Here is a 57045-nt window from a genome sequence, read left to right as displayed (position 1 = left end):
CGATCCGGCGCTGCGCGCCACCCTGGACCTCGACCAGCCGGTGGCTCTGACGTGCATCGCCGTCCTGCATTTCCTCCCCGACGACACCGCCGTACGCGCAGCCCTGCGCACCCTGCTCCAGGCGTTGGCACCGGGCAGCGTTTTGGCGCTCAGCCACGGCACCCTCGACCCCCTGCCCCCAAAGAAGCGCGCAGCGCTGGAGAAAGAACTGGGCAATGTCGCTGCGCACGGCACCACCCGGGCCCGCAGCCAGGCCGACATCGCTGCCCTGATCACCGAGCTGGACCTGGACCTGCTCGAGCCGGGCATCGTCTCCGTCGTCGACTGGCGGCCCGACGTGCAGCCCGAACCCGGCGGCGCCACCGCCGAGCAGGCCCTGTGCTGGGCAGCCGTCGCCCGACGCCGATAACCAGCACCTCGGCCCCACGGTGCGGTGATGCCGCCGGCATCACTGCGTCCACAGCTGCGGCTCGTGCCGCAGTACACGCCGATGACTCCAGCACGGGGCCGCTTTCACCTGGCGGGAGAAACGGCCCCGAGCTGCCCTCGCGAAGGAATCCCTATGCCCTTCCCGACATTCGATCCGCACCGCCGACGCGCGGAGCTGAGTGCTCTGTTCGCCCCGCTCGACCCGATCACCACCCCCGCCGATCTCGACCTCGCCCTGGCCGCGATCGCGTACGCCAGCGACGAGCACCACGACGACGAAACTCGGCTGCTGTGGGCGCGGTGGGCGTACCAGGCAGTGAACCAGCTGCGCGTACCCACCGACCCCGACGCCATCATGATCAGCAGCTGCTATCAGCAGGTGCTCAGCAGCCAAGGACTGACCGTCGACGCGGTCACCGTCTGCGCCGCCCGGCTGCACGCCGTCGAGGCCAGCGGTGAGAGGTCCATGAGCACCCGGCACAGCCTCGCCCTGGCGTTACACGCCGACGGTCAATGCGCCGACGCCCACCGGCAGATGGCGGCAGCGGTACGCGACCGGGCCGGTTCGGATCGCCTGCCCCAGTTGATCGTCCTGCTCGCGCAGGCACGCCTGTTCGCCGGTTGCGGGATGGCCCGCACCGCCGTGCGGATGCTGTACCGCCACCGGGAACAGTTCAGCTTCCTGGGCACGGACCTGGTCGATATCGCCGAAGACTTGACCGCCATCGAGATCAGCCACCCCCGGCAAGGCTGCGAACAGCGCATACCCGGTCCCGGCAACGCCGAGCAGCGACTGTCCTTCTGGCGGCAGCACCTCAATGCCATCCTCACGGCCGACCAGCACGAGGCACGGCGATGAGCGCGCCATCACGCGCCGCGGCGGCGCAAGGCGGTTTGCCCCGCGACGGTGGTTGGTGGCTGACGCTGCGGGAGACCACCGAGGCGGCACGCCCGCAGACCGAGGCAGGCGACAACGCGCTGTACGCGCTGGCTGATCTGCTGGAACCGCTGGACCCGGCAACCGCGCACATCCCCGATGCGGCGCTGGTCGATGCCGTGCTACCACCACACCGGCCCGCCCATACAACTGATCCCCGCCGGGATCCTGCACCCCTGGCACCACAACACGGCCACCACCGGCGAGCCCCTGAATGCCGGCGCGCGCCCGTCGCACCAACCACCGAATCGGAGCGCATCCCGATGACCATCACTGACCGGCGGAGCCTCACCGACGACGCCCACCCACCCGCCCATCCCCTGTGGCGTCACCATCCCCTTGACCTGGTGACGCCATGAACACGGACCCGAGGGAAACAGATCTCGCCGATCTGCGCGGCACCACCCTGGACCAGCTGTGTCAGCTCGCATTGCGGGACGCCCTGGAGCCGTACCGCCAGCAATTGATCGGCCAGGTCGAACGGCCCCGACCCAACATCGGCTCAGGACCGCCTGGACGCGCCGACTGACAGAGATGATGTTGGTGAGCACCTCCAGCCGGGGTCTGACCCACCAACTGACTGACTTCGGGTCCTCAACGAGATTTGTCGGCTCCGGTCGGGAGGTGCTCGTGCACTCACTGGACGTGGCGTTGTGACTTCATAGGAGCCTGGCCAGAGGCCCCATCTCTGTCTTGTCCGCGTTGCCCGGCTAGTGCGTGCCGCCCTGCACCCAGTTACGAACGACAGGACGACATGCTTGCTATTACACCCGACGACGCCGCGATCGAGGTCTTCGGCGGCGTCGACACTCACCTGGATACCCACACCGCAGCGGTGATCGACCTGGTCGGGCGGGTGTTAGGTACCGAGCAGTTTCCCGCCACGGCCTCGGGCTACACCGCCCTGCTGGCCTGGATGCGCGGGCATGGCCGGCTGAGCCGGGTCGGGGTCGAGGGCACCGGCGCCTACGGTGCAGGACTCGCCCACGTGTTACGCGACGAGCACGTCGACGTGATCGAGGTCGACCGGCCGGACCGCAAGACCCGCCGCTTCCAGGGCAAGTCCGACCCGATCGACGCCACCCAGGCCGCCCGGGCCGCCCTAGCCGGGCAACGCACCGGCATCCCCAAGCAGCGTGACGGCCGCGTCGAAGCGTTACGCAACCTACGTGTGGCCCGGCGCAGCGCGGTCGAGCAGCGCGCCGACGCACAACGCCAGATGAAGACCCTGATCGTCACCGCCCCCGACCAATTACGCGCTCCACTACGCGGCCTGAGCGCCACGAAGCTGATCTCCACCTGCGCGAACCTGCGACCAGACCGCACCGACACGGCCACCCCGGCCACCGCAGTCAAGCTCGCCCTGCGCAGTCTGGCCCGTCGCCACCAGCAACTGTCCACCGAAATCGCCGACCTCGACGAACTGCTCGAACCTCTCGTCGCCGCGATCAACCCCCGCCTGCTGGCCGCCCACGGCGTCGGCGCTGACACGGCCGGGCAGCTGCTGGTCAGCGCCGGCGAGAATCACGACCGGCTCGCCTCCGAGGCGGCGTTCGCCATGCTCTGCCGCGTCGCCCCGATCCCCGCCAGCTCCGGCAAGACCACCCGGCACCGCCTCAACCGCGGCGGCGACCGGCAGGCCAACGCCGCGCTCTACCACGTCGTGCTCTGCCGCCTGCGCTGGGACCCCCGCACCCGCGACTACATGCAACGCCGCACCAAAGAAGGCATGTCCAAGAAAGAAATCATCCGCTGCCTCAAACGCTACGTCGCCCGCGAACTCCACCAGATCATCACAGCAAACAATCTTGCACTAGCCGCTTGAAATCCATAGGAGGATCTCCGGGCTACGGCCGCGGCTGAGGTTCGCGGTGCCGACGTCCTCTTTCCTGATCCCCGGCGGGCCTCGCGCTGCGCTCAATCAGGCGCACATCGGGCAGCCACCGCCGCGGCCGCTATCCACAGCACCGAGTTCCTCCTGCTCGGCGCCAACTGGGGGGCGCCGTGTACGCGTGGCTGCCGATGATCGGCGTCCGGGACGCCATAGGGCCCGATCCGCTTTCGGATCGGCCTCGGGGCTGCAGGATCCGGCAGCGACTCGGTGATGCTGGTGCCCTCGAAGTCCTGGCGGGTTGGCGCGGTGCGTGACACGACACCGAGACCTGGTGGCAGGAAGCCTCTGGCGGGCGGGGTCGACAGTGGGGGGACGTTCCGGTAGGACGGGATGGATGGTGGCTTGGCGGCGTGCGCGCAGACGCGACTCAGAGAAGGTGTCGTCGGCGGTCAAGCGGCTGCGTGAACAGATACATCGTGCTGTTCAGTATGAGGACGCCGGTGCGATGCTGACCGATGCCGTCCTGGCTGACGTATCCGATGTCCTGGATCAGATAGTGCGCGCTGCGGAGGCGGGGCCCGGCGCTCTGGCTGCGAGCGTCATCAACGACGTCGCGTTGGTGCACAGAATCCGGGCGATGGGCCTCGGCCACCCGGTCGAGGAACTCCACGCCTGCGGCGCACTGCAAGTGCTCGGCTATGTGATCGACCCCCGCACTGCCACACCCCAGACTCGTCAGGAGATCTTGAGTCGCGGGCCGGCCACCGACCTCGGCACGGCGCTGCTGCGTGCGATGCAGGGCCACGCCTCCGCTGTCCGAGCCGCATGGCGGCGTACCCCCAGCCGGGGGCTGGCGGAGACGTTCGTGCACGCCTTCCGCCGCCTGATCGACCTGGCCGGCCCCGACGTGCCGAACTATCCGACGCGGCTGCTCGACCTCGCCGCCGCGCTGGACGCGCGCTATGAGTTCGACGAGTCCCACGGTGCGCTCAAGGACTTGAATACCGCCATTGACCTGACCCGACAGGCGATCTCCGTGGCGCCGGACGACCGCGACATCGTCAGGCGGGCGCACCTGCTGCTGGGCCCGATGCTGGTAACTCGGGACGAGGTCGATCCAGGGTCGGCAGATCTCGCGGCGGCGCTCGACTCCTACCGCACGATTGTGGAACTGACCGACACCGACGACCCGCAGTACGAAGCCCGCCTGCGCAATCTTCGCCGGGCACAGCAACTCGTCGACAACCCCTGAGACCGACTTCCGCCGAGTCTCGGCCTCTTTCCGTGCGGCGCAGGAGAGGCCCTTGCCCACCAACGGGCGACCAGGGGCGGCCATCTGTGATGGTGTCGCCGCCGCGCCCGGTGACCAGGCGGACCATGCGCCGAAGGTGCGTCGGCCACCCGACGGAGGCCAGCCGCCGGCGAAGGGGTGGATCAACTCCTGAAGGGACGCCGAGACCGACCCGCGCCCATCGATGATCAACCGTCGGCCGAACAGCCAGAACGTCATGAATGACTGAGCCACGACATCGTCGACATGCGCCGCCTGTGCGGTGAACCCGATCAGCAAGCGCGTCGTTGGCCAGTTAGGCCGGTTGGGCTTCGCGCCCGGTCTCCCTCTCGTCGTCAAGGCACGCTATAGTTACTGCGAAGACCCCGGTCCGCCTCTGCCTGCGAGGGCACGCCGCCGGGGTTTTGCATTGCCCTTGCCTTGGGGCGGACCTGTGGCTGTCATTCTTGCCAGCCAGCAGGTGGACGCCGTGATCGAGGCTGTATGCAAGCGGCAGAGCGACGACCTGGGACCACTCGCCAAAGCGCGCCTAAACTAGGGCGCCGCAGCTGCGTGCCCTGCCGGCAGCGAGCCGGACCGAGGGCCGGGTGTTCGCACGTGTTCGATGTGGCGGCACCACGGTCAGGCATCGGCGAGCGCGGTGGGGACGGCCGCCTTGTTCCCGCCGACACCAGCCATGATCGCTAACGGCGGCTCACACCACGCAGTCCAGCCACCTGCCCGGCTACAAGAGAGGATCCGATACGTGGCGGACCCACACGCCGAGCTCACCGCATTCATGTACCAGTACGAGCGAACGACCAACCGTCACGACTTCGACGAACTGGCACCGCTGATCGCCGACGGCGCGACCTACTGGTTTACCGAGGGCTCCTACCACGGCATCGACGCGATCAAAGCCGCAGTCGAGCGTACCTTCGCCACGATCTTTGACGAGGTGTACCAACTCGAAGAGCTCGAATGGATCGCTATCGCCGATGATCTCGCAGTGTGCCGGTACCGCTTCCGCTGGAACGGCACCGTTGACGGCAAACCGACCTCAGGCCAAGGACGAGGCACAAATGTCGTGACCAAACGCAACGGCGTCTGGAAGATGCTGAACGAACACCTGAGCCGGTAGCCACAAGGCCATCACCCGGCCATCACCGATCCGATCAACGGCCGGACGTAGCGGCTTCATCTAGGAAGGCTGGCCTCGTTCCCCCGGTCATTGCGGGTCGTTGTTGCGCCGACTGCCGTCGGCGTCGCGGATTGCACCGCCCGCGGCCGACATCCACCGTTGGCACTATTCGTCTAGGCAGGTGGGGGCTCGTCTGCGCCATGCCGGTCAGTGTGCGGGCACCGGCCACTGGCCGCTATAGCCGCGCGCAGATGATGTGGCCGCTTTCGACGGTACGGTGCTGCCGGGTGCATGCGCTGCTTCGTCGTTGCGTGGCGCCCAGTCGCGATAAGGCAGGTAGGCGATCGAGTGCACGCCTGCCGGTTCGCCCGCATGCCGCGGGTGGTGCGCCCAGGTAGGCGCCCGCTCGGCGGTATATGTGATCATCCATGCGAGGCGTGATCGCGCTGGTCATCCGCGTTCCATGCTTCTCGCGCGCGGCTTCTACGATGCCGCCGTTTCCCCGGCCGCAAATTTTTGAAGGTGGAGAAGGTATGGCTTTCCGAGAACTCCAGGCGATGCAGGTCGCCTACGAGCTGCTGTCCCCGCTCGAGCCGAGTGCGCAACAACGCGTCATGGCCTGGTTGTCGGCGGCGCTCGCGGACGCCGACAGCGTTGCCCTGGCCGTAGACGAGCCGGCCGTACCAGGAACGCTGGCCGCGGACGAGCCGGAGGCAACCGACTCCCCGGATAGCGTCACCGACGGTGCCGCCCAGCACGAACCGGCCGTCCCGGACGTGGCGACTTCAGCGCCACCGGCGCCCGCCCTCGAACCTGTGGCCGCGGCTGAACCACAGGCCGCCGTCGAGCTACAGCCTGGGCCAGTGGCCGAACCGGCGCCAACCCCACGGCCCAAGCGCGGCCGGTCCGCGCAGGCGACCGGCCGGCGCGCCGCCAAGGCAGCGAGGGCTTCGGTGACCGCGACGCCGGCGCCGGCAGCACCGGGGCGCCGCGGCGAGAGGCCCAGCGGTGAGCAGTTCCTTGCCGATCTCACCGCCGCCGGCTCGTTCAAAGCCCTCGCCGAGAAGTACGACAAGTCGATCGGCACCATCGGCAACTGGGCGAACCAGCTACGCGAACAGGGATTCGACATCCCCGTCGGCCGCCAGAAGAAGACCTGAGACACCAGCCGTGGGCTGGGACCGAGCCCGACAAGGTCCGTCCCGCCCACGCGCCCTCTTCCATGGCTGTCCTGAGCTAGCGGCAACACACGGTCAGCGCTCGACTGGTCTACGGTCTGGTGCGGCGAGCGTGATCGATGTGACGGTCGCCCGGCCCATGCCGGTCATCGAGCCGGTCGCGTCGGCATCAGCGCCCAGTTGTCTTCACCCGCCGGTGCTGTGGAGCGCATCCGCTGGATCATCGCGCGGGCGTCGTCCTCGTCGTCGAAGTAATGGGTGACTTCTCGGCCGCCGGAGCCGCCGACACGGCCGACAACCTGCCAGCCGGTCTCGGTGCGGAGTAGGTAGATGTCGCGCCGGGCAGCGTGGTAGCGCCTGTTGAAGTGGTGCTCGACCCGCTCCGCCATACCGCAAGCTAGAACGCATGTACGACGCAAGCAACTCGGGTATCGGGACGGTCGATGGCAGTAACCGGACAAAGACCCGCGAAGAACAAGACTGTAGTTCGCCCCGCCACCTTGCCCCTGACCAGCGCACCTTGCACCGTTGACGGGGGACGGGTAGCCCGGCGGGCCGGCAGCCATGAGTCACTGAAGGTCATTACTCACCCAGCCTGCCGGGCACCCGATCCCGGCAGCGCGTTCCTACTCGCAGCCGACCCCGTCGCCGTCACGGTCGAGGTGCCGCCCGTAGCCGGGATCGCCGCGGTAGATCGGGTCAGCGCCCGCCTTCCGTACGGCTGTGCAGTTCTTGTAGTACACCGATGTCGGTGCTTTGGTCGTCGGGCGCGGTTGTGGTGTCGTTGTGGTCGGCCGCGGCTTGGGCTTCTTCGTCCTTGGCTTCACCGTCGGCTTGGCTGTGGTCGGCGCCGGTCTCGAGCTCGGGGTCGCGCTGGGTGTCGCCGGCGGTTCGGCAGTGGTCGCAACAGCGTCCGGGACCGGTTCGGTCGTCGGTGGGGTGGCTTCCGCGGTCGGCGGGGCAGCGAGGTTACGCGGTGCTGCGGTGGTGGCTGTCGGCTCGGGACCGCCGGTGACGACCTGACCGACGAACACGCCACCGCACACCAGCACCGACAAGGCGATAGCACCGAGAGCGATGACCGCGACCGTGTTGCTCTTCTTCACCCCCGCCCGGCAAGGGCACCGGCTGCGGGCGGGGCTGCTGCCACGGTCTCGGCTCATTTGTCACCGCACCACCCCGCAGCCAGGTTCGAGCCGTGTCGATCAGCCGTTACGGCGGACAGACTCGATGATCAGACCCCGTACACCAAGTCGACGTGAGCCGCGTTTGCTTCTTTGTCGTCCTTGAGCCGCATGAGCTATTCGGCCATGACTGCACCCGACGAGGTGTAGGCCGACGGAACCCTGTGGACAGAGTTGTGGATAACGGTGCCCGATGGCCCTGTATGCGCGCCAACCACCAGCTACCGGCGTCGCAGGCCGATCCATCCGCGCCTTATCGGCGGCCAATCCGGAAGCCTTCCGGTTGTCTTGGTGTCGGCGAGCCGGGACCACTGCGAAGTCAGACGGGTATGCCGCGGCAGCAGGGACGGTACGACATGATTTCTTGGTGGCGCAGTCAGGTAGAGACGACTGGTATCGATCTTCGTCCTGGGATGTCGTTACCGCAGCCGAGTTCGAGGCGAGGTTGAAGCGCACGCGGGTCGACGGTCGCGTTCAGTACATTCGGATTCAAGCGACTCATCTTCTCGACTCCCAAGATCCGGAAGTTCGGCAGGCAGGCAGAGTTCTGTTGCGCCGAGTAATTGAGGCGGACCAGGTCGGCACGGAGGCAAAGGCTGCCTCGGAGCAGTTGGGGGTCAGCCTTGCCCAGGAGGGCCAGCTCGCGGAGGCGGAACAAGCGCTACGGGAGACACTACGTCTCTGCGTGGCCAGCCCCATCGGTGCGTCCGGAACATCCGGTGTCGTTGAGCTTCGACTTGCAGAAGTCATCCTGGCCGGCGGCGATCAGACTCGAGTCGACGAAGTCGCCCAGCTTCTACGCTCCGTCGAAGCCGCTGTTCAGGCCCAGGGAATCATGCGGAACGTGACCTACCGGTTCCTGCTGGCGTCAGCCCGGGTCGCCGACGCTCGCAAAGACCCCACCGCTGAGCAGTTAGCGAGCGGAGCCCTTGCGGTGGCCGCAGAGTCCACGTCCCTACCCCGTGAATTTCTAGGCCGCCCCAATATGTCGAACGAAGAACTCGTTCAACTGACTCGCATCTCCAAGGGCAGGTAGCCCGTGCCGGGCATTGAGGAGTCCGCCCGGCCGTGTTCTGGAGCGCTCATGGACCGACTGTATGGCCGATCGCGCGGCATTCCGGACAGATAAAGGCCTTACGCAGACGCTGTCTTGCTGACCTATCGTAGTTTTTCTGGTGAATAAGGCAGATGCAGCCCATCTACTCGCAGTCCACGCATGAGCTTCCCCAGCAGCCGTTGCACAACCGCCGGCACGTCGTCCGCCAGCTCGGCCGTGCTCGTCACGGTCTGCTGTTCGTACTCCGCCCGGCTGTACGGCGTCCCATCATGAAAACCTGCGTTGCCCCGGTGGGCGGTGGCGCCCTTCATGCCGTCGAGCAATACGCCCACGCTCCATTGACCCTGATAGCCGCTGACGTCTACGGCGAGCCGGGCAACCAGGGCTAGAACGCTGTGGGTCAGACCGAGCAACAACGGCGGGAAGGTCACGCGGTAGCCGTTGTTGTCGTACGAGGGCTTGCGCAGGCTGTCCGTACCACGGCCACAGGTAAGCGCTACCCCACCGTCCTCGCGCACGACTACCTCTACGAAGCTCTGTTCTTTGATCTCATGGTCGTAAGACGAGGTGAAGGCCAAGCCGTCCGCCCGCCGCTGCGGCCTCGACGCATCGTTGAGACCGGGCGACCAGCTGTAACCGAGCCCGCGGGAGATTTGCTCGGAATAGCGCAGGATCGCTCGTTGGGCGTCGCCCCCAGTCAGGAAGTCCGCGATGAGGTCTTCCCGCGCGGCCAGCGGCTGCACAATCACGTAGAGATGGCCTTGCTCGTGCGGTGCGGCATCTTCGTCACGTAGCAGGCGAAGCTGATCGGACACGTCGGAGTGGTGCTGTGCCCGTCGCGCCAGTTCCATTCGCACGTCCTGGTCGGACAGTTTCCTGTTGCCGCGGTCGCTGCGGCCGTAGTAGACGTTGTCCACCATGTGCGGTGCCTGCGGACTTGGCGGCACGATGACAAGCAGGCAGCCCCAGCCCGGCCGCGCCGGGTCCTCGATCTCGACCGAGCGAACCATCAGTGGTGGATGGATTTTGCTGCGGACGACCTGATCAACCCGGTCGGCCAGACCGGCCAGCTCAACACCGACAACCTTGCCCGCGTGGCTGTCGTGATCCTCGACGCCGTAGAGCAACATCCCGCCATCGAGCGCCATGGCGGCGGCGTCAACTGCGAGGTCGTTGTTGCCAGGTTTACCGGGTTTGAGGAGCTTCTTCAGGTCAACCCAAGGGGACTCATCGAGCAAGCCGCCGGCCGCAGCGTCCACCACGTCTTTCCAGGTTCGCGGGTGCCACATGCCCCGGTCAGGGCCGAGGTTGACACTTGACCGCCGATCAGTAGTCACTATCCCCAACTTTCTTCGGGCCACTCGTCCCCTGCGGCTACGCGCCGGACGAGCTTGCTGCTGGGCGGCACGTCCTCCCAAATCCACGCATAGTCGGTAAGAGCATCCGCCACCTGTACACCTTGGGCGTCAGTGGTGAGTACTTCATTCTGATTGCTCCACCAAGTGGTCGGGGCACCGAACGTCTCTACGATCCCGCCGCAGATCTGCCAGAAGAGCTTATGGATCCCTGCGACGGCGTCCCCGTGCCCGTCAAGGGGCGGGAAACAGAGCCATCTCCTTCCCATCGGCCGGCGGCCCCCACGCCAGCGACTCGTAGGCCTCGCCTCCGACCGAAACCGGCGTCATGGTCGCCGAACGGAGCAACCCGGACACCACCGGCAGGGCCGCAACCGATGGACGGCTCCACGATTGCGGATCACCCAACGTGACAGTCTGCCCAGGTTCAACGAACCACGAGACCTCGTTGAGGAATCGCCCCCAGTCGCTCATCCCAGTGATCATGCCAGGTCCCGGCGGCCGCTCCGCCGACGATGCAGAGTCCACTCGTCGGCATGTCCGCGAGCCGAGCCGGTGAACTGGCCCTTACGATCCGTGGCGAGCGAATCGCGGCAGAACAGTGTGCCTGATATCTCGGCTAGAGAAGGTCTGGAGTGACTGGATAGAAGAGCACCGGATGCTGAACTCGGTTGATCTCGGGAGTGATCCTGTATAGATATCGCAGCATCAGCGGCAAAGTGTGGTCAGCCGAAGCGCTATGAGCCCAGCCTCCGGAAACGCCATTAAGGAGAAGGCTTGTGCTATTGTCTCGCATGTTCAGAAACATACTTTTCTCTAAGATAAAGAATCCGTCGGGTTGCAGCTCCGCGGAACAATTAGTAGCTTCTTCCATTATATGACTAAGCAGCGTTTCGTCGGAAGTGCTCGTCGCGAAGGCGAAGCAGAAGTAGGGAATCCTATTAATAAAATGCTCAAAGTCGCCGTCCGCCGCCCCGACTGCCGAGTCATGTTTGGCGAACGTCCTCACAAGCTGCTTCACCGTTGCGGCATTACTGAAGGCCCTTTTAATCTCGCCTTTGTCTAGCCAGGCTTTCACTTGAATCACCGCGTCAACACCCTCAGCGATTAGCAGGGGCTGAGTTGAACCCGGATTGAAGGGCTGGTATCTATTACAGATAACGACGTCAACCTCGTCCGATTGCTTGTCGTAAGCGTCTATCACCTGAGTACTGACAACCACCTGGCGAGTCGCAAAATTCTTACTAAGTAAGTTTGCGACGATGCTCTCGTTGCCTCCACCTTTTACATCGGAATCGGTGGCCGCCTTGCGGAAGCCCTCAAAGTCGAGGTTGATCTTCTTTGACTCAGTCATCCAATAGCGCTGAACGGGATTCATTCGCGGTCTCCATTGATTTGTTGCCCACGGTCATCTTAAGCCTACAAGCCCCGCGCATGGAATACCTGATAATACCAATTTCGCCCGCTCGGATCTAACAGGGTCAGGCTATCTGGTCAAGCTTTGACTTCTCGCCAACATAGTCCTACGCAATGCATCTCTGACTATCAAGGTGAGGAACTAGGGGCAGGTGGTCGTTAGCATGCCCCTCGCGGCCCATTCCGCGCCGGACGTGGCGGCCGGCTCGGCGAAGCCCGTAACAGTGGCTTATCAATCTTCGGCATCTTGCGCATCGAACTTGAAGTAGTCGATTCTAGATGGCTATTATCCGCTCGGAGCCGGATTCGTCAGGCGGTCATGCGGAGATCGGGCCCGTGCTGGCCTTAGGCTAACTGGCGATGTCTCTCGAGCGTTAAACTATTTGCAGTCGTGACCAGCGACGCGAAGCGGTGCACTCTTCTCGGCAGATCCGGATGTCATCCGGGACGACGAGGTGACGATGTGTAGCCGATGTGTTCTAGGTCCGCGCCGGCTCGTCTGCCAGCTCACTGCCGAGTTTGCGAACGTCGATGCTGGTCGCAGGATCGGTGATGCGCCAGGCCCTGTGTGTGAACTCGTACTTTGAGACGGTGTCGCGCTTGAGCTTGAGCCGCTCCACACCGTGAAGCCGGCGCACATCGTGGGCGCCGCGTCTTCGTACGAGAGGCCGTCGGGTAGCGGACGGTGCCGGTGGCGTCGACCACGGCGTAGTCGGCGTTTGCGCCGTCCACGGTGACACCGGTCAGGGCTCGGGCTCGCGCAGTTGGCGGCGGTCACGAAGCTCTTGGGGTGCTCCTCGCGGCAGAAGTCGCAGCGGCCGCAGCCCTTGTGGACCATGGGCATGCCGACCCGGTCGCTCACCGCGCGGGTGGTGACGCCGGCGCCGACGGCGACCACCTCGCCGACGCCCTCGTGGCCGAGCACCAGGGGAAACATGGGCGGTACGACAGCTTGTTCTGAGCCATCCAGAGGTCGGTGCCGCAGATGCCGCACGCGTGCACGCGCACCAGAGCCTGTCCCGGGGCGGGCTCGGGAATGGGCCGGTTCTGCAATTCCGAGGTGGCGTTGGGCTTGGTGATGACAGCGGCTTGCATGTGACCGGTCATAGTCAGACTCCCATCGTTTCAACGTTCGGTTACCGCGGTTGGCCGGTGTAGCCCGGTGGCCATGGGATGGGACCGGCATCCTGAGCCCGGTGCACGCGGAGCGAACCTCCGGCCAATCCCGCCGGACATCTCGCGCGCGGGGGCCATCGTCCCCGGGCGTTGGTCGCGGCTCGATCGATCGCGTATGGTTCCGCCTCAAGTTGTTCTTGTTCCCCGCGGACGCGGGGTTGCTCCAGCGTTGAACCCAGGCCGCGACTCGCTACTCGTCGTGGACCGGTTCCGCTTCCCACCGCTGGTGGGATGTGCCTGCGCATCTTGCTTCAGGTGCGTGTGGACACGTTGGCGCGCCATGGCACTGTTGGTGGTGCTCGGGTCGTGTGGACCCGTTCGCTCTCACGGTGCTTTCCGTCGTCCGGTGAGAGGAACACATTCGCATGTCGCCTGAGCCCCGCTATTTCTGTGGTATCGATTGGGCTGATCAGCTCAACGATGTCGCGGTCGTCGACCGGCACGGCGCCGTGGTCGCGCGGACCCGGATCGCCGCCACCCCTGACGGCGTGCGAGAGCTGTTCCACACCCTGGACGGGCTGCGTGTCGGCCACAGCCACGGCCGCCGGCAGGTGCCGGTGTCGATCGAGGCCAACCGGTCTCTGCTCGTGCACACGCTGGTGGCCAGGCGGCAGCCGGTGTTTATGATCTCGCCGAATGACGTCGCTGCCCGCCGGCATCAAGTGTCGCGGGGCCGTAAGTCCGATCGGTCAGACGCCGAGCTGCTCGCGCAGATGCTGCGTGACCGGTGGGGGCGCCTGCAGGCCTTGCCGGCCGTGAGCGCCCAAGCGTCCGCGATCACGGTGCTGGCTCACGCGCAGCGCCGGGCTCAGCGTCTGCGGGAGCAGTTGCAGGCCCAGCTACGGGCCCGGCTCGTGCAGGCGCATCCGGCGGCGGTCCGTGCGTGGGAGGGGCGCGACCACAACCTGTGCCGGGCCGAAGCCCGTGCCGTTCTTCAGGCCGGGCCGACCGCGGCCAGCGCGCAGAAGATTACGGCGTATCAGTGGGAGAAGATCCTGACCGGGGTCCGGCTGCGCCTGCTCGAGCAAGAATCGTTGCGGCTGTGGGACCTGTTCAGCGCTCCGGTCCTGCGACTGCCTTCGGCGGTCGAGCAGGCCACCGCCGTTGAGGTCCGCGCTGTGCTGGCGCAGATGAACCATGCCTGCGATACCACCGAGCACCTCACGACCGAGCTCACGAACCTGTTCCGGGCCCACCCGCATGCGCAGATCTACCAATCGTTTCCCGGATGCGGGCCGCTGACCGGCGCCCGACTGCTGGCCGAGATCGGCGACGACCCCACCCGCTTCAGGTCAGCCCGTGGCCTGCGCGCCTACGCCGGCGTGGCCCCTAGGACCTGGGCCAGTGGCAGCGTCACCCAGGTCACCCACCGCTGGATCTGCAACCGCGCCCTCAAACTGGCCTGCCACCGGTGGGCGTTCTCCGCCCTCACCCGCTCTCCCGGCGCCCGTACGCTCTACGACCACCGCCGCGACCGCGGCGACACCTACGCCGGCGCCCTACGCCGGCTGTCCGCCCGGCTGCTGTCCGGCCTCCATCACTGCCTGACCACCGGCGACCTCTATGACGAGGACCGGATGTTCTCTACCACCAAGCCCGCGCAGACGGTGTGACCGATGGGGATGCTGGGCGGGTGCCCGGAGACGCCTGCTGCGACCCCGAGCCGACGAGCCCTAACGTGGGAACGGCGCCCGGGCACCTCCCCCAGCATCCCCATCACCATTGCTGCCCGGCCGGCTGCCGCTCCAAGCGACTCATGACCGTGGGCATACGGAGTTCTGAGTACGCCACGATCATGATTCGTTCAGTCGCTGCGACGACCGTCCAGGCAGGACCAGCCCGCGGCAACATGCGTTTTGACGGCGACCGACGCGGAATGGGCCACATACTTGCGCGAGCAGCATGCCACCGGCACCCTGCGGGTGCACGAGGTCGACTTGGGGTTCCCGGCATGCGGCGCACAGATCCGGGTACCGCCGAGCGGTCCGTGAACACGCCGCCGTCGGCGGAATCGCGCTACAGCTCTATCCTCTGACCAGCGTGTCGGGAGTGGATCGTGCGGGCCCACTCGTCGAAGTCCGCGTCTCCGCCCTGCGTCGGCTCGTCCTGCAAGCACCTGCCCCGGTCATCGCCGACGCCCTCGGTTTCCACCAGGGCACACTACCCGGCAACGTGGTCACGCCGGCGGAACCTGGGACCGCTACACCGGTGAACGCGCACCTGCCAAGCCGACAGTCACCTGAGCGTGAACGCACCCACGGCTACGTCCGCGCCCCGCTGTGCGGTCCCTGCAACACCTGGCACTGGGCCGGCTGGGGATACGACGTCCGACTGTCGAAGAAGGCGGATATGAGCTACCTGAAGTTGTGCCCGAGCCGGTTCACCGGACAGCGCTCGGCGTAAGCCATCCCCCGACGCGAGCGGCGGCTTCGCGAGCGCCTCGTCGCCTGCAGGTTGTGATCATGGCGGGTCGGGTCGCCTCGCCCGCTTTGAGTCGCGCGGTCGCGCCCCAGCGATGCCCGAAGGAACCGCCAGATGCGGCGAGCGGCCGCAGCCGGCGTTCACCACACTCCTTGCGACAATAAGCGGTATCGCTTATTGTCGGGTTAAGCGATACCGCTTATCGGGAGGTCGACATGATTGGCGCAGCCGCTGCCACCGCCCACGCCGACGCGATCAGCACCGTTATTGCGGCGTCCACGGTCGCCGAGCTCTGCGCGGCCTTGGACCAGTTCGGTGATTTGCGGCGCGGCGCGACTCCCGGCACCGCACCGGGGGTGTCCGACGACGCCCCGGACCGTCACTACACCAACGGCTACCACCTGTTCACCAAGCGCGGGCGGGATGTCGCCGCCACGGCTATTCACAGCCTGCCTAACCACACGTTGGAGCTTTGGGCGCGACTCGACGAGGAGCGCCGCACGCACTCGGAGACGAGGCGGCTGATTGACGACGCAGCAGCCGAGCGCAGTGGACCCGGCCAGCCGCCGATCGGACGCGCCGTGCCGGTACGCCTGCCGGAGTGGCTGATCACGTTGCTTGAGACCGAGTCCCGCGAGGCCGGGATCAGCCGCGCTCAGCTCATCCGCGAGCTTGTCATGGAGGGACGGGCCGCGCGCCGGGCCTCACGTGAGCAGGCATGATGGGCACGGTCAGTGAACTGCGCGCCTATGGCGACAGGTTCCGGGCAGAGCTGCGCCGGCTCGGCGCCTACCGGCCGGATGTTCCCGCTGGGCCATTCCTGCGGATGATCCGAGAATTCATGGACTTGCCCGTGCCTGCGGAGCGGGCAGCCGCGTGGGTCGCGGTCGGCATCGGTCCCAGCACCGCCGTACCGCTGATTGCCTGCGGCATCCCGCCGGCCGGTTGGGTCGTTTACGCCGACCGCTATGCCCAGGCCGGGCAGCTGAACACGCCCGACCTCGCGCTGCAGTGGCTCCTCGCGGGTGTCGGCGTCGACGATGCAGCAGCGTGGGCGAACAGCGGGTTCCTGCCGGGCGAGGCACAGCCGCTCATTGATCAGGGCGTCACCCCTGACATGGTCGGCGCAGCCGACGAGGCAGCCGTGGCGGCCCTCGGCGGGCCCGCCGAGGACCTGCGCGCCGCCGTGCTGCGTCTCACCGAGCAGATCCCCGGCATCGTCATCGATCCGGATGTGGCCGATCGGCTGGGTCTGGACGAGCGCGGCGCAGAGCCGCGATGACGACGGCGCGCTACGAGGTGCTCAACCTGTCCCTCGGTGATGAGCGCTACGAGCAGGTGCTCGGCCAGATCCGGGACGACGTCCACCTGCGGAGCCGGATGTGGGCTGACGCCGAGCACAGGTTTGAGGAGATCCCCGGCAAGGTGTGGACCGTGGTCCTCGCCCGACAGAACGACCGGCAGATCCCGGCGGCGTGGGCCGCCGGCACCGTGCAGCACGTCGGCGGGGAGCCGGTTTTGCTCTGCTCGGACAACTACGAGCGCCGTGGTCCCGGGCGCCAATGGGGTCTGTATAAAGAGGCCTACCGGCATCGTCACGCCACGCTGGTCACGACCAGCACCTTTCCCATGCTGACCTACCTTTTCGCCGAACCGATCCCGCTGCATGAAGCCGACGGCTGGCGCCGTACCGGCCTGTCCGGCGTCAGCCGTGAGCCCGGAAATCGACCCACACGAGTGGTGGGAGCTGCGCCGCGAGCCGGCCATCAAGCACGCTCTCGTGGCTGCTCACAGTTGTCGCGGCGGGCCGTGCTCTGCAGCGTCGAGGCGCACCACTGCCATTCTGAGGATGGGACCTCCGCCTAGCTCCACGCGCCGACGTTGTTCATTTCAACAACACTGAAATCGCGGTCTGCCGGATCAACATCGCCGCAAGCTCAGTGACTACGGCGCCGCCGTCGACTATGCCCGCAAGGTCGACCCACGCCGCATCACCGCCCCGGAACGATCCGCCCGGTAGTGAGAAGACACCGTCCTGCACGGCCGCGGCCACGGCCACGGTCCGCCCGCCGGCGGCTTCGACGCCCTCCGCGCGTGACGTACCCGAGGAAGTCCAGTATCGGCCGTAGGCCCGACAACTCATCCAGCAGCTGCTGTACAGCAGCACCAGCCACAGCCAGCGCCGCAGGCGGGAAACCGAGCCGACCGCAGGCATGGCTGGCCTGCGGCGCCAGACGCGTCTCAGTCACGGCACCGTATGTCAACGCATTGTCAGAACCAGCCACTGGGTCTGCCGGACAGCGGCCATGGCTGGTCCGGGGACCAGCCGGGTGCGGCGGCGGCGGCCGGTGGCTCCGGTGGACAGCAGCGGACGTCGGGCGGCGGCGCGGGTGGCGGCTTCTCGAGCCGTACGCCGGAGGGTGTCAGCAGCCTGGACGGCTGAGCCGGCGTAACGCCAGGCGTCCTGTTCGGCTTGGGCGGACAGCTCGTAGCGGCGGCGCCGATAGGCCGCGGCGGCGCGGTTGATGACCAGCTGCTGCTCGACCGGGTGCAGGCGAGCGTCCCAGCCCTGGCGGCCGGCCAGGGCATCGACCATCGCCGCGGCGGGCAGGTCGCCCCGCTCCACCGCGGCCGCTACCACCCGGTGCAGGAAACGCTCCCGAGCCGCGTACTCCGCGCAGGTCCCCGTCGGCCACGGTGACCGGAACGCGGCCGCGGCCAGGCTGTCGCGCAGCCGCGCGTCGGCATCGAGCCACGCCTGCCAGTCCGCGGCCTGCTGCTCCTCGGCCTGCTCCCACCGCTGCCGCCACTGGCCGGCGGCGACGGCCGCCCGGTCGGCCGCGACCTGCACCTCCGCCGCGAACCTGACGGCGTCCAAGGCCTTCTGCGACCGTGATGAGGAACGCGCCGGCCGTGCCCGGTGCAACGCGGCGAACAGGTCCCGCAAGGCGCGCCCCGGCTCGCGCAGGACATGAGGGCTGCCCAGCAACAACACAGCCGGCACCGTCATGACGAGCAGGCTTCCCCAGATCACCAGCGGCGTGGGTTCGGTCAGCAGCATTTCCGCAACCACGTTCACAACAGCAGTCCATCCGCCTCGTCGATCGCCGTCGCGGGGGCCCGGACGACGTGCTGCGACCGCCGCGGCGCGGGGCGCGGGCGGCGGTCAGGCGACGACGAACGGCGGGGCGCGGGAACTGCGGGCAGCCGCGGCGAACTGGTCGGACAGAGGCAGTGAGCGGTCGGCAACGCCGGGCTCGGCAGCAGAACAGGTTGCGGTGCAACGGTCCAGCTCAACGTCCGCAGGCGCGGTAGCAGTCGACGCTACGGCGTGATGCGTGGCCGAGGCCACGGAGCTGCGGGCGGATCCGGCGACACCAGAAACGGCCAGGCCCTGCGAGACGCCGTACAGCGCCAGGACCATGACCACAAGAACAGGCAACACCCGCGCCACACTGCGCCGGGTCTCGAATGCCATGCCCGAAATATACCACTCAGTCGATCATGGACCAGCTCGCCACACTGTGCAGTCGTAAAGCTCCGCGACCGATGACGCGCTCGGGCTTTCGGCGCCAGCTTTAGCTGCCGGGTGTAGACCGGCATCAGTCGGGCTGATGCCGGGTCCCACACGCCACATGCTCAGAACGCCGCGGAGCACCGCGCCCTCGGCCACTCGCGGCCGTCGGCGCTGGCAGCCAGGCATCCAGCAGGCAATCCAGGATGTGCTGGCGTAGTGCCGTCCTTGCGGTAGAAGATCCAATCGATGGAAGCCGATATGCAGGCAGCCCACCGCTGAGTCATCGGCTATATACTCCTCGTAGCGACCCTGCCGGGCGGCGAACGGAGTCAATAGCCGGTGCGTGCCACCGCCCGATGAGGACCGTCGTTTGTGCCGCGACGCTGGGGGCCCTGATTGGTCGACTATTACTTCTTCCTCAGCTACGCACGCGGCGACGACCAGCACTGGGTCAATCAGTTCTTCGACAACCTGTCCGCCGAGGTGCGCTCCCACGCCGGACTGCCCGCCAACCGCGCTGTCGGATTCCTCGACATGGAGATGCCCGTCGGGGAACGTTGGTCGCAAGCATTGATGACCGCTCTCGACACCTGCCGCACGTTCGTCGCTCTGATCTCACCGCGTTATCTGATTAGCGAAGCCTGCGGCCGGGAATGGGCCGTGTTCGACGACCGGCTGCGCACCCTCGAGGACCGCGGCCCGCTGGCCCACCCGCCACCGCTGCTGCCACTGCTGTGGCTGCCGCCAACACAACTGCCGCACACGGTCGTTGCCCGGCAGTACTTGAACCATGGCATGCCCGATGTTTACGACCGGGGCGGACTGCGCCAAATGATGCGGCTCACCCGGCACCGCGACGACTACCTGGAACTGCTCGACCGGCTCGCCCGGCAGATCGTGGCCTGCGCGCACTCCGGCCAGCCGATGCCCGGCTCCCGCGCCGTCACATCGTTCCACCAGGTCCGTAGCGCGTTCCTCGACGACCCGCGCCCGCCCGCAGTGACCTCGCCGGCAAGCCGGGTCGAGTTCGTGGTCGCCGCGCCGGCCCTGGCCGACCTGGCCTGGCAATTGCTGCCGGGCGTCACCCGGGACCCGCGGTTCTATGGCAACGAACCCCGGCACTGGGCGCCGTTCCGCCCGACCGTCGACGCACCGATCGCCGACCGTGCCCAAGCGGTCGCCCTGGAACACCAGTTCCATTCGGTGATCACCGACCTGGACACGGTGCACACCCGCATCGACGAGAACGGCACCGGCGAACGGATCGTGATCCTGCTGATCGACTTGTGGATCACGGGCGTCCTCCGCCACCGCAGCCTTCTAGCTCAATTCGACACCGACAGTACGACGCCGAGCTTCGCCCCAGTGCTGGTCACCGCCAACGACGGCGATGAGCAGACCCACACCCACCTCGACCGGCTGCTGGCCACCCTCAGCGAGGTGTTCTTCCAGCGCATGCACGCCCGCTCGGACGTGACCTTCCGCAGCGTGATCCTGAGCCCACAGTCGTTCGACGCCGACCTGGGCGTTGTACTGGAACGCTCCCGCAACCGAGTCCTGCGGACCGGTTCCGCTCGCCGGAGTACCACCACCAACCACGGCGAACGTCCCATTCTCCGCGGCCCCTGACCCCTGCCCGACACCGAAGGGAGATCGATTATGGATGCCGAGCCGAACGGCCACGGTAACGGCCGGATCGTGACGTTCTATTCCTTCAAGGGGGGAACCGGCCGGACGATGGCGGTCGCCAACACGGCCTGGATCCTGGCCGCCAACGGACTGCGGGTTCTCGCCGTCGACTGGGACCTGGAATCACCCGGTCTGCACCATTACTTCCGGCCGTTCCTGTTGGACAAGAAGCTGCGCCACTCACGCGGCGTGATCGACATGATCCGCGACTTCGCCGCCGGGGCCGTCGTCGAGCCCGGCGACCCCAACCTGGGTCGCTATGCCGACGTCGAACGCGAAGCCGTCTCCCTCAGCTGGCGGTTCCCCGGCGGCGGCCTGATCGACCTCTTGCCCGCTGGCCAGCAGAACCCGGCCTACTCCAGCGCCGTGAGCACCTTCGACTGGCCCACCTTCTACGACCAACTCGGCGGCGAACAGTTCCTCACGGAACTGCGCGAGAACATGGCACGCCGCTACGATTACGTCCTGATCGACAGCCGCACCGGGCTCAGCGACTCCGCCGGCATGTGCACGGTCACCCTGCCCGACACGGTAATCAACTGCTTCACCCTCAACGAACAGAGCATCGACGGCGCGGTCGCCGTCGCCGAATCCATCCGGCGGCTGAGCAGCCGGCGACCGGTGCGGATCCTGCCGGTCCCGATGCGCGTCGAGGACGCCGAGCTGCTCAAACTGGAAACCGGACGCGATCACGCCCGCCTGCGGTTTGCCCCGTTCCTCGAAATGACCACCGAACAGGCCCTCGACTACTGGGGCAACGTCGAGGTCCCTTACAAACCCTTCTTCGCCTACGAGGAGATCCTGGCCACCTTCGGCGAACGCGCCCGGCAGGAACACTCCTTGCTTTCCTCATTCGAACGGCTCACCACCATCATCACCGGCGGGCAGGTCACCGAGTTCCCGGCACTCGACGAACGCGAACGGCGGCAGTGGCTGTCCCTATACGAAAGGCAGAAACCCTCCGACAACGCCCGCACCGTGATCAGCTTCGCCGCGATCGACCGTACGTGGGCAGACTGGATCGCCGCCGAACTTGAACGCGCCGGCTTGCCTACGACGCTCCAGGAGGTCGACCTCACCGGATCCCTTACCGACACGGCCCGCGGACTGGACATCCTCCAGGAACCCGGCACCCGCCTGATGGTCGTCTACTCGCGCGGCTACCTACGCTCGGCGCAGGCGGAGTGGGTGTGGCGGTGGGCCACCGACCGAGACTGGATCGCGGGCAGCTTGGTTCGGCTGCGCATCGACAACAGTCGGCTGCCGGCCTTACATGCCGGCGACCGGGCGGTCCGGGAACTCGACCTGTTCAACCTGGCCGAGGACCAGGCCCGGCAGGTCCTGCTAGACGCCGTCGAACGCTCCGGAGCTGCACCCGAACGTGCCGGGCTCCGCTCCGGCCCACGATTCCCGACCAGCACTCCACCGGTCTGGAACCCGCCGCAACGCAACCCCACCTTTACCGGCCGCACTCTGCTGTTGGAAAATCTGCGCGACCGGCTGCCGATCGGCGGCACCCCCGCCGTCCCGCAAACCCTGCACGGCCTCAGCGGCGCCGGAAAGACCCAGGTCGCCCTCGAGTACGTGCACCGCTTCGCCGCCGACTATGACCTCGTCTGGTGGATCCCCGCCGAACAACCCAGCCTGGTCCGCGCCTCCCTGGCCGAACTCGCCGAGCTGCTGGGACTGCCAGACGCCGAGAGCGTCACTGAACGGGTCGAGGCGGTCCTGGACGCCTTGCGCCGCGGTGAACCCTACCGGCGCTGGCTGCTGGTCTTCGACAACGTCGACCTTCCCGATGAGATTCGCCCCTACCTGCCCTCCGGCCCGGGACACGTATTGCTCACCACCCGCAACCAAGCCTGGGGCCGGCACACCACCGCAGTCGAGGTCCTCGTGTTCACCCGGGCAGAGAGCATCGAACTGATGCGCCGACTCGTCCCGGAGATGCCCGAAGCCGACGCCGCGCTGCTCGCCGAACGCCTCGGCGATCTGCCACTGGTGATCGAGCAGGCTGGCGCCTGGCTGGCCGCGACCGGGATGCCCGTCAGCGACTACGCTGCGCTGCTGGAGACTGATCTGCCGCAGGTGCTCAGTGACGGCACCGCGTCCGCCTTCGAGCAGACCGCTGCCGGCACCTGGCGGGTGTCGCTGGAACGGATCCGCGCCGACATGCCCGCCGCCGCCCGCCTGTTGGAGGTGTGCGCGTTCTTCGCACCCGAACCGATCCCCATGCGACTGATCTACAGCGGACGTTTCCTGGAACTGCTCCAAGTCTACGACCCTGCGTTGCAGGACCCACTGTTGATCGGCCAGGTCGTCCGCGAGATCGGCCGCTACGCGCTGGCCCGTTTCGACGCCGGGCACAACGCCATCGAAATGCACCGCCTCGTACAGACAGTAATCCGCTCCGGGATGACACCCGAAGCCCAGGCGCAGACCGAACGCGACGTGCACGACGTGTTGGCGGCGGCGAACCCCAAGGAACCCGACGAGCCGGAGAACTGGCCGGTCTACCGGCAGATTCGCCCCCATCTTGAACCGACCGGCACGCTGCGCTCGACCGTGCCTGCCGTTCGGCAACTGGTCATCGACATGGTCCGCTACCTGTGGAACCTCAGCGACCTGTTAGAGAGCCAGGGCCTCGGCGAGCGGGCGCTGGCCGCGTGGCGCCGCACCGGACAGGACGACGACCTCACCACCCTGTGGCTGCGCCTGCACATAGCCAACCCGATCCGATCCCAGGCCAAACTGACAGAGGCCCTCACCATCGACGGCGAGGTGCACCAGCAGCTGCTGGCGACCGTCGGGTCACGACACGCATACGTCGTGATGAGCCTTAGCGGGCAGGCTGCCGACCTCAAAGGCCTGGGCCGCTACCGGGAAGCCCTGGAGCTGGACGACGCGGCCCTGGACCTGGCCCGGCAAGTGCTGCACCCGGAGGCGCGCCGGACCGTCTTCGCAATGAACAACCTGGCCCTGTCTCTGCGGTTCAACGGCGACTTCGCTGGGGCCGCCGAGATCTCCGAAAGCGCCTACGAGGTGTCCCACCGGGTCTGGCCGAGTTCACCATTCAGCATTCGCATGGGTGCGGTCCTCGGCAGCGCCTACCGGGACCTGGGCCGATTCGCCGCGTCTCAGGAACTGCTCCAGACGGTCCTCACCCTGTCCACGAAGTTGATGGGCGCCGGTCACCGCGACACCCTGGCCGTGGCCCGCGCTCTTGCGGTGACCCTGCGCAAGACCGGGAACCTGGCGGAGGCCCGCCAGCTCACCCAGGAAACCATGCCGGCCCTGGAACGGCGCCTGGGCCGCAGCCATCCGGAAACCCTCGCCTGCCTCAACGACCTGGCAAGCGTGCAGTCAGCGCAGGGGGACGACCAACAGGCGCTGGAAACCTCCCAGGATGCCCTGGGCCGCTACGAGGCCCGTCTCGGCACCGACCACCCGTCCACCCTCGCCTGCAAGAACAATGTGTCGATCTTCCTGCGCAAACTGGGCCGCAACGACGCCGCCCGAAACTTCAGCGACCAGGTCATCGCTCGCTTTCAGGAAGTCCTCGGCCCTGACCACCCCTACACGCTCGCCTGCTTGGTCAACCGCGGAAACGAACTGTTCGACGCCGGTGAACTCGACCAGGCCCGCGACAGCGACCAGGAGGCATGCGACCGGCTGGCAGCGTCGGTCGGCGTCGACCACCCCGACGCCTTAGCCGCGATGAACAATCTCGCCATCACCCTGGCCACCAGCGGCCACCAGGAGGCGGCAGCACAGCTGCGACGCGCGGTCCTGGAACGCTCCCGTGCCGCGCTCGGCCCGGATCACTTCAATACTGTGGCCGTCGAACAACAGGTCCGCCTGAACTGCGATATCGATCCCCCGCAGATCTAAAACGACTCAGCTGCGATTATCGGTCCGCATCAAACTCAACATCACGCCAATTCGCGCCTTGAGGCCACGGATGGCCTGCTCTTGGCCGAAGCGATCTGCGACAGATCCCGGGACTGCGGAGCGCGCACTCGCGGGTGCATCGGTGTCTGGTATGAGGCAAGGACGTCCCTGTTTCCCGTAGCGCCGCGTTCACTAGATTGCCGACAGGGCCGGCCAGAGCGGCAGCGGCCCGGTTGACGGCGGCGGTGCCCTTCCGCGATCCCACGCGCCTGGACCAGCTCGGCTATCCCGCAGAGTGTCGAGTCGGCGACGGTCAGCAGGTCGGCGCGGCCTCATGCTACCCACGGACCTGTCAGAACGGGCGGCAGAAGCAGTACCGGACTTTCAAATCTCCCAAATGTCCTCGACTGCTCGTCGCAGAACCCGGCTGACCTCAATCCGGCGTTGCCACTCACAGCAGGTCGCCCAGGCTCGACGCGGTCAGGCGGGTGACCGGGCCGGCGCGGTCGGCGGGCGTTCGGCGGCACGGCGGAGATCGGCGGACACTCGTTCGCGGATGTGGCCGATGAGGCGCTTCTGGTCGGGGCAGTAGACGGTGGGATTGGCAAAGTCGTCCGGCGCGCGAAAGCGGTGGGCGTAGTGCCCACCGCCGCACACCCGCACGATCCGGCACGCCCGGCAGTCCGCGCTCAGCGCGGCTAGTCCCTGCTGGCGGGCCTGTACGCCCGGGTGCTGCAGCGCCTCGTCGAAGCTATTGCGGAACACGCTCAGACCGGTCGCGGCGGCTCCCTCGGCCACGGTTTTGAGCACGTCTGACTGTTCCAGGCTTCCGTCGGTTTCTACGGTGATGTAGTCCACCGGGTCCAGGCCCGCCGCCTCATAGCCGCTGGCCCGGTTGAGTAGCAGGGAGATGATTGCCGTGAACAGGCGGATGTTCGTGCGATGATCGGGCGCGTCGTACCAGCGGTCGAACACCGTGACCAGCCAGTCGCCGTACGGCGTACCCGGGTCGCCCGGCGCTCGCCGCGGGGGCGGGTTGGTCCAGTTGCCGTGCGGTAGTAGCAGGTCCAGGGCCGGGGGTTCAAACGCGAGTAGGCTCTCGTAGACGTCGATCGGGTCGTTGCGGACGTCGACCGTGCACAGTAACCCACTGTACAGCGACCGGTACCTGTCGTGGCGCAGCCGGTTGAGGGCGGCGGCCACCGCGTCGAAACTGCCAGCTCCGGACGCGAAGTTCCGGTGCCGGTCGTGCTCGGCGCGGCCACCGTCCAGGCTGATGCCGACGCGAATGTCTAGGTCGAGCAGTGCGTCGAGCATCGCCTCGTCGAGCAACAACCCGTTGGTCTGAATCGCGAAGGTTACCTTCGCAGCGGGGCCGACTGCGGCGTGGACCGCGCCGGTGACTTTGCGCACGGTGCCGACTCCAGCCAGCAGCGGCTCACCGCCGTGCAGCACGATGGTGACCGCGTCGAGGTGCCAGGCGTGGACGTGTTCGGCGATGCGCCGCGCGGCGGCCGAGATGACCGCCTCGGACATCACCCGAGGGCGGGTGCGCCAGGATTGGTCGGCGTGCCGGTAGACATAGCAGTAGTCGCAGGCAAGGTTGCAACGGCTGTGCAGCTTGAGCAGGAACTGCCGGAACGGCCGCATCGCAGGTGCCGTCCCGAGGTTACGAGACGAAATTGGTGAAGGCGGTGACCGGGACCCGGTCGTCGAGCACGAGCCGGGTCAGCAGGGCTTGCAGGGCCGGGCTGTCGACACGGCCGGGATCGACATCCTCAAGATCGAAATCGAGGATGCAGTCGTCGATATCCGGCTCCATTGCCACCCCTCCGAGTCATGCGCGGGAAGCCTAGCACCCCACGAGCCAGATTCTCGGAGCCGTCCCGCACTCCTCAGAGTACGGCCACACGGACCCGTCCGACCTGAAGTTACCTCAACGGGGCACGGAGCGGCGGGGTCACGGCGAGGAGGTCTCGATGTCCACCCACACCCGGCCGGTGCCGCCCGGCGCGGGGTTGACCCCCGGGTCGGTGCCGATGCGGTCCAGTTCCAGCATCAGCGCGTCCGCGCCGGAGCGGTCCCCGGTGGCCAAGCGACTTGTGGCGAGGTTACGGGCCGCGGCGACGGCCACCGGGTGGCTACGGTTGCGCAGCCGCTCCCGCAGGTCGGACAGCACCACGGTGTCCAGTTGCTGCGCGGCCACGGTCTCCCCGGCCGAGAACAGCACGCTCGAGAAATTCATCCGGCAGATGGACACGTACGGGTGCACATCGGTGAGAACCTCCCGGAACCCGTCCACGGTCGCCGACAGTAGGGCCCGCGCCTCGGGCGGCCCGGCTGCGCCCGCTGCGACCAGGTAGATGGCGAGGTCGTTCGCCGCGGCCAGGGTGAAAGGGTGCCGGTCGCCAAGCACCCGCTGGTAACGTGACCAGGCCTCCCGCGCTCCGGTCACGGCGACGTCCGGTTTTCCGTCGGCTGCGCTGATGGCCGCGAGTTCGAGCTCGCACGCGAACGCGTCCGGGTGTTCCGCGACACCGATAGTCAGCGTCGCGGCGGCCTTCTCGACCTGCTTCCGTGCCTCCTCGAGCTGGCCCAGCCGGCGCAGCGTCGTGGCGAGTTCCCGTTGTGCGGTGGCGGTGACCCGGTGTCCCTTGTCTAGCGCGGTCAAGCACGACTCGAGGGTCTCCCGCAGGACCGCCTCGGAGCGGACCAAATCCCCGTCGGCGCGCAGGAACCTGCCAAGGTTGCATTTGTGCAGCAAGGTGTCACGCGAAACGGCGCCGAGGAACTCCTCGGAGTCTTTCGCCACTTGTTCACCGAGCTCGCGGGCACGGCTGAAGTCCCCCGCCAGGTAGAGCCATTGGGCGAGGTTGTTGCGCGCCAGCACGGTCCGCAGGTTGCTGTCACCCACTGTGGCCTGCCAGTGAACCAAGACCTTGTCGCCCAGCTCGACGGCCTGACCGTACTGCCCCAGCCCGGCGTACGCTGCAGCGGCACCACTCAGCGCGATCAGCGCGTACGGGTAGGTCTCTCCGCGCAACGCGGTCATCCGTGCGACGACCTGTTGCTCGATTTCCAGGGCGTCCTGGTAGTCGCCTCGGGCGAGCAGGATGTTGCCCAGCTCGCTGCGCAACCGCAACACGGACAGGTGATCCTGACCCAGTCGCGGCTCCCAGTTCGTCAGCGCACGGTCGGCGAGTCTGGCAGAACCAGCGAAGTCACCGCGGTAGCGCAGGTACCGCACCATGTCGATGGTCAGCGCGTGCACCTCGATATCGTCGGAGTCCAGCGCTCCCGAGGGCTCCAGATGCGCGAGAAGGCCTTGGTAAACGGGCCAGTTACGCTGATCCGAGGGCTCGCCGGGCTGCGCCTTCGCCAAGATCACGTGTATCTGCTCCCGCCTCCGCGACTGCTCCTCGGGAGCCAGGTCGCCCATGATCACACTTTGTACCAGGCGGTGCATGCGAAGCGCATGAACCGCTGAATCAACCCTGGCGAGGCCGAAACGCGTCGCCTCCCGCACCAGGGAGTTGCGCATGAGCCGGTCACGGAGCGCCGGGTCGTGCACTGCGAGCGCATCGGCCATGCCGGGGCTGTCCAACAGGCCTGCCGGAATCGGCTCCGGAGCCAAAAACGCTAGCAGTTCGACGAGGAATGCCGCAGCCGGGCTGGCAACTCGCAACCGTTTTTGGGAAAGCCGCCAGGTCTCGGCGGCCGGGTGCCGATACCCCGGCGGCGGCGGCTCGTTGAGAATGCGTGGCAACTGTTGGTCCAGAATTTCCAGATAGCTGTGCGCGCTCATCGCCGTAGTGGCCAGCCACATCGCTGCCTGCTCCACTGCCAGCGGCAGGTCGCCGAGCTTTGCGGCGATCTGGTCGGCATCGGCGTCGGTCAGCCCGGGCACCCGGTTGGTCAGCAGGGTGCGGCTCTCCGAGCGGTCGAAGACGTTAATGTCCAGCGTCCAGGCGGTACGTGACCACTCCTGTCCGGGCGTGGTCACGATGACATCACCCCCGCCGTTGGGCAGAAACCGCCGGACGTGCTCGGGGTCCTCGGTGTTGTCGAACACGAGGATCCAGCGCTTCGACGGCTTGCCGAGCCGCAGTGCCTCCAGCACCGCGGCCGCCTCGTCGTCGGCCCGACCGGACCCGGCGATCGTCAGGCCGAGTTCCCCGGCCAGGTCGGCGAGGGCGGTCACCACCAGCTGTGGCTGGTCTGCGGAGATCCACCACACAACGTCGTAGTCCGCCGCGAAGCGGTGCAAATACTCGACGGCGATCTGGGTCTTGCCGACCCCGCCGATACCCTGCAGCACTGCCGGCCCGGTCTGCGCGGTGCTGGAGTTTAGCCGCTCCCGCAGTTCCTCCAGGGTGGCGTCGCGCCCGGTGAAACTGGTGTTACGAGCGGGCGCCCGCCATACCCTGGCCGGTTCGAACGGGAACCGGGGATGCGGCCCGCTCGATGCCGGGGGGCGTTCCATGGCGAAGTCTCGAATGTCCAGCCGGGCCAGCAGGGCGTCCCGGGCGACCCGCTCGGGAACGTTGAACATGTCCACTGGCTCGCGTTCGCTGAACGGCGTCGGCGGGCGGGTGCCGTCGACCCGTACGGGCACCAGGAACCGGCCGTAGCCCGGCAGATCGCGCCGCGACGCTAGCTCCCACCAATGCAGCATCTGCGGCAGCCGCACCGACTCGCGGGACAGCAGCATAATGGCGTACTCCGAATGGGCGACCAGCTCGTCGGCGTCCTCGGTCACCTTCACGTCGCGCAACACGTAGCGCTGCCCTGCGCGTTGCAGTTCGTGCCCAACCCATTCGGCCCAGATCCGGTCCCGCGGGGTGTAGCAGATCAGCGCCGGCTGCGGCGTCGCGCTGCCCCGCTGCTCGAACTCCGACAGCCAGCCTCGCCGGATCGTCTCGGGAATCGTCGGGAGGTTGATCTCCTCACCGACCAGTTCGCCGGCCAAACGCTCGTAGGCAGCCAGCAGCGTATTCTCCTGGTAAGGCCGGTCCCCGAAGACCGCCAAGGTCTCTTCGTACGCGTACAAGATCTTGTAGGGCAGCTCGACTCGACCCCAGTACCTGCCGTGGTCGGTGAAGCCCAACGCGGCGATGTAGTCGCGGAAGCGCTGCTGTGCCAGGCCGCGGCGCCGGTCGAGTTTGGCGGTCTCGCCATCCTCCACCCGGCTAGGTACCGGGAAGATCCGGATGTCGGGCCGCATTCGTCGAATCGAATCGGCCACCGCGCCGGCGCCGTCGATGCTCTGGTTGTTGTACGCGAAACAGTCGACGACGACGTCGGGCAGGGCCACCGTGCAAATCCCCGCGTTATCGCTGAGCCCTGTCCGGCTGTCGATCAGCACGATGTCATAGCTGCCGCGCATGTCCTCCGCCAGCGCGGCTAGAAACTCCTGGCCGTTTAGTCCCGCGTAGAACGTGTCCCAGTCGAAGTGGCTCACCAGTTGCGAGTACTCCGTTACCTGACGGCCGGAACACACGAAGTCGATAGAGCCGCCGCGCGGGAAGTCGTAGCGCTCCAGTGACGTGGCGAAGTCCCGTACCCGCGCCAGGCGCTGCACGTCGCCGGGCGACAGACTGCCGCCGTCCTTCACGGCGCGAGCGGCCAGTTTCTCAAAACGGGTGATGGCCTCGATGACCCCTGCCGAATGCCGCAGGTCACGGTCGGCCAGGAACGGCGCGAAATAGCGGTGCAGCCCGGGTGACTCCAGGTCCCAGTCCACCGTCAGGACGCGCCGGCCGGTGCTGGCCAGGATCCACGCAACGTTCGCCAGCGCCATCGTTCGCCCGACACCGCCCTTGAACGAGTAGAACGTGATGACCTGGCCACCGGCACCCGAGGATTCCATGCTCTACCGCCCCTATGTCCGATCCGCGACTACGGATGCCATGGTCGGCCGGGTTCCCCTTGTCCGCTTTTTCCCGAATGCGTCAAGAAGCCTAAAAGGCCGAACGTGATGAGTTGTCGTTACTGGTAACGAACCCGCCGGACCGCCGATCATGGACCCTCCAGCACCGGACGGCCGACCGCGTGACGGTCGGCGGACCTGCCCTCCGGCCTGGTCGGGCGGCTGACCTGCCGCTGGGCCACCGCAATCGCCACCGATAGATCCGCGTCGAAGTCGTCTGCGGAGTCCACCTCCGGGTGAAACAAGTGATCGCGGCGCACCGATCGGCCGGGAAACGCCGCGAGCACCGCCCGGCGTAACTCGTTGCGATGATTCGCGGTCTCCGGGTCGTCGCGGCTAGCCGGAATGAGGACTACCGTCGTCGCGTCGTCACGACTGCCGATCTCGCGCAGCGCCGAACGGAGATGGTCGAGCCAGGTGATCGCCCATGCGTCCACCAGCAGCACCAGGATGTCCTGGCGCGGCCCGGTACGCAGTCTTTCCGGGACGGACTCCAACGACACCACCTCGGAACGTAGCCGCCGGTCGGAAGCGATCTCCCGAGCCCGGGACGCCACCGACTGCACCGCCTGCGGCTGGAACGGCGCCCAGTCCTCCCGGCGTACCCCATAGAACTGAAGGTCCGTACGGACGGCGCGCATTTGCTCGCGGGTGCCGGCGGCCACCACCACGACGACCTTGGCCGGCAGATCCGCGCGCCCCAGCGCGGCCAGCCGGGACTCGAAGACGTTGGGCACCGCGTCCAAGTCGATACCGAGCTGTGCCGGCGGTAAGCGGTAGGCGTGCGCGGACGCGACCACCCGATGCGCCAGTGAGGTCACGAATGCCCGATAGGCGGGACGGTGCGACTGCAACCTGATCAGCACTCGCAGATCCTCGCCGTTGGGCGCCCGGTGCGGCCGGACGTCCAGGTCCGGCTCGGTGAACAAGTCGTCGGGCAGATCGTCACGGGCCCACTGCACCGGCATAAGCCGATCCTCGCTTTGACTCATCTCGGCCTGGCGGGCGCGCACCCGCTCCGCGAATACTCCCCAGCGCCGCCCGCATCGCTCGTCCATCAGATATCTCAGCGAGCACAGCGGGATGAAGGTCTGGCAGCTGCTCAATGCGTTACGTGCGTCGACCGGCCACTTTGCACCGCTGCTGTCGTCCAGATAACCCACCGCCTGCTGCGGCTCGCTGCCGATCCGCCGGATGATCTCGACGGAGAGGTCACGGTGCAGCCTGCGCACGAAAATCACGTCCTCGTCGGACGCATAGCTCATGAAGAAATACAGCATTTGGCCTCCCGACGACCGTCAACGAGGACGGAACGGCCACTCGGTTCGCCTGCGCATAAACCGCGACTGGAACATCGGCCTCCTCGGGGCCGGCCGGCGGCCACCCATGAGCGGCCACCCGGACTGGGCCTCTGTCATTAGTACCGCAATCGGGGCGCGGGAAGGTACCCCTGGAGCGGCGCGAAACCGTCGGCCGGGCCAGCGGTCCGGCATGCGCCGCCGCTACGGCAGGTCCGCGGCCAACCGCCGCGCCGCGTGCTCGATCAGCGCAGCCAGGTCAGCACAATAGACCGACGGGTTATCGAACTGCCGATCACGGCCGAACCGGTGAGCGTAGAGTCCGCCACCGCAGGCCTCCACCAGCGGGCACTCTTGGCATTTGCTCGACAATCCCGACACTCCAGCCTGTCTGGCCCGCGCACCCGGATGTTCGAGATATTGATCGAACGAGTGCCACCGCACATGCAGGCCGGTCGCCGCAGCACCGTGGGCAACGATCTTCAGCATGTCGCCCTGCTCCAGGCTGCCGTCGGTCTCGACGGTCACTAGATCGACTTGGCCCAGGCCGAGGGCCTCGCTGCCGCCCGGACCGCCCAGCAGTAGCGACACTAGGGACTCGAAGAGCCGCACCCGGCTGACCGGCCCCGCGGCGTCGTACCACAGGTCGAAGACGGTGATCAGCCAGTCGGCATAGGCCGAGCGCGACAGGTCGGCCGGACGTCCCGGCGGTGGACTGTCCCAGGTGCCGTGCGGTAGCAGGAAGTCGATCTCCGGCGGGTTGAACGACAGCAGGTGGGAGAAGACCTGCGCCGGGTCGTTGTTGACATCCACAGTGCACAGAATTCCACCGAATAACGGCCGGTGCCGGGCCTCGTTGAGCCGCCGCAGCGCCCGGGCGGCGCCCGCGTGACTGCCCCTCCCACCGGCGTGGCGCCGGTGCCGGTCGTTGGCCGCCGGCGGCCCGTCCAGGCTGACACCGACCTGGATCCGGTGTGCCGCGAACAGCTCCAGGTAAGCGTCGTCGAGTAGTAGCCCGTTGGTCTGCACCCCGAGAGTGACCTTGGTGTGGCTAGTGACCGCGGCACGTACCGCCCGGGCCAGGTAATCGATTGTCTGAGGGCCGGCCAGTAGCGGCTCGCCGCCGTGCAGAATCACGGTGAGAAACGGCAGATCGTGCTTGCCCGCGTGCTCGGCGATCCGGGCGGCCGTCAGGTCGATCGTTCGGCGCGACATGACCCGCGGCCGGTCCCGCCAGCTCTGGTCGGCGTGCTGGTAGACATAGCAGTAGTCGCACGCAAGATTACACCGGCTGTGCACCTTCAGGAGGATCTGCCGAACCGGGACGAGGCTGCGGAACGGATCGGGCGTGGCCCTCACTCGTTCAGCGCTTCGGCGGTCTTCCCACCGACGAAGTTGTTGAACCCCTTCGGATGCACCTCATAGTCCCCCAGAACCCACCGCAGCGCCGGGCGACGCCGGCGCAGCGCGGCCGCCGCTGGCTCCGCACCGAGCCGCTGCCGCAGGGTTATGAGACGTTCGTGGTTGCTCATGGGACCTCGCATCGGTAACCGGCACCCGGCCGAACGGTGGGTAGTGGCCCATTGCCAAGCGTAAGCGGTCGATGTCAATGCGTACAGCGATCGCGAAAGAGTCGGCATTACCACGCCTACGGGACCCGGTGCTGCAGCAACCATTCCTCAGCGAACGCAACTGCCTGCGCGAACTCCAGCAGACGGCTGTCCGCCGCGCCGACCGGGCCGCGGCATACCACCCCGGAACGCTCCAGATCCGCGCCGAGCGCCGCGAAATCACTCGCGTCCAGCCGCACCCCCTGATAGTGCACCCACGCCCGCCCTCGCGACGTCTGCACCACACACGCGTTGGGCCGTGGCGTCACCCACGGCAGCCGGTACTCGGCAAGATGCAGCGCCGTGCACCGGTCGAAACCCACCCCCAGCAGCAGCACCACCGCCCCGGCCGCCTCGAGCGCCGCCAGCGGCGACTGCTCCCCCAGCTCGCTGGTCAGCTCGTGACGGCTCATCAGCTGCACGGCCCGCGCGCCGACCCCCGCGAACGACGTCTGCGGGTGCGGGCTGCGCCGCGCCCCAGGCCAGCAGCGCACCGTCTCCGCGACGATCCCTAGCTCTCGACACGAGGTGACAGCCGGGTCATAGGCCGGCATCGCCGCGCGGATCGCAGGGAACCACGACGGCGGGACCTCCGGGCCGGCCCACCGCACCGGGTCGCGGTTCTGGGTGGAGAAGGCCGGCACCACCAGTGTGCCGTCCGGGCCGAGCACGTCCAGCAGCGCCCGCACAACGCTCACCGCGCCGCCGCACACCCAGCCCAGCGACCGCAGCGACGAGTGCACCAGCACAGTCGCGCCCGCGCCTAATCCAAGTGTCCGCAGGTCCTCGGCTATGGACTCCCGGGTCCGGGGCCCCGTCCCGGCCACGGCTGGGACCGACGACGGAGTCGATGCCATACACACACTCCAAACTAGTCACCGTGCCGGGTCCGGCCCCACGGTATCCGCGTACCGGCACCGGCCCGGCCGGCGTTCGGCAATCTATGAGCGCCGTCGGCAACGTCCTCGCCGAGTCGCTCAACGCCACCTTCAAGGCGAGGCACGTCTGACCTCGTTCCGATGGCTGCACCGCTACAACGACGGTCTCCAAGGGGCGTTGCAACATCTGCTTTGAGCAGGAAGTCGCTATCTATTCGACTCGTTGTCTGCCCGGGGCACCGGGCGGTTTGCCGCGAACTGAGAAGCGGAGCAGTACCTGCATTGATGGCGCGGGGCATGAACGACTGCGAGGCGTGCCGGATCGTCGGGGTCGGCCGGAGACCGGGATCTACTGGCTTTACGGCCGGATGGTGAAGAACCCCGATGGCTCGGTGCGCCGACATGACCGATCATGGCGTCCGTGCAGATCTCTGAATAATTCCTGGCGGAAAACGAGCGGGTCACCATCGCCGATCGTCACCGAGGCGGGTGTGGCATCCGCGGCATCGCGACTGAACTGAGTCGTAGTCCCTCAACGCTTAGCCGTCAGGTCAAGCGCAATACGGCGACCCATCACCGGACGATATCATCACTTCGGGCACAGAACGGGTCAAGTTCGCCGGGCAGGACCCAAGACCTACCAGGGCCGGTTCCCGGCGATCCGGCGCGCCCAAGAACGGCGCTTACCTTGCCGTCGGGATCGAACTGGCCGGCCTACCCGTACTGGTCGACGTGTTCCTGTGGCCGGCTGCGACCGCCACCGTATCCGCCGGCGCCGCTGTGGTGTACGAACGCGACGCGCTGCCCCGCTCCACGCTGGGCTTCGTACCCCTGATGGACCACCATCGAAGCGACGACGGGCGCGGTTCAGACCCTGACGTCCCCGGCACCGTGCTGATGCTCATCCAACTGGCGGGTAAACATTTGGTCCGCGGCAACCAGCCGAAGCTCACCGAGATCTGCGGCCAGCTCGCCATCCCCGCCGACAGCTGCGACGTCGCCGCCCTGCGTGCCGTCCTCGACCAGCGCATCGACACCACCGCCCACCCCGACTCCACCGACGCCGTACGCGCCGCACACCGGCTCCTCGACCTCATCGAACAGCAGCTCAGGAGCACCCCCGACTCTGCCATCGCGACCCCACGCGACCAGCACTGACCGACTCAGACCGCGTCCACAACTGCGCTTATCGCAGGGGGTAGGACCGGCATAGCCGCCCAGCAACATCAGGCACCGCGCGCCTCGAGCTTTCTGACCGCTCTCGAGCATCCGTGCGCCACACCTCTGCACGACGGGAGAGCTTGACGATGACCTCGTCGCCATTCGCCGTAGGTACCACGGTCGTGCGCCGTGACCTGCTCAACGACCGGGTATGGACCGCAGCGCCGCACCGCGTTCTGCACGACGACGGGACCACACTGGTCTTGGTGACCTGGCCCGGCACCGTCGGATACACCCCGACCAACTGGATCAGATGGTTCGCCACCGGCAACGAACAGGCCCGCCATCAAGCGGTCGCCGACCTGGCCGGCGGCCACTGGGAACTCGGCCGGTGGGTCTGGCAGGACACGATCGTCTTGACGTGGGTCGGGCTCGACCCGGACTTCAACCTGCAGCTCTACCTGCCCGTCGATGGCAGCCAACAGCATTGGAAGATCAACTTTGAGCGTCCGGTGCACCGGACTCCTGCCGGTATCGACACCTTCGACCTGCTGCTGGACCTCGTCACTGGCCCCGCCGGCTCATGGCAAATGAAAGACGTCGACGAATACGACGAGGTCCGCCGCGCTGGTCTGATCCTCGATGCGGAACACGAACGGGTGCAAGCGGCCACACACCGCGCGTTCGCCTTGGTCGAGGCAGCTCTGGGACCCCTGTCTGAGGACTGGACAGCCTGGCGTGTGCCCGAAGGCTGGCCCACACCACAATTGCCGCCGGGCGCGTTGGGCAGTGCCGTTTGGCAGTGTTGACCGGCTCAGCCAAGAACGAGTGCGAAGGCCTGGTTAGGTCAGCTGCCCCTTTCAACGGACCGAAGCTGGGCGTCTGCGATCGCCAAGAGACACCCGGGGGAACGATCCCTTGTTGAGTCAGCCTTGCCGACGACTGGCCGAGGCGGCTGCCCGCTGAGTAAGTTCACGCCACGGATCGGCTGGCTCCGACGTGCTTTCCGGTTGGCACTCAGCTATCGCAGGATCGAGTCCCGGGTCATCGCTGTGCAAGCGTCGGGCGGTGGGCCCGAATCGTGAGGTTCTCCCCGAGCGATGCACTCCACGCGGCACCGTACTCTGCCACGGCTGCAAGGCGCGCCTTATCGGCGGCAAATCCGTACGTCTCTGATGGCCACAGGTGGTGCATAGTCATGCGCTGAATGACAGTCGGTTGCGCGGCCGAGGTGAGTTGACGAAGCGGCGGACATGCGACGGCCTCTGTGCCGGAGCGGGCCTTTATAACCCGTAGGCCGCAAACTCTCTCACACACCCGCCACCGGCCCGGGGTCTATCCCCTGAAACTCAACCCTCCCTCGGCGCCTGGCCGAGTACCGGCCGCTTCGTCGAGTTGCTGGCGTAGGTTCGTAGCCTCCTCGGTACGGCCAAGACCGTCGAGCACGTCGGCCAGGGTCCGACACGCCGAGAACAGCTGCCCGGAGAACATCTCCGGCAGGCGGCGCCCGAGCGGCTCGTAGAGACTGATCGCCTCCGTGATCGATTTCAGAGCCTCGGCGTAGTTTGCCGGCACGTTTACGCAGACCCACCCGTACGCCCACAACGACATGGCGAGGTGGGGCAGGTGGGCGTCGGGGTGGGCCTCGGCCAGCCGACGCCGAATGGTGACGGCTTCCTCGGCCGTGGCCAGCGCCTGCTCCCGCCGGCCCATCTCGGACAGGCGGCTGCCGAAGTTGTTCAACGACATGGCGAGGTTGGGCAAGTAGGCGTCGGGGTGGGCCTTTGCCAGCTGGCGGTAGATGCCGGTGGCTTCCTCGGCCGTGGCCAGCGCCTGCTCTCGCCGGCCCATCTCGGACAGGCGGTTGCCGAAGTTGTTCAACGACATGGCGAGGTGGGGCAGGTAGGCGTCGGGGTGGGCCTCGGCCAGCCGACGCTGAATGGTGACGGCTTCCTCGGCTGGGGCCAGTGCCTGGTCCCGCCGGCCCAGCTCGGACAGGAGGGTGCCGAGGTTGTTCAACGAGGTGGCGAAGTGGGGCAGGTAGGCGTCGGGGTGGGCCTCGGCCAGCCGACGCTGAATGGTGACGGCTTCCTCGGCCGTGACCAGCGCCTGCTCCCGCCGGCCCAGCCCGGACAGGCGGTTGCCGAGGTTGTTCAACGACGCGGCGAGGTTGGGCAGGTGGGCGTCGGGGTGGGCCTCTGCGAGCTGGCGGTAGATGCCGGTGGCTTCCTCGGCTGGGGCCAGTGCCTGGTCCCGCCGGCCCAGCCCGGACTGGAAAGTGCCGAGGTTGGTCAACGACGCGGCCAGGTGGGGCAGGTAGGCGTCGGGGTGGGCCTCTGCGAGCTGGCGGTAGATGCCGGTGGCTTCCTCGGCTGGAGCCAGTGCCTGGTCCCGCCGGCCCAGCTCGGACAGGAGGGTGCCGAGGTTGTTCAACGAGGTGGCGAGGTCGGGTAGGTAGGCGTCGGGGTGGGCCTCGGCCAGCCGACGCCGAATGGTGACGGCTTCCTCGGCCGGGGCCAGCGCCTGCTCCCGCCGGCCCAGCCCGGACAGGAAAGCGCCGAGGTTGTTCAACGAGGTGGCGAGGTCGGGTAGGTAGGCGTTGGGGTGGGCCTCTGCGAGCCGGCGGTAGATTCCGGTGGCTTCCTCGGCCGGGGCCAGCGCCTGCTCCCGTCGGCCCAGCTCGGACAGGCGGTTGCCGAGGTTGTTCAACGACGCGGCGAGGTTGGGCAGGTGGGCGTCGGGGTGGGCCTCTGCGAGCTGGCGGTAGATTCCGGTGGCTTCCTCGGCCGGGGCCAGCGCCTGTTGGCGCTGGCCGATGTTCGCGAGTCGGATGGCGAGGTTGCTGGAGTGCCGGGCGCGTTGTTGGTCGATGTTGTCGGTGTGGTCGAGCAGGTGCTGGGCCAGGGTGGCGGCCGCGGGGCCGAGGTCCAGGGAGTGATGTGGCAGCAGTCCATAGATGGTTTCAGCGAGGGCGGGACTGGTGTACCCGGCGACGGCGGTCAGGGCGATGCCGCCGGCCTGGACCGGAAGGGCCGGGTCGGTGGTCAGCAGGGTTTGCAGCCAGCCCTGAATGTGTGGGTGCCGGCCGGCTGCCGCGGCCAAGAAGATCAAAATTCGGGCGACGTGGCCCACGGGTTTCTGCCCGCGGCCACGGGCGATCAGCGGGCCGGGCAGGTAGGCGACGGTGTCGTCCGTAGTGCGATGGGCGGTCAACAGTGTGGTCGCTGTCCAGGAGTCGGTGTGCCCGCTGACGGTGACCAGTTGGCCGGTGGGGGCGGCGGGCAGGCTCAACGCGATGAAGTCTTCGGCGAGGCGGTCCGGGTACATCGGTTCTAGCACCGTGCCGGCACCGGGAGGCGGGTAGCAGCGGTCGTGGGCGTCGAGCAGTTTCTGCCCCACCGCGCCGTCGGCCAGTTTGGTCAGTGCCAGCAGCCGGATCCCGTCATCGCGCGTCTGTGGCCCGGCCAGGCAGGCCAGCAGCACCGTGCGCGCCGCCGCGGTGACCGTGTCCGGGGCGCTGCCGTGCAATCTGGCCCAGTAGGCGCGTTCACGGTCCAGCAGGTAGCCGGTCACATCGCCAGCCGTGGCCGGCGGGGCCGTCTGCCGGGTGTAGGCGTCGACGGTGGCCAGCGCCGTCATGTGAAGGCCGAGGGCGGTCCCATACACCCGGTCGTCGCCCAGGTCGGCGGGCGGCTGCCACCGGCCGGGCCAGCCAGACCCGGGCATGTCAGGCTGGTAGACCTCGCTGAATCGGCGGCAGGCCGCTTCGAACAGAACCCGCCGGCCCGGCCCGTCACTGGCCAGCGCGAGCAGTGGCCGCGGCTCGGCGCCGTCGACATAGCCAAGCCGGGGCAGTTCGGCGGCGACCGTGGGCCACCAGTCGACCGAACGGGCCAGCAGCAGCACCCGCACCTTCGGCGCCCGAGACCGGCAATCCGCCAACAGGCGCAGCAGATCATGGACCGGCCACCGCTCCGCGTAGTCGACCAGCAACAACAAGGGCCGGCGCCCGGCCGGCAGCCACCGCCGCGGCGTGCCCAACGGCTTTACGGCCACATCCGGCGGAGCGGCGTCGCGGTGCCCGGCCACCGCCACCCGCCAACCCGCAGCAGCACTCTGTCGGCCCAACTGCTGAGCGAGGCGGGTCTTGCCCTGCCCACCTGGGCCGTGCCACGCCCACGCCCGGCACACACCCGGATCGTCCTGCCACTGCCCAAGCGCAGTCAGCTCAGCGGAACGGCCGGTGAAATCGATCGCCTGCCGCCGCGCGGTCAGCAACATGCTCGGCTGCCGCCGCGACGCGGTCAGCTCGCCCAGGCCGGCCGCCGGCGGGTCCACGAACGCGTTCACCGTGAACGGCGGCACACCCGCCTCGTTGATGATCAGGTCCCGGCCGGCTACGAACGCGTCGCCACCGGCAGACGCAAACTGACCACGCCGCCCGGCCGCATCGTCGCCGCCTGACAGCCCGGTCACCGCCGTCATCGTGGGTCCCGGCCGTCCTCAACGTGCAGATCCCGACCGGCCGCCCTCGCGTCTCGATCGGCCTGCACATCCTGCCTCTCGACCCGATCGTCACCCGCCCGCCCGGAACCCCACCGACCCAGGCCCTTGCGCGGGCCGATAGTCAGGTCCCGTCCCGCCACAGTCGCGTCACCGCCGGCGCGGACCTTTTGCACCAAGCCAGCAGCAGCGGCCTGCGACGGACCCGCCACCATCAGTGCCCGTCGGGCCAGGACCACCCCGTACGCCGCCAGCGGCACACCACCGACCGCCAGCACGGCGGCCACCACACTGGCGACCTGATCAGCCGTAGTCAGCTGATCCGCCGTCAATCGGGTCACCAACACCCACACCCCAGCTGCAATTGCCAGCAGCCCTGCAACCAGCCAGCCCAGCCATCTGACCCCGCCGCCACGCGTCATACCGCCATCATGGACCAAACCATCCACCCACGACACCGACGAAACCGATACCACAGGTTCTCCGAACAGCCGCAACGCCGAATGCACATGCTCAGGCATGCATGTCTACACGTCCACTGAGTCGACCTGTCATTGGCTACAAATCCGTGCACGCCGGAAGGCGGATTCGATACACACTGCCATCATCAGGCCAGCCCACGCGTATAACGCTGCTGTCGATACAGCAAGCAGGGGACCAGGGCAGCTGTGTGGCCCATGATCATCGAGCTTAACCTTGCCGACGGCTGTGGCGGTGGCGGCTTCGTTGGTTCTCCCCAGGCGTCGACCGCTGCTCGGCCACCCAGGTTTGCCCGCAGTCACCGGAGCACGATCGAGCGCACGCCTGCCGGTTCGCCCGCATCCCCGCGGGTGGCACACCCAGATAGGCGGCTGCTCGGCGGCATATGTGATCATCCATGCGAGGTGTGATCGCGCTGGTCATCCGCGTTCCATGCTTCTCATACGCGGCTTCTACAATGCCGCCGTTTCCCCGGCCGCAAATTTTGAATGTGGAGAAGGTATGGCTTTCCGAGAACTCCAGGCGATGCAGGTTGCCTACGACCTGCTGTCCCCGCTCGAGCCGAGTGCGCAACAACGCGTCATGGCCTGGTTGTCGGCGGCGCTCGCGGACGCCGACAGCGTCGCCCTGGCCGTAGACGACCCGGCCGTACCAGGAATGCCGGTCGCGGACGAGCCGGAGGAGACCGCCTCCCCGGATAGCGTCACCGACGGTGCGGCACAACCCGAACGGGCCGTATCTGCCCTGGCGACCGCAGCGCCACCGGCGCCCGCCGTCGAACCTGTGGCCGCGGCTGAACCACAGGCCGCCGTCGAGCCAGAGCCCGAGCCGGGGCCAGTGGCCGAACCGGCGCCAACCCCACGGCCCAAGCGCGGCCGGTCCGCGCAGGCGCCCGGCCGGCGCGCCGCCAAGGCGACGAGGGCTTCGGTGACCGCGACGCCGGCGCCGACAGCACCAGGGCGCCGCGGCGAGAGGCCCAGCGGTGAGCAGTTCCTTGCCGACCTCACCGCCGCCGGCTCGTTCAAGGCCCTCGCCAAGAACTACGGCAAGTCGATCGGCACCATCGGCAACTGGGCGAACCAGCTACGCGAGCAGGGATTCGACATCCCGGTCGGTCGCCAGAAGAAGGTCTGAAACACCAGCCGTGGGCTGGGACCGAGCCCGATAGGGTCCGTCCCCGCCCACGCGGCCCCCACTCTTCCGCGGCTGGCCTGAGCTAGCGGCAACACACGGTCAGCGCTCGACTGGTCTACGGCCTGATGCGGGGAGCTTGATCGGTGTGACGGTCGCCCGACCAAGCCGGTCATCGAGCAGGTCGCTTCGGCATCAGCGCCCAGTTGTCTTCGCCAGCCGGCGCTGTGGACCGCATCCGCTGGATCATTGCGCGGGCGTCGTCTTCGTCGTCGAAGTAATGGGTGACTTCTCGTCCGTCGGAGCCGCCGATGCGGCCGACAACCTGCCAGCCGGTCTCGGTGTGGATCAGGTAGATATCGCGCCGAGCACCGTGGTAGCGCCTGTTGAAGTGGTGCTCGACCCGCTCCGCCATACCGCAAGCTAGAACGCATGTTCGACAGATGCAACTCGGGTATCGAGGCGGCGGAGGGCAGTAACCGGACAAAGAGCGGCGAAGAACAAGACTGTAGTTCGCCCTGCCACCTTGCCGCTGACCTGCGCATCTTGCACCGTTGACGGGGACGGGTAGCCCGGCGGTCGGTAGCCATGAGTCACTGAAGGTCATTACTCACCCAGCCTGCCGGGCACCCGATCCGACAGCATTTTCCTACTCGCAGCCGACCCCGTCGCCGTCACGGTCGAGTGCCGCCCGTAGCCGGGATCCCCGCGGTAGATCGGGTCAGCGCCCGCCTTCCGTACGGCTGCGCAGTTCTTGTAGTACACCGACGTCGGTGCCTTGGTCGTCGGGCGCGGTTTTGGTTTCGTGGTGGTCGGCCGCGGCTTGGGCTTCTTTGTCGCCGGCTTCACCGTCGGCTGGCTGTGGTCGGCGCCGGTGTTGGCCTGGAGCTCGGGGTCGCGCGGGGTGTCGCCGGCGGCTCGGCAGTGGTCGCAACAGCGTCCGGGACCGGTTCGGTCGTCGGCTGGGTGGCTTCTGCGGTCGGCAGGGCAGCGAAGGCACGCGGTGCTGCGGTGGTGGCTGTCGGCTCGGGACCGCCGGGGACGACCTGACCGACGAACACGCCCCCCGACGAGGTACAGGCCGACGGAACCCTGTGGATAGAGTTGTGGATAACGGTGCCCGATGGCCCCGTGTGCGTGCCACCCACCAGCTACGGGCGTCGCGTGCTGTGCTTCAGCGGCCACGTCCACCTCTCGCCCGCACGCTCATCGGCTAGATCCGCGCACTCAGCTCCCACCGACGCCCGGGCCAAGGTACGGACCCGCTCTGCAGTCGCAGGCTCACGGCACCGGACCGTGAATTCTGTAGTAGCGCCCCCTGCGTGCAACACCTGAGCCTCAGTGCCGGGTCGGACAACAGCACCAATGTGCACCAGTCAGCTTGTCGTAAGACTATAGTCGCCCGTATGGCACAACTGCGCCTCATGGGAGCTCACGAGATCCGGGTCCGCCTCGGCGGTATCTCACGCCAGCGCACCTATCAGATCACGCAACGCGCTGACTTCCCCAAGCCGTTGGCTGATCTGCGGGCCGGCAAGGTGTGGCGGGCTGAGGACGTCGAAGCATGGATCAAGCAACGACGGCCGCACCAAGACGACCTGGATCACTGACGGCTCACCCGCTCCGGCTGCAGCCACTTCGGATACACATGGCCGGCCGACCGCCGCGCTTTGTCCGCGCAGTTGTGTGCGTCTAAGAAGGCATCTGATCCTCTAAGGGGATAGTTCACGTTTACGCACGTCATCGGCCGCGGTCAGCATGGCCGCGCCCGCAGCGATACCGTGTCCGGCTGCATCACCTGCCGCTCGAGTGGGTGCCCATCGGGGCGAAGAAAGTTCCTGTGCGCCCAGCAGGCCCGCGCGCTGCTCAACACCGTCCAACCGTGCGACGTCGTCGGCAAGACACCCGCCGCTTCTGCAGCCGAGCCTCACGCTCTGTTAGCGAACTGTGCGTGCCTGTCAGCTGTCATGCTCGCCTACAAAGGCGAGCCCGTCGGCGGCCCGCGTCAGGGCGGTCCGCACACCGGCCAACAGGTCGACAGCGTCCGCGATCTCGGACTGTGCGCGAGGATCAGCACCCGGATGCGCCGCAGCGAACTCCTGCAACCCGGTGATCGCGTACGAGGCCTGCACGGCCTCAGTTAGCAACCGCACGACCACATCCCGCATGGCGCCCGCGTCGTCGCCCGCGCTGTCACCGATCGGGCCCGGTTCACCGGGCAGGCCCATCACCAATCCCCGCCTCCACGTTTACCAGCCCGACACCGTGGCCAGGCCTGTGCCGCACACCCCCGGGCTGCCGGGCGTAACGACACGCCGCGCACCGCCGGTCCTCAACTCCCATCGGCACGGTGATCCACGCCGTAAGTCGCAGAGAAGATGTCGGCGCGCGGACACCGGAGTGGTGCCCGTCTGTGACCTGCGTCTACCGCGAAGATCATGCCAGCTCCCCTATATTTGCTGTCAGGCAAACGCCGGGGCGGTGTGGCTGAAGCCACCCATGCGAAGGAGGAGATGATCATGGGTGTCACTAGAGCGCTGAACGTGCTCGTCGTCGACGACGATGACGCCGACACCATGATGATCGAGGAGGCATTGCTCAGTTCGGCTGTTCCACCGGTCATCAACCGCGTCGTGGACGGCGGCGAAGCCTTGGACTACCTGCGCCGCCAGGGCGCCTACCCGAGCGCCGAACGCCCCGATCTGATTCTGCTCGATCTCAACATGCCGCGCATGGGCGGACAAGAAGTCCTCAACGAGATCAAGCATGACGACGGCCTGAAGAGCATCCCCGTTGTCGTGCTCACCACGTCCGACGCCATGCTGGACATCACCACCAGCTACGCCCACCACGCCAACGCGTACGTGACCAAGCCCATGGACCTGGACACCTTCGAAGCCGCAGTGCAGCAGATCAGCCGCTTCTTCAGCGACGTCGCCGTCCTACCCAGCTGACCTCAGCGCTACGCCGTTGTGCCGACCACCGACGACGACCGCACCGGTGCACCGGTGCCGCGACCACGATGTCACCGTGAGCGCCTTCGTCGGGGCGCAGCCGGGCGATCGTGGCCACCGCCTGCTGGACCTACGTTGCGCCGGTGTCCTCCGACCGTTCACCCGTGAAGAGACCGCGGTCGTCTGGATCACGCTGCTGGTGGCAGACACCACCTGAGTACTGCGCCGGTACCGCGACGCGCCGAGCACCGACAGAGGTGGCGTTACGGGCCCGACGCGAAGCATCGGGATTGGCCGGGCCCGGCGAGGAACAGAAATTGATGCCGCTCGAGTCCCCTGCGCGCGGCCGGCCGCTGGGACCATGCGGCGACTACGACCGCAGCGCCAGCCTATATTGACGCGTTTTTGACGCCACTCGGCTGGGCCGATGAGCGCGATAACGGCATGCTGAGCGTCATGGATGCAACGTGGGCGCAACTTCTGGTGGGACTGCTCGCGGTAGTATCCCTGTTCGTCGGCGCGACCCTCGGCGGGATTGTGCTGGCCTACACGCCCCTGCACCAGCATTCCGATGCCGCCGTCGAGCGCCGCTGAAACCGCTGAGTGTCATCGCGATCCCCCTCGCATCGACGTTGCCCCGTTCCGACTCACACGGTGGTTAGGCGGTCGGATCTGGGCCCTTGGGTTGGGGGTCTGGGCAGATCCACTGTGACGCTTGCGGGTGATCGTCATGGCGGGTTGGATCGGCTCTGCTGATCGCATGCGATACGGCGACGGTGGTGGTGTTGACCAGCCATAACGAGCGCGGCGAGAGCAGGTGCGGCAGCGGGCGGCGCAATTGTTCGCCGACGGTAGGTCGGCGACCGAGGTCGCCGGTTTACCGGAGGCTTCCACGAAATCGGCGTACCAGTGGCGGCGGGCGTGGGTTGCCGGTGGCGCCGAGGCGCTGACCTCGAAAGGCCCGTCGGGGCCACCCGAAGCTGTCGGACGAGCAGCTGGCTCGGCTGAAGGCCCGGCTTGATCAAGGTCCGGCTGCGGCCGGACACGATCAGGACCAGCGCTGGACCCTGGCCCGGGTGGTGGCGTTGATCGCGACGATGTTTCATCTGCGGGTCGGGATCATCACCACCGCGTGGCAGGCGATGCGCCGGCTCGGCTACACCCCGCAACTGCCGATCCACCGGGCGATCGAGCGCGACGAGGCCGCGATCGCCCGCTGGCGGCGATATCAGTGGCCGGCGGTAAAAGAGTCGCCGCACGGCCGGCCGCCTGGATCGTGTTCGCCGACGAGTGCGGCCAGACCCTGAAAGCGCACAATGCCACCCGTTGGGCGCCGCAAGGCCAGACGCCGGTGGTGAAGGTGACCGCGAAGGACACCGTGCGGGTGTCGGTGGCCGGGTTGTGCTGCTACCGGCCCGGTGAACGCAGCCGGCTGATCTACCGAACGCTGCTGTATCGCGGCCGTCAAGGCGAGCCGAACGGGTTCCGCAAGCCGGACCTGATCCGGCTGCTGGACGCCGCCGTCTTTAGTTGCAGGCACCGATCGTGCTGGTCTGGGACGGCCTGTCGGCGTATGAGACACCGCGCGATGCGGGCGGCGATCGCCGCCCGGTCCTGATCGCGAAAGGTGTCTAGCCGACCTGCCGAGCTGGCTGCTGCGTCACCGGGTGGGCCGCGGGCCCCGACGGCCGAGGCCTACGCCGAGTCGCATGCCTGGTGGAAGGTGACGCGCTTGACTTCGGGTCCCCTGACGTGGGAGGCAACGGGGTCGGGGCGGCGTGTTGGTGGCTGGGCGGATGGCGGCCGTGGCGGCGGTGCCGCCACCCGTCGCCCAGGGTACGGATGTGACGCGTGGGCAGGCGGCCTCTGATCGCGTCGAGCAGACCTGGCGGCGGACCTCGGCGAGCTGTGGTGGCTCGGGCCACGAAACGCACTCGGGCGCGCTAGGACACGTCGTGACGCCGATGGCGGCTCAGCCGCACCGCATCCGGTTCCGATCGTCAACAACGCGAGAAGTTTTCCGTTGGCCGCTATGGAGGTCGGGTGGCGTGGCTGGCTCTTTCAGCCGTTGTGGTGTGTGTTGAATTGGGGTAGCAGGCTGCGCATGAGGTTGGCCAGCACGTCAGCGCTGACGGGCTTTTCGAGGTAGGGGGCGTCCGGCGGAACCAGTCGGGTTGCCAGGGCGATGTGCCGGGGTATTCCGGTAGCGAACACGGTTTTGATGTGCGGGTAGGCGGCGGTGACCCGGCGCGCCAAGTTGCCGGTGAGGTCTCCGGGAAGCGACAGGTCCGCGATGAGCACGTTGATCGTGCTGCCGTGCTGTTCGCATATCGTCATGGCTGCTTGCGCGTCGCGTGCGGTCAAGACGCGGAAGCCCCGGGTGTCGAGCGTGTGGGTCATGACGGCTCGAACGTCCGGATCGTCATCGACCAGGAGCACGACGGGCTTGTACAACCTGCTCAGCGTCGACAACATCGGGTCCTTTCTTCCGGCACGCTCGACGCTATCGCGATGCGGCGAGGTCCGGGTGATATCGCGGTTTCGTTGTTGACCTTGAAACGCTTGGGGTATGTGGCGGTGAGGTGCGAGCCTTCACCGGCCTGGTTGCCGAGGGCGCCTGCGGCGTCATGAGTGCCTCCTGGCGGGCAGAGCGTGGACCCTGTCGATGAGCTGCTGCGGGCGGAACGGCTTGATCATGTAGTCGTCGGCCCCGGCGAGGTAGCCCAGTTCGGCGTCAGCGGCGGCGCCTCGCCCGGTGATCATCAGGACCGGGATGGGCGGGGTGAGTCCGCTCGCTGCAGGTGGACGCAGACGTTCAAGCCGTCCACGCTCGGCATGCAGACGTCCACGATGATCAAGTCAGGGTGTTGGGTCAGCGCCAGCCGTAGCGCCGCGCTGCCGTTGTCCACGGCGATGGTGGCGTAGCCGGCCGCTTTCAGCTTGACGGCCAGCAGGTCACGCACATCGTCGTCGTCTTCGGGCGATCAGGACCCGAGCTCCTGCCTGGCCTGTCCGGCCCGGAACTTTAGATGCGACGTCATCCGGGGTGTACGTCACGGGGTATCGCTGTCGACGGCAGAGCCATCTGCTACTCCCGATCTAGCGCGAAAGTAATGCTGGTCAAGAATCGAGCTGATCCTGACGGTCTGACGTGGCCCCACACGGACGGCCTCAAGTGGCCCCACCACGGGGGCCACGGGTCCGCTAGGTCATTACGCTGCGTTAGTGCGGGTCCAAGCCCGCAGCGCGCGTTATCTGCGGCCAGATGCGTGCGCCTCCCACACGACACGGTCACATCCACAGCACGCCATCGTCCTCGTGCTCGCGTACGCGAAACGCGATCATCCGGCGCAACAAATCGCCCGGCACAGGTTGGCCGTATGGGAGTTTGACCGTGCCCTTACCGGTGGCAAAGCCGGCGAGCTGGGCATCGAACCCCTCGCGAGTGCTGGGCGTGAACGCGACGCTGGCGTGTCTAGCGTGACCACTGACCATAAAGAGGATCGTTCCGGAGGGGTGCACCCACGCCGGATAACCCCACTTGATCGCCTCGCTCGCCTCCGGAACCGCCTCGTGGGCCAGTGCCCGCAGCTGCTCAAGCAGCTCGCGGCCCGGTCCGGTGAAGCCGTCGATGTACTCGTCGACCGTTTGAGGTCTGGCCATGGCGCCAGTGTGGCACGCCCTGCTCGGCTCAGCGCCCGCAGTGAGCGAGGCGTGCCGGGTTCACATGCTGTTTCAGCTCACCGGTTGACGGTCTCGACGGACATCCGGATCTCGGCATGAGGGCGCGTCGTAGCGACGGTGTGCTGGAGTTCCGACCGCAACGGTGTGTCACCGAAACGCTGAGTGGGTCCGACCTTGTAGGTGGGGCCACTTGAGGCCGTCCGTGTGGGGCCACGTCTGGCCGTCAGAACAATCGAGCCGAGTCCGGCCGTCAGTGGTGCCGACCTCCGCGCCCCGGGCCGTCACGCCCTTACTTGTCGCCGCGGTACTTAGGCCATCGGCGCCGTGCGAATGTCCGCCAGCAGAACGGCGAGTGCAGTAGGGGAGCAGCCCGGCCGCCCTTACCGATACCGCGCGTTCAGGTACGGGGCAGGGCGTTGCCGGGTCAACCAGGGCGGTCACTGCCGATGCACACTCAGTGTTTGTTGGCGCCATCTGCGTGTGCGCTAAGTGATTCGGGCCGTCATGTGCGGAAGGCGCAAATCATCCGGCGCTCACGAAGTCGCCAGTGGTGCCGATCGGTGAGGCAGGGCCTCGACACCTCAACACGCTGCCTTGCGTGATTTGTCGCGGCCAGCCGCTGGGTTCGTGCGGCGGGACAGATGCGCAACTGCAGGCACGGTTCGCCGGCGAGCACTCAACTCGCGGGCCGGTGGCTGATACAGGGGGTTGAGCTTGCACTCGTCAGTGGTACGCACCCTGTGCTTTTCGGTCGTCTACCTGGTGGCGACCTACGCCGGGCGGCTGACCGTGATGGACGCGACCAACTTGAGCCTGGTCTGGCCCGCGGCCGGCGTGTCGGCGGTATGGTTCCTCGCCCAGTTTCGTTCCCGGTGGCGTGCCCTGGATGTGCTCGCGTTGTCGGTCGTCACGGTGGTGGTGAACACCGCCACCGGAGCGTCGGTGCATCTGGCTGCGTGGTTCGTGGTCGCGAACGTGGCCCAGGCCGGGCTGTGCGCCTTTCTGGTACACCGGTGGTTGCCGCACCTGTGGGCGGCCGGCGGCGACGCCCGGCTGACCCGCACCCACGAGTTGTGGCGCCTGATGATGGCGGCGCTGCTGGGCGCCGGTGCTGGGGCGCTTGTCGGTCCGACCGGTGTGTGGGTGGTGAACGGCGCCTATTCCTGGCCGGCGACCGCGGTGTGGATGACCCGTAACACGGTGAGCATCCTGCTGATCGGCGCGGTCTGGCTGACCTGGGGCTACCTGTGGCGTAGCAGGCCCACCACGAAGCTGGCCGCGTGGATCCGGACTCATTGGTTGCAGACGTCGCTGGGCCGCCGTGTCGAGTACACCGCGGTCACGGCACTGTCCGCCGCCGCCTACACCGCCGTCTTCGGTATCGACCACGGTTTGCCGCTGGCTTTCACGGTTCTGGTCATGACGGTCTGGGCGGCCTCGCGCCTGAATACCGGTTTCGTGGTCCTGCACGACCTGATCTTCGGATCGGTCGCGGTGCTGTTCACCCTGAACGGCACCGGCGTGTTCGCGCACATCGACTCCCATCCGGCCCGCGCCCTGGTCGCTCAGGCGTTCGTCGGCGTAATCGCCGTGGTCGGCCTGTCGCTGGCTTTGGGCCGTGACGAACGCGCCGCCCTGATCCGGCAGCTGCGCACCGAGCAGGAGTCGACGGCCCGGCAGGCCAACCTGATGTCCGCGATCGTCGACTCCATGACCGAGGGCCTGAACGTCGTCGACGAGCAGGGCCGCCTCCTGCTGCGCAACCCAGCCGTGCGCAAACTCGTCGGCGGCGTCGTCAGCCCCGCCGGGCAGATGACTGGACCGGACTACTACGGCCTGTTCCACCCGGACGGCACTCCGCTGGCGCCCGAGGACATGCCCTACCGGCGTGCCCTGGCCGGCACGGACGTCCGCGGCATGGACATCCTGGTCCGCAACCCGGGCGTGCCCGAGGGCCGGCTGCTCAGTGTCAGCTCGTCGTTGCTGCCCGATGGGCTCAACGGCACCCGCTGCGCCGTCACCGTCTTCCACGACGTCACTGCCGAGCGCCGGCATCGCGACGAACTGGCCACCTTCGCCGGGGTCGTGGCCCACGACCTGCTGAACCCGCTGGCCACCGTGCAAGGCTGGACCGAGTCGCTGACCAACGCCCTCGACGACCCGGGCCCGCTCGACAAGCAGGAGACCCGCGACGGGCTGACCCGCATCGGACGTGCCACCCGCCGCATGCGCAGCATGATCGACGACCTGCTCGAGTACACCACTGCTCGCGACGCCGCCCTCGCCCCCACCCACGTCGAGCTCGGCGAGGTTGTCAGCGACATCGCCATTGCCCGCATCGACCAGGCACAAAGCAACGACACTCCGGTGCCTGCCTTCGAGATCGGCGACCTGCACACTGTCTACGCCGACCCGGTCCTGACCCGCCAGCTGCTGGAAAACCTCATCAGCAACGCCATCAAATACACCGCCGCAGGCGTCACCCCAGCCATCCGCATCGGCACCGATGTCACTGACCGCCTCGTCACCGTGACGATCGACGACAACGGCATCGGCATCCCCGAAGGCCAGCACGACAGCATCTTCGACAACTTCCACCGCGCCCACCGCACCGCCGGCTACAGCGGCACCGGCCTGGGCCTGGGTATCTGCAAACGCATCGTCGAACGCCACGGCGGCACCATCACCGCCACGGCCGGCCCCGACGGTCAAGGGTCGCGCTTGAGGTTCACGCTGCCCGCCGACGCCACCACCCCATCGCCGGCACAGGACACCAGCTCCAGCGTGAGTCACCCGCCGACCGAGTCGGCCCCGCCGGCTGCAGAAACAGCGGTTGCCACCACCACCGAACCTGACCGGCGCAGTCTGCCTACCGCGGCAGGCTTCGAACACGCCGCCCAGCTGGTGCTCGACTACCTGCACGAACAGATGCCGCTAGCCTTCTGGGCCGTTACCCGGGTCGAGAACGGCCGCCAGATGTACCTGTACCTGGATGCCGACAACGGCTACGGCCTGCGTCAAGGCGGCAGCCACCCCTGGCAGGACAGCTACTGCATCCACATGGCCGCCGGTAAAGCCCCCACCGTCGCCCGCGACGCCCAAGCCGTCCCCGCCTACGCCAACGCCGCAGTCAATGATGCCGTCGACATCGGCACCTACGCCGGTGCCGTCATCACCGAACCCGACGGTTCGCTGTTCGGTGCCATCTGCGGCCTGGACCCGAACACCCACACCAACGATCCGCGCATGGCCGGCGCCGAATCACTGCTCACCATGCTGGGCCAGCTGCTCACCGCAGCTCTGGCCGCCGACCGCATCCAGGACCGCTCCACCAACGCACTGCTCCGCGAACAGCTCAGCGCCGACACCGACGCCCTCACCGGCCTGCCCAACCGGCGCGCCTGGCAACGCATCACCGAACAAACCCAAGCCCGCTTCGAACGCCTCGCCGACCCCACCGTCGTGGCCATCCTCGACCTCGACCGCCTCAAAACCATCAACGACACCCACGGACACGCCGCCGGCGACAGCTACATCCGGGCAGCCGCCACCGCCGCCCGCCGCGCTATCCGCGACGCTGACTTCATCGCCCGGCTCGGCGGCGACGAATTCGGCATCGTCCTGACCCAATGCACCCAAGCCGACGCCGAAATCGTCATCACCCGGCTTAACCACGAACTCGAAGCCTCCGGCGTCGCCGCGTCCATCGGATGGGTCTCCGTCAACGCTGCCGACGGTTTCGCCGCCGCCATCGACCAAGCCGACGCCGCAATGTACGCGGTCAAGCAACAACGACGAACTCGCCGAGACACCGACCGGTCACCGTCGCCGCAGGCTTCCGTGTAAATGGTCTCGCCGAACGTCGCGAAGAAGCCGCCATGACATGTTGGCACCACGGCGGTGAATTGACCCGTCAGGGCTGGCCGTGGTGCTGGCCTGGGCCGCAGTACCGGTGGCGGTGCTCGTTGTGGCTGTGGCGGTCTGCGGTCCGCTCATCGCGTTGACCCATCAACGCTGTCCGGGCTGGTGGGGCGTTCACCGTGGGTGCCGATCTGTACACCAACCCCAAGTACACCGTGGCCGGGCGAGCCGACCGGGTCGACATCACCGCCACCACCACAGCCGGCCGGGTGGTGCTGCAGGTCGCGGACCGCGCATCGGTATCCCGCCTGCAGCACCAGGCGATCTTCGACAGTCAGGTGTGCGGCGGGCCGGTGAACAGGTCGAGCAGATCACCGATGCAGTGGTCGGCCTCGGCGGGATGCCGGAACCGGCCGGCCGGGTTGACGGTGTACTGGTTGCGGCGCCCGACCCGTTCCCGGCTCAGGTAGCCGGCGGCCTCCAGGTCGGCAACGATCGCCTGCGCGGCGCGTTCGGTGATACCGACGCTGTCGGCGACGTCGCGCAGCCGGGCGGTCGGATCCCGGGCGATGGCCAGCAGCACGTGCGCGTGGTTGGTCAGAAACATCCACCCCCTGGCGGCCCGACCCGCCGAAGGCACGTGTTCTTCCGTGGTGTGGTGGAGCCGGGATCCTGCCATCCCCCTAATGTACGCAGCCAAAGACCGGAAACCGGCATCGCATTTCACGTGACGAAGCCTTGACGTACGAAACCTGGTTCGTGAATGATGGTACGTAGTTCGAGGGGGAGTACCCGAAACTTCACGCGCCGCCGTCAGTACGAACCCGGCCCACCCGGGTTCCGGCGGCGCAGCCACCCGATGCGGGTGGCCCGGGGAGACCTTCGTCCAATAACGCCGGTTCCGGCTTGGACGAGAGGTCATCCTGTTGTCTGTTTCCTGGTGGGTGTGGGTCGTGCTGATGCTGGCGGTCGCCGCCATGCTCGCGGTCGACCTGTTCCTGCACCGTGATAACCACGTCATCGGCTTCCGCGAGGCCGCCGTGTGGTCCGGCATCTGGATCGCCGCCGGGCTGCTGTTCGGCGTCATCCTGTGGGCGTGGCAGGGCGGTGACGTGGCCGGCACCTACTACGCCGGCTACCTGATCGAGAAAGCGCTGTCGATCGACAACGTGTTCGTCTTCGCGATGATCTTCACCTATTTCGGCGTCCCGGCCGCGTTCCGGCACAAGGTGCTGTTCTGGGGCGTCGTCGGTGCCCTGGTTTTCCGGCTGGTGTTCATCTTCGTCGGCGCCGAACTGCTCGAGACGTTCTTTTGGACCGCGTACCTGTTCGGCGCGTTCCTGATCTACACCGGCTACAAGATGGCCTTTCGACACGACGAGCAAACCCCGCCTGACCGCAACCCCGCCGTGCGGCTGGTCCGCAAGGTCATCCCGACCGATCCGGCCTACCACGGCGACAAGTTTTTTACCCGCGTCAACGGCAAGCGCGTCGCGACGCTGCTGTTCGTCGTGCTGATCGCGGTCGAGGCCACTGACCTGATCTTCGCCATCGACAGCGTCGCGGCGATCCTGGCCATCACGACCAGCACGTTCATCGTGTGGACCGCCAACGCGTTCGCCATCCTCGGGCTGCGCAGCCTGTACTTCTGCCTCGCCGGGCTGCTGCGCCGCTTCGTGCACCTGCACTACGGCCTGGCGGTCCTGCTCGCCTTCGCCGGCGTGAAGCTGATCTTGTCCGAGACCCCGGTCGGCAAACTGCCCATCCCCGTGACTCTGGGCGTGATCATCGTGACGATCGCTGTGTCGATCATCTGGAGTCTGCGCAGCACCCGCGGCGCCGCAACCGAGCTCACCGCCGACAGAGGCATCACCGCCGCCGCGGCGAACCCGGCCGGCACGACGGACTCCCACCCCTCACCCACCCCGCAGCAACCTGCCTTGGCCCAAGCTCCCGACATCCCTTGCTCACCTGAATCGACCGCACCGCGGAAAGGACCGCCACCGTCATGACCCAAACCCGCCCGTGGACCTCCTACGTCACCCTCGGCGAGACCCGGGAGATCGCGCTCAACGACTACCCGTGATCGCCACCGGGAAGCGCGCAACCACGACCGGCGCGCTGTGCTGGCGCGCACGATCAGGTGCGTGCCGAGCACGCCCCCATCCGGATCCATGCTCGCCGTGCTCACCGACCTGGCCTGGGCCGCCTACCCGCCGACCTAGCCCATCCTGCACACCGCGGGCGCGGCCCACCTGCGCCCACACCCTGTTTATCCCGGCCGGCACCGACCCGCTGCACACCCCTGCCCGTCACCGCCGTGCACGACCTCATCGGCCGATTCGGCACCGTCGCGGTCGTCACCCGCCCAGCCCTTCCACGACCCCACCACCACCTGCGGTCCACCGAAGCGCCGCCCGCAGGCACCCGCCCCGGCACGACACGCGGCACCCCACGCCGGCGTAACCGGTAGCAGGGCCCCACAGCATCCCGCCGCCCGACCTCGCTGCCGGACGGCATGAGCCCAACTGGTGAAACTGCAGCTTCCCGCGAAAGCGACGCTGAGCAGGTAGCCGGCCGTGCGGTTTGCGGCGCACGGCCGTCACTCGATGGAGCGGTATCCGGCCTGGCGTCTATCAACCCCAACCGAGGCACTGGTATGACGACGTGGGTGGACGACGATGCTGACGGTGCATTGATATGGCTGCAGCGCCACCGCGGTATGCCGCTGAGCGTGCTGCCGGCCAAACAATGGCGATGCCTGGCGGAGCAAGCCGGTGCCCGAGCTTTAGCCAGGCTCGCCGACGATCCCCCCAGCGAACCTCATCGTGATGGCGAGGCGGATCGGCGAGGATCGCCGGAGCCAGGATCGTGAGCTGGCGTCCAGACGAACCCTACGCGGACACACCCAGCCAGCTACGGCCCGCCGACGACCAGCAGGGCGACACATCTCACACAGGGTGTCCGGTGAATTGTCCGGTGGGCGGGGGTGATCCATTACGATCCCGGCGTGACAGCGATCCTGATCAGTTACGCCCGGTGCTCCACCGACAAGCAGGACATGGAAGCCAACCGGCAGATCTTGCACGAGCTCGGCGTACCGGTCGATCAGATCTACCTGGACCGGGCGTACTCCGGGACCAACCGGGCCAGACCCGGCCCGGACCATGCCCTGGCGGCGGTCCGCGCGGGCGACACCCTGGTGGTGCCGAAACTCGACCGCCTCGCCCGATCGGACGCCGAGGCCCGGGACATCGGCGACACCCTCACCGCCCGGCAGCTCACCTGCTGCTGAGCACGATGATCTACGACCCGGTCGATCCGATGGCAAGATGTTCTTCAACATCCTGACCACCTTCACCGAGTTCGAGGGCGACCTGCTGCCGATGCGCACTCGCAAAGGCATGTCGATCGCGAAGGCCAAAGGCCGGCTCAGGGGTCGGGCACCGAAGCTGTCCTCACCCCGGCAGGCGCACCTGCTCAAGCTGCACGCCATCGGCGAACACACGGTCGCCGAGCTGGCCGAGCTGGCCGAGGTGTCCCACCCGACCGTGTACCGGGTCCTAAAACGAGCCCAGAGCGAAAGCAGTGCCGCGTGAACCTGCTGCACATTACGACCGCGCCCGTAGCCGACGGCGTACTGGGAATATGTATCGCCGGCGAAGTTGACATGGCCACCGCAGGACAAGTCACCGACGCCGTCCACACGGCACTCGCCGCTGGTCCCCGTGAAGTGCATGTCGACATGGCCGCGGTGCCGTTTCTGGACTCCTCGGGCATCCGGATGCTCCTGCAGGCTCAGCGTGAGGCCAGCGAGCAGGGAATCGTGCTGCGTGTGGTCAATCCCCATCGGCGCGTCGTGGAAGTCCTCGACGTCACGGGCCTGCTGGACCTGTTACAAGACGGACCCGCGCCGACCTGAGTCAGCCCTTTCGGCTGGCTAGCTATTGCGGGGACGCACGCCGGCTGGCTGCATAACCGGGATGGCCCGACCCCGCCACACACTCATCCTGGGCCACCATCCCGCCTACCCGCCTACCCACCCGATACACCTGCACAGTGGAGCGGGTCAGCCGGCGGTTGCGGCGCCGCTCGTCGCTGGAAAGCCTCGGACGGCCTCAGAGATGTCACCGCCGCGCAGGGCGGACCTAGTTTCACCGTTCGACCAACGCCGAGGGGTCCGGGACGCGCGGCGTGCCGGACCCTGCCGGTGGTGGTGTCAGCACTTCTTCCAGGCGACGTGGTAGATGGTGTCGAGGTTGCCGTCGGTGGAGTCCATGGTCAGGAAGCTGGTGGTCTTCTTCTGGCGGTCGGACCTGCCGGCGTTGACGCGCAGTTCAGTGTTGACGTTGAGGTAGCGGTCCTCGCCGCAGGGCATGAAGGCCAGGGAGCTGATGCCGATGGTGTCGGTGCGCTGCCAGTTTCCGTCGGTCGGTCCGGTGAAGTTGTGCCGGCTGCGGCTGGTGTGTGGTTCGCCCTGGAAGTAGTAGTAGGAGGTCTGGGTGGCCGAGGCGCCGCGTTCGAGGTGGGCGAAGCCGCGGTAGTCGGTGCTGGCGATGGCGTAGGTGTAGCCCTGGGGGACGTGCACGTTGAGGCCGAGCTGGCAGTTCTTGCGGAAGTCGGTCGGTTTGGTGCCGGCGCCGGCTTGGGCGGTGAACTCGCTGTAGGAGACGGTGAATGCCTTGCTGTCCGGCGACACCGTCACCGCCGCGGTCCCCCAGGGGCAGCCGGAGCCGTTCGCCGAGACCACGTCGATGGCCATCTTGTCCCTGGAGGGCGGTGAGGGCGCCGCGTGGGCGGGGGCCGCGGTCGCGGCGATTGAGGCGAGCAGGGTGGCGCCGGTGGCGAGAGCTTTCAGCATGGTGTGTCCCCATGATCACCTTGTGGATCGTCCGGCTGGCAACCTGCGACGTACGTCTTAGGCCTGGCTGAACACGCCGACCAACACAGCCGGAGAGTCAAGCAGTTTCGTCCGAGGGGCGGAGTGAGTTGCCCCCGCTTTGATGGAGCGGTGGTTACCTGCCGCCGGTCGGGGCAGGGGTGAGGTTATCTGGCTCGCTC

The 57045-nt window shown here is 67.4% G+C and carries 53 protein-coding genes and 4 pseudogenes (1 of these 57 only partly in view); 31 read left to right on the top strand and 26 right to left on the bottom strand.

What is annotated here, in order from left to right; all coding sequences use genetic code 11:
- The 8 genes from KXC43_RS45350 to KXC43_RS45315 all read left to right on the top strand — a co-directional run.
- A protein-coding gene (locus KXC43_RS45350; protein WP_221382495.1) for an SAM-dependent methyltransferase crosses the window boundary here: on the top strand, positions 1-409 show its 3' portion. Its footprint begins 425 nt before the window's first position; 409 of the gene's 834 nt are visible here — the last part of the coding sequence; its start codon lies off the left edge, out of view; its stop codon occupies positions 407-409.
- Between the two features lie 153 nt (positions 410-562).
- The gene (locus KXC43_RS45345; RefSeq protein WP_221382494.1) at positions 563-1288 is read left to right on the top strand and encodes a hypothetical protein; all 726 of its coding nucleotides are present in this window, start codon (positions 563-565) and stop codon (positions 1286-1288) included.
- A complete protein-coding gene (locus KXC43_RS45340; protein ID WP_221382493.1) occupies positions 1285-1725 on the top strand; it encodes a hypothetical protein in 441 nt (146 codons plus the stop codon). Before KXC43_RS45345 ends, KXC43_RS45340 begins: the two co-directional genes overlap by 4 nt.
- The gene (locus KXC43_RS45335) at positions 1722-1895 is read left to right on the top strand and encodes a hypothetical protein (protein WP_221382492.1); all 174 of its coding nucleotides are present in this window, start codon (positions 1722-1724) and stop codon (positions 1893-1895) included. Before KXC43_RS45340 ends, KXC43_RS45335 begins: the two co-directional genes overlap by 4 nt.
- Positions 1896-2120: 225 nt before the next feature.
- A complete protein-coding gene (locus tag KXC43_RS45330; protein WP_221382491.1) occupies positions 2121-3191 on the top strand; it encodes an IS110 family RNA-guided transposase in 1071 nt (356 codons plus the stop codon).
- A 445-nt stretch (positions 3192-3636) separates the two neighbouring features.
- Positions 3637-4452 (top strand): hypothetical protein, encoded by an 816-nt coding sequence (locus tag KXC43_RS45325; protein ID WP_221382490.1) that lies wholly within the window; start codon positions 3637-3639, stop codon positions 4450-4452.
- 784 nt (positions 4453-5236) lie between these two features.
- A complete protein-coding gene (locus KXC43_RS45320; protein WP_308129554.1) occupies positions 5237-5611 on the top strand; it encodes a YybH family protein in 375 nt (124 codons plus the stop codon).
- Between the two features lie 437 nt (positions 5612-6048).
- The gene (locus KXC43_RS45315) at positions 6049-6771 is read left to right on the top strand and encodes a hypothetical protein (protein ID WP_438870954.1); all 723 of its coding nucleotides are present in this window, start codon (positions 6049-6051) and stop codon (positions 6769-6771) included.
- 164 nt (positions 6772-6935) lie between these two features.
- On the opposite strand, the gene KXC43_RS45310 is transcribed toward KXC43_RS45315, so the two are convergent.
- Together KXC43_RS45310 and KXC43_RS53065 are read right to left on the bottom strand one after the other, a co-directional pair.
- A complete protein-coding gene (locus tag KXC43_RS45310) occupies positions 6936-7178 on the bottom strand; it encodes a hypothetical protein (RefSeq protein ID WP_221382489.1) in 243 nt (80 codons plus the stop codon).
- A gap of 237 nt (positions 7179-7415) precedes the next feature.
- A complete protein-coding gene (locus KXC43_RS53065; RefSeq protein WP_308129553.1) occupies positions 7416-7532 on the bottom strand; it encodes an excalibur calcium-binding domain-containing protein in 117 nt (38 codons plus the stop codon).
- A gap of 808 nt (positions 7533-8340) precedes the next feature.
- Here KXC43_RS53065 and KXC43_RS45300 point away from each other — a divergent pair.
- The gene (locus KXC43_RS45300; RefSeq protein ID WP_221382487.1) at positions 8341-9009 is read left to right on the top strand and encodes a hypothetical protein; all 669 of its coding nucleotides are present in this window, start codon (positions 8341-8343) and stop codon (positions 9007-9009) included.
- A gap of 122 nt (positions 9010-9131) precedes the next feature.
- On the opposite strand, the gene KXC43_RS45295 is transcribed toward KXC43_RS45300, so the two are convergent.
- The 3 genes and pseudogenes from KXC43_RS45295 to KXC43_RS53405 form a co-directional block, all read right to left on the bottom strand.
- Positions 9132-10292 (bottom strand): AlbA family DNA-binding domain-containing protein, encoded by a 1161-nt coding sequence (locus KXC43_RS45295; RefSeq protein ID WP_221382486.1) that lies wholly within the window; start codon positions 10290-10292, stop codon positions 9132-9134.
- A gap of 712 nt (positions 10293-11004) precedes the next feature.
- Positions 11005-11763: a DUF6602 domain-containing protein gene (locus KXC43_RS45290; RefSeq protein ID WP_221382485.1), complete on the bottom strand. Its 759-nt coding sequence runs from the start codon at positions 11761-11763 to the stop codon at positions 11005-11007.
- A gap of 417 nt (positions 11764-12180) precedes the next feature.
- A pseudogene (locus KXC43_RS53405) lies at positions 12181-12767 on the bottom strand (alcohol dehydrogenase catalytic domain-containing protein).
- A 575-nt stretch (positions 12768-13342) separates the two neighbouring features.
- On the opposite strand from KXC43_RS53405, the gene KXC43_RS45280 reads away from it, so the two are divergent.
- From KXC43_RS45280 to KXC43_RS45265, 4 genes are all read left to right on the top strand, one after another.
- Entirely contained in the window at positions 13343-14590 is a 1248-nt protein-coding gene (locus KXC43_RS45280) for an IS110 family transposase (RefSeq protein WP_221382483.1), read from the top strand.
- Positions 14591-15613: 1023 nt separating this feature from the next.
- Complete coding sequence (locus KXC43_RS45275) at positions 15614-16120, top strand: hypothetical protein (protein WP_221382482.1); 507 nt, start codon at positions 15614-15616, stop codon at positions 16118-16120.
- Positions 16117-16680 (top strand): hypothetical protein, encoded by a 564-nt coding sequence (locus KXC43_RS45270; protein WP_221382481.1) that lies wholly within the window; start codon positions 16117-16119, stop codon positions 16678-16680. Before KXC43_RS45275 ends, KXC43_RS45270 begins: the two co-directional genes overlap by 4 nt.
- Positions 16677-17264 (top strand): hypothetical protein, encoded by a 588-nt coding sequence (locus tag KXC43_RS45265; RefSeq protein WP_221382480.1) that lies wholly within the window; start codon positions 16677-16679, stop codon positions 17262-17264. Before KXC43_RS45270 ends, KXC43_RS45265 begins: the two co-directional genes overlap by 4 nt.
- Before the next feature lie 19 nt (positions 17265-17283).
- Here the strand turns inward: KXC43_RS45265 and KXC43_RS45260 are convergent, their stop codons facing one another.
- The 3 genes from KXC43_RS45260 to KXC43_RS45250 all read right to left on the bottom strand — a co-directional run bounded on the left by KXC43_RS45260 (position 17284) and on the right by KXC43_RS45250 (position 18876).
- Entirely contained in the window at positions 17284-17613 is a 330-nt protein-coding gene (locus tag KXC43_RS45260; protein WP_221382479.1) for a hypothetical protein, read from the bottom strand.
- Positions 17614-17658: 45 nt separating this feature from the next.
- Positions 17659-18459, bottom strand: a complete 801-nt coding sequence (locus KXC43_RS45255; RefSeq protein ID WP_221382478.1) for a hypothetical protein — start codon at positions 18457-18459, stop codon at positions 17659-17661.
- Positions 18460-18564: 105 nt separating this feature from the next.
- Complete coding sequence (locus KXC43_RS45250; protein ID WP_221382477.1) at positions 18565-18876, bottom strand: hypothetical protein; 312 nt, start codon at positions 18874-18876, stop codon at positions 18565-18567.
- 435 nt (positions 18877-19311) lie between these two features.
- Here KXC43_RS45250 and KXC43_RS45245 point away from each other — a divergent pair, with 435 nt between their 5' ends.
- Both KXC43_RS45245 and fxsT (KXC43_RS45240) read left to right on the top strand, forming a co-directional pair.
- Positions 19312-20544, top strand: coding sequence for a TIR-like protein FxsC (locus KXC43_RS45245; RefSeq protein ID WP_221382476.1), 1233 nt, complete (start codon positions 19312-19314; stop codon positions 20542-20544).
- A 30-nt stretch (positions 20545-20574) separates the two neighbouring features.
- Positions 20575-24495 (top strand): FxSxx-COOH system tetratricopeptide repeat protein, encoded by a 3921-nt coding sequence (gene fxsT, locus KXC43_RS45240; RefSeq protein WP_221382475.1) that lies wholly within the window; start codon positions 20575-20577, stop codon positions 24493-24495.
- 480 nt (positions 24496-24975) lie between these two features.
- On the opposite strand, the gene KXC43_RS45235 is transcribed toward fxsT (KXC43_RS45240), so the two are convergent.
- From KXC43_RS45235 to KXC43_RS45205, 7 genes are all read right to left on the bottom strand, one after another.
- Positions 24976-26145: an FxsB family cyclophane-forming radical SAM/SPASM peptide maturase gene (locus KXC43_RS45235; RefSeq protein ID WP_221382474.1), complete on the bottom strand. Its 1170-nt coding sequence runs from the start codon at positions 26143-26145 to the stop codon at positions 24976-24978.
- 19 nt (positions 26146-26164) lie between these two features.
- Positions 26165-26317 (bottom strand): hypothetical protein, encoded by a 153-nt coding sequence (locus tag KXC43_RS45230; protein WP_221382473.1) that lies wholly within the window; start codon positions 26315-26317, stop codon positions 26165-26167.
- 138 nt (positions 26318-26455) lie between these two features.
- On the bottom strand, positions 26456-30364 hold the full coding sequence (gene fxsT, locus KXC43_RS45225) for an FxSxx-COOH system tetratricopeptide repeat protein (RefSeq protein ID WP_221382472.1): 3909 nt from the start codon (positions 30362-30364) through the stop codon (positions 26456-26458).
- Between the two features lie 149 nt (positions 30365-30513).
- The gene (fsxC, locus tag KXC43_RS45220) at positions 30514-31704 is read right to left on the bottom strand and encodes an FxsC protein (protein ID WP_221382471.1); all 1191 of its coding nucleotides are present in this window, start codon (positions 31702-31704) and stop codon (positions 30514-30516) included.
- 222 nt (positions 31705-31926) lie between these two features.
- Entirely contained in the window at positions 31927-33081 is a 1155-nt protein-coding gene (locus tag KXC43_RS45215) for an FxsB family cyclophane-forming radical SAM/SPASM peptide maturase (protein ID WP_221382470.1), read from the bottom strand.
- Positions 33078-33254, bottom strand: a complete 177-nt coding sequence (locus KXC43_RS45210) for a hypothetical protein (protein ID WP_221382469.1) — start codon at positions 33252-33254, stop codon at positions 33078-33080. Before KXC43_RS45210 ends, KXC43_RS45215 begins: the two co-directional genes overlap by 4 nt.
- Positions 33255-33370: 116 nt before the next feature.
- On the bottom strand, positions 33371-34189 hold the full coding sequence (locus KXC43_RS45205; protein WP_221382468.1) for an AAC(3) family N-acetyltransferase: 819 nt from the start codon (positions 34187-34189) through the stop codon (positions 33371-33373).
- Positions 34190-34652: 463 nt separating this feature from the next.
- Between KXC43_RS45205 and KXC43_RS53400 the strand changes: the two genes are divergently transcribed.
- From KXC43_RS53400 to KXC43_RS45190, 3 genes are all read left to right on the top strand, one after another.
- Complete coding sequence (locus KXC43_RS53400; RefSeq protein WP_221382525.1) at positions 34653-35045, top strand: helix-turn-helix domain-containing protein; 393 nt, start codon at positions 34653-34655, stop codon at positions 35043-35045.
- Complete coding sequence (locus tag KXC43_RS45195; RefSeq protein ID WP_221382467.1) at positions 34943-35368, top strand: hypothetical protein; 426 nt, start codon at positions 34943-34945, stop codon at positions 35366-35368. Before KXC43_RS53400 ends, KXC43_RS45195 begins: the two co-directional genes overlap by 103 nt.
- A gap of 185 nt (positions 35369-35553) precedes the next feature.
- Positions 35554-36180 carry a ribonuclease FAU-1 family protein gene (locus KXC43_RS45190; protein WP_221382466.1) on the top strand — a complete coding sequence of 209 codons (627 nt, stop codon included), beginning with the start codon at positions 35554-35556 and terminating at the stop codon, positions 36178-36180.
- A gap of 526 nt (positions 36181-36706) precedes the next feature.
- Here KXC43_RS45190 and KXC43_RS45185 read toward each other — a convergent pair.
- Together KXC43_RS45185 and KXC43_RS45180 are read right to left on the bottom strand one after the other, a co-directional pair.
- A complete protein-coding gene (locus KXC43_RS45185; protein ID WP_221382465.1) occupies positions 36707-39847 on the bottom strand; it encodes a tetratricopeptide repeat protein in 3141 nt (1046 codons plus the stop codon).
- 5 nt (positions 39848-39852) lie between these two features.
- Complete coding sequence (locus KXC43_RS45180; RefSeq protein ID WP_221382464.1) at positions 39853-40395, bottom strand: hypothetical protein; 543 nt, start codon at positions 40393-40395, stop codon at positions 39853-39855.
- 460 nt (positions 40396-40855) lie between these two features.
- Between KXC43_RS45180 and KXC43_RS45175 the strand changes: the two genes are divergently transcribed.
- Entirely contained in the window at positions 40856-41488 is a 633-nt protein-coding gene (locus tag KXC43_RS45175) for a hypothetical protein (RefSeq protein WP_221382463.1), read from the top strand.
- 169 nt (positions 41489-41657) lie between these two features.
- Here the strand turns inward: KXC43_RS45175 and KXC43_RS45170 are convergent, their stop codons facing one another.
- Both KXC43_RS45170 and KXC43_RS53060 read right to left on the bottom strand, forming a co-directional pair.
- On the bottom strand, positions 41658-41900 hold the full coding sequence (locus KXC43_RS45170) for a hypothetical protein (protein ID WP_221382462.1): 243 nt from the start codon (positions 41898-41900) through the stop codon (positions 41658-41660).
- 234 nt (positions 41901-42134) lie between these two features.
- Positions 42135-42250: pseudogene (locus KXC43_RS53060) on the bottom strand (excalibur calcium-binding domain-containing protein).
- A 641-nt stretch (positions 42251-42891) separates the two neighbouring features.
- Between KXC43_RS53060 and KXC43_RS45160 the strand changes: the two are divergent.
- Positions 42892-43095: a helix-turn-helix transcriptional regulator gene (locus tag KXC43_RS45160; RefSeq protein WP_221382461.1), complete on the top strand. Its 204-nt coding sequence runs from the start codon at positions 42892-42894 to the stop codon at positions 43093-43095.
- A 348-nt stretch (positions 43096-43443) separates the two neighbouring features.
- Here KXC43_RS45160 and KXC43_RS45155 read toward each other — a convergent pair whose 3' ends face one another.
- Positions 43444-43713: a hypothetical protein gene (locus KXC43_RS45155; protein WP_221382460.1), complete on the bottom strand. Its 270-nt coding sequence runs from the start codon at positions 43711-43713 to the stop codon at positions 43444-43446.
- Between the two features lie 285 nt (positions 43714-43998).
- On the opposite strand from KXC43_RS45155, the gene KXC43_RS45150 reads away from it, so the two are divergent.
- From KXC43_RS45150 to KXC43_RS45130, 6 genes are all read left to right on the top strand, one after another.
- Positions 43999-44439 carry a response regulator gene (locus tag KXC43_RS45150; RefSeq protein WP_438870956.1) on the top strand — a complete coding sequence of 147 codons (441 nt, stop codon included), beginning with the start codon at positions 43999-44001 and terminating at the stop codon, positions 44437-44439.
- Positions 44440-44515: 76 nt separating this feature from the next.
- Entirely contained in the window at positions 44516-44656 is a 141-nt protein-coding gene (locus KXC43_RS45145) for a hypothetical protein (protein ID WP_221382458.1), read from the top strand.
- Positions 44657-44895: 239 nt separating this feature from the next.
- Entirely contained in the window at positions 44896-45033 is a 138-nt protein-coding gene (locus tag KXC43_RS45140; protein WP_221382457.1) for a hypothetical protein, read from the top strand.
- 223 nt (positions 45034-45256) lie between these two features.
- Complete coding sequence (locus tag KXC43_RS52050) at positions 45257-45460, top strand: helix-turn-helix domain-containing protein (protein ID WP_308129552.1); 204 nt, start codon at positions 45257-45259, stop codon at positions 45458-45460.
- Entirely contained in the window at positions 45420-45746 is a 327-nt protein-coding gene (locus tag KXC43_RS52045; protein ID WP_438870955.1) for a helix-turn-helix domain-containing protein, read from the top strand. The genes KXC43_RS52050 and KXC43_RS52045 overlap by 41 nt, the downstream gene beginning before the upstream one ends.
- Positions 45716-46057: a hypothetical protein gene (locus tag KXC43_RS45130; RefSeq protein ID WP_255645932.1), complete on the top strand. Its 342-nt coding sequence runs from the start codon at positions 45716-45718 to the stop codon at positions 46055-46057. Before KXC43_RS52045 ends, KXC43_RS45130 begins: the two co-directional genes overlap by 31 nt.
- A gap of 443 nt (positions 46058-46500) precedes the next feature.
- Here the strand turns inward: KXC43_RS45130 and KXC43_RS45125 are convergent, their stop codons facing one another.
- The 4 genes and pseudogenes from KXC43_RS45125 to KXC43_RS45110 all read right to left on the bottom strand — a co-directional run bounded on the left by KXC43_RS45125 (position 46501) and on the right by KXC43_RS45110 (position 48102).
- Positions 46501-46914 (bottom strand): response regulator, encoded by a 414-nt coding sequence (locus tag KXC43_RS45125; RefSeq protein WP_221382456.1) that lies wholly within the window; start codon positions 46912-46914, stop codon positions 46501-46503.
- Between the two features lie 150 nt (positions 46915-47064).
- Positions 47065-47202, bottom strand: coding sequence for a response regulator transcription factor (locus KXC43_RS45120; RefSeq protein ID WP_221382455.1), 138 nt, complete (start codon positions 47200-47202; stop codon positions 47065-47067).
- Positions 47202-47405 (bottom strand): annotated as a pseudogene (locus tag KXC43_RS45115) (response regulator); the annotation flags it as partial. The gene KXC43_RS45120 and the pseudogene KXC43_RS45115, both read right to left, overlap by 1 nt.
- Positions 47406-47730: 325 nt before the next feature.
- Entirely contained in the window at positions 47731-48102 is a 372-nt protein-coding gene (locus KXC43_RS45110) for an iron chaperone (RefSeq protein WP_092383736.1), read from the bottom strand.
- 735 nt (positions 48103-48837) lie between these two features.
- On the opposite strand from KXC43_RS45110, the gene KXC43_RS45105 reads away from it, so the two are divergent.
- A complete protein-coding gene (locus KXC43_RS45105; protein ID WP_255645931.1) occupies positions 48838-51969 on the top strand; it encodes a diguanylate cyclase domain-containing protein in 3132 nt (1043 codons plus the stop codon).
- A gap of 349 nt (positions 51970-52318) precedes the next feature.
- Here KXC43_RS45105 and KXC43_RS45100 read toward each other — a convergent pair whose 3' ends face one another.
- Complete coding sequence (locus tag KXC43_RS45100; protein ID WP_221382452.1) at positions 52319-52591, bottom strand: helix-turn-helix transcriptional regulator; 273 nt, start codon at positions 52589-52591, stop codon at positions 52319-52321.
- Between the two features lie 319 nt (positions 52592-52910).
- Between KXC43_RS45100 and KXC43_RS45095 the strand changes: the two are divergent.
- From KXC43_RS45095 to KXC43_RS45085, 4 genes and pseudogenes are all read left to right on the top strand, one after another.
- Positions 52911-53924: pseudogene (locus tag KXC43_RS45095) on the top strand (TerC family protein); the annotation flags it as partial.
- Between the two features lie 1070 nt (positions 53925-54994).
- Positions 54995-55279 carry a recombinase family protein gene (locus KXC43_RS52040; protein WP_308129550.1) on the top strand — a complete coding sequence of 95 codons (285 nt, stop codon included), beginning with the start codon at positions 54995-54997 and terminating at the stop codon, positions 55277-55279.
- 37 nt (positions 55280-55316) lie between these two features.
- A complete protein-coding gene (locus KXC43_RS52035) occupies positions 55317-55583 on the top strand; it encodes a helix-turn-helix domain-containing protein (protein WP_255645930.1) in 267 nt (88 codons plus the stop codon).
- Entirely contained in the window at positions 55580-55906 is a 327-nt protein-coding gene (locus tag KXC43_RS45085) for an STAS domain-containing protein (RefSeq protein ID WP_221382451.1), read from the top strand. Before KXC43_RS52035 ends, KXC43_RS45085 begins: the two co-directional genes overlap by 4 nt.
- A 297-nt stretch (positions 55907-56203) precedes the next feature.
- On the opposite strand, the gene KXC43_RS45080 is transcribed toward KXC43_RS45085, so the two are convergent.
- Positions 56204-56845: a DUF4360 domain-containing protein gene (locus tag KXC43_RS45080; RefSeq protein WP_221382450.1), complete on the bottom strand. Its 642-nt coding sequence runs from the start codon at positions 56843-56845 to the stop codon at positions 56204-56206.
- Positions 56846-57045 lie beyond the last annotated feature (200 nt).

Origin of the sequence: Paractinoplanes polyasparticus (assembly GCF_019710575.1) — a bacterium.
Classification (GTDB): Bacteria; Actinomycetota; Actinomycetes; order Mycobacteriales; family Micromonosporaceae; genus Actinoplanes; species Actinoplanes polyasparticus.
This window is presented reverse-complemented; position numbering and strand designations above follow the sequence as displayed.

Excerpts from the sequence above, each read along its gene's own strand:
- KXC43_RS45345 (WP_221382494.1), top strand. The coding sequence starts at position 563 with ATGCCCTTCCCGACATTCGATCCGCACCGCCGACGCGCGGAGCTGAGT.
- KXC43_RS45340 (WP_221382493.1), top strand. The coding sequence starts at position 1,285 with ATGAGCGCGCCATCACGCGCCGCGGCGGCGCAAGGCGGTTTGCCCCGC.
- KXC43_RS45335 (WP_221382492.1), top strand. The coding sequence starts at position 1,722 with ATGAACACGGACCCGAGGGAAACAGATCTCGCCGATCTGCGCGGCACC.
- KXC43_RS45330 (WP_221382491.1), top strand. The coding sequence starts at position 2,121 with ATGCTTGCTATTACACCCGACGACGCCGCGATCGAGGTCTTCGGCGGC.
- KXC43_RS45310 (WP_221382489.1), bottom strand. The coding sequence starts at position 7,178 with ATGGCGGAGCGGGTCGAGCACCACTTCAACAGGCGCTACCACGCTGCC.
- KXC43_RS45290 (WP_221382485.1), bottom strand. The coding sequence starts at position 11,763 with ATGAATCCCGTTCAGCGCTATTGGATGACTGAGTCAAAGAAGATCAAC.
- KXC43_RS45280 (WP_221382483.1), top strand. The coding sequence starts at position 13,343 with ATGTCGCCTGAGCCCCGCTATTTCTGTGGTATCGATTGGGCTGATCAG.
- KXC43_RS45275 (WP_221382482.1), top strand. The coding sequence starts at position 15,614 with ATGATTGGCGCAGCCGCTGCCACCGCCCACGCCGACGCGATCAGCACC.
- KXC43_RS45270 (WP_221382481.1), top strand. The coding sequence starts at position 16,117 with ATGATGGGCACGGTCAGTGAACTGCGCGCCTATGGCGACAGGTTCCGG.
- KXC43_RS45265 (WP_221382480.1), top strand. The coding sequence starts at position 16,677 with ATGACGACGGCGCGCTACGAGGTGCTCAACCTGTCCCTCGGTGATGAG.
- KXC43_RS45260 (WP_221382479.1), bottom strand. The coding sequence starts at position 17,613 with ATGCCTGCGGTCGGCTCGGTTTCCCGCCTGCGGCGCTGGCTGTGGCTG.
- KXC43_RS45255 (WP_221382478.1), bottom strand. The coding sequence starts at position 18,459 with ATGCTGCTGACCGAACCCACGCCGCTGGTGATCTGGGGAAGCCTGCTC.
- KXC43_RS45250 (WP_221382477.1), bottom strand. The coding sequence starts at position 18,876 with ATGGCATTCGAGACCCGGCGCAGTGTGGCGCGGGTGTTGCCTGTTCTT.
- fxsT (WP_221382475.1), top strand. The coding sequence starts at position 20,575 with ATGGATGCCGAGCCGAACGGCCACGGTAACGGCCGGATCGTGACGTTC.
- KXC43_RS45235 (WP_221382474.1), bottom strand. The coding sequence starts at position 26,145 with ATGCGGCCGTTCCGGCAGTTCCTGCTCAAGCTGCACAGCCGTTGCAAC.
- KXC43_RS45230 (WP_221382473.1), bottom strand. The coding sequence starts at position 26,317 with ATGGAGCCGGATATCGACGACTGCATCCTCGATTTCGATCTTGAGGAT.
- fxsT (WP_221382472.1), bottom strand. The coding sequence starts at position 30,364 with ATGGAATCCTCGGGTGCCGGTGGCCAGGTCATCACGTTCTACTCGTTC.
- fsxC (WP_221382471.1), bottom strand. The coding sequence starts at position 31,704 with ATGCTGTATTTCTTCATGAGCTATGCGTCCGACGAGGACGTGATTTTC.
- KXC43_RS45210 (WP_221382469.1), bottom strand. The coding sequence starts at position 33,254 with ATGAGCAACCACGAACGTCTCATAACCCTGCGGCAGCGGCTCGGTGCG.
- KXC43_RS45205 (WP_221382468.1), bottom strand. The coding sequence starts at position 34,189 with ATGGCATCGACTCCGTCGTCGGTCCCAGCCGTGGCCGGGACGGGGCCC.
- KXC43_RS45180 (WP_221382464.1), bottom strand. The coding sequence starts at position 40,395 with ATGCCTGAGCATGTGCATTCGGCGTTGCGGCTGTTCGGAGAACCTGTG.
- KXC43_RS45175 (WP_221382463.1), top strand. The coding sequence starts at position 40,856 with ATGGCTTTCCGAGAACTCCAGGCGATGCAGGTTGCCTACGACCTGCTG.
- KXC43_RS45170 (WP_221382462.1), bottom strand. The coding sequence starts at position 41,900 with ATGGCGGAGCGGGTCGAGCACCACTTCAACAGGCGCTACCACGGTGCT.
- KXC43_RS45160 (WP_221382461.1), top strand. The coding sequence starts at position 42,892 with ATGGCACAACTGCGCCTCATGGGAGCTCACGAGATCCGGGTCCGCCTC.
- KXC43_RS45155 (WP_221382460.1), bottom strand. The coding sequence starts at position 43,713 with ATGGGCCTGCCCGGTGAACCGGGCCCGATCGGTGACAGCGCGGGCGAC.
- KXC43_RS45150 (WP_438870956.1), top strand. The coding sequence starts at position 43,999 with ATGATCATGGGTGTCACTAGAGCGCTGAACGTGCTCGTCGTCGACGAC.
- KXC43_RS45140 (WP_221382457.1), top strand. The coding sequence starts at position 44,896 with ATGGATGCAACGTGGGCGCAACTTCTGGTGGGACTGCTCGCGGTAGTA.
- KXC43_RS45125 (WP_221382456.1), bottom strand. The coding sequence starts at position 46,914 with ATGTTGTCGACGCTGAGCAGGTTGTACAAGCCCGTCGTGCTCCTGGTC.
- KXC43_RS45120 (WP_221382455.1), bottom strand. The coding sequence starts at position 47,202 with ATGATCACCGGGCGAGGCGCCGCCGCTGACGCCGAACTGGGCTACCTC.
- KXC43_RS45110 (WP_092383736.1), bottom strand. The coding sequence starts at position 48,102 with ATGGCCAGACCTCAAACGGTCGACGAGTACATCGACGGCTTCACCGGA.
- KXC43_RS45100 (WP_221382452.1), bottom strand. The coding sequence starts at position 52,591 with ATGTTTCTGACCAACCACGCGCACGTGCTGCTGGCCATCGCCCGGGAT.
- KXC43_RS52035 (WP_255645930.1), top strand. The coding sequence starts at position 55,317 with ATGTTCTTCAACATCCTGACCACCTTCACCGAGTTCGAGGGCGACCTG.
- KXC43_RS45080 (WP_221382450.1), bottom strand. The coding sequence starts at position 56,845 with ATGCTGAAAGCTCTCGCCACCGGCGCCACCCTGCTCGCCTCAATCGCC.